At 72.1% G+C, this 55,585-nt stretch carries 49 protein-coding genes (1 of these 49 cut by a window edge); 26 read left to right on the forward strand and 23 right to left on the reverse strand.

Annotated features, from left to right (window positions below; genetic code table 11):
- From ACZ5GP_RS00750 to ACZ5GP_RS00770, 5 genes are all read right to left on the reverse strand, one after another.
- Window positions 1–1,322, reverse strand: partial view of an aminotransferase class I/II-fold pyridoxal phosphate-dependent enzyme gene (locus ACZ5GP_RS00750; RefSeq protein ID WP_468748680.1) — the 5' portion only. 145 nt of this gene lie to the left of the window's left edge; only the first 1,322 of its 1,467 coding nucleotides appear in the window; the start codon lies at window positions 1,320–1,322; its stop codon lies off the left edge, out of view.
- 106 nt (window positions 1,323–1,428) lie between these two features.
- Window positions 1,429–2,160, reverse strand: coding sequence for a S1 family peptidase (locus tag ACZ5GP_RS00755; protein WP_468748681.1), 732 nt, complete (start codon window positions 2,158–2,160; stop codon window positions 1,429–1,431).
- Between the two features lie 119 nt (window positions 2,161–2,279).
- The gene (gene proP / locus ACZ5GP_RS00760) at window positions 2,280–3,824 is read right to left on the reverse strand and encodes a glycine betaine/L-proline transporter ProP (protein ID WP_468748682.1); all 1,545 of its coding nucleotides are present in this window, start codon (window positions 3,822–3,824) and stop codon (window positions 2,280–2,282) included.
- Window positions 3,825–4,252: 428 nt separating this feature from the next.
- Window positions 4,253–4,705 (reverse strand): SRPBCC family protein, encoded by a 453-nt coding sequence (locus ACZ5GP_RS00765; protein WP_358578405.1) that lies wholly within the window; start codon window positions 4,703–4,705, stop codon window positions 4,253–4,255.
- 117 nt (window positions 4,706–4,822) lie between these two features.
- Window positions 4,823–4,984 carry a DUF4872 domain-containing protein gene (locus tag ACZ5GP_RS00770; protein WP_468749065.1) on the reverse strand — a complete coding sequence of 54 codons (162 nt, stop codon included), beginning with the start codon at window positions 4,982–4,984 and terminating at the stop codon, window positions 4,823–4,825.
- A 402-nt stretch (window positions 4,985–5,386) separates the two neighbouring features.
- Between ACZ5GP_RS00770 and ACZ5GP_RS00775 the strand changes: the two genes are divergently transcribed.
- The gene (locus ACZ5GP_RS00775) at window positions 5,387–6,130 is read left to right on the forward strand and encodes a S1 family peptidase (RefSeq protein ID WP_468748683.1); all 744 of its coding nucleotides are present in this window, start codon (window positions 5,387–5,389) and stop codon (window positions 6,128–6,130) included.
- 124 nt (window positions 6,131–6,254) lie between these two features.
- Here ACZ5GP_RS00775 and ACZ5GP_RS00780 read toward each other — a convergent pair whose 3' ends face one another.
- Both ACZ5GP_RS00780 and ACZ5GP_RS00785 read right to left on the reverse strand, forming a co-directional pair.
- A complete protein-coding gene (locus ACZ5GP_RS00780) occupies window positions 6,255–7,814 on the reverse strand; it encodes an amidohydrolase family protein (protein ID WP_468748684.1) in 1,560 nt (519 codons plus the stop codon).
- A gap of 285 nt (window positions 7,815–8,099) precedes the next feature.
- A complete protein-coding gene (locus ACZ5GP_RS00785) occupies window positions 8,100–9,332 on the reverse strand; it encodes a phospholipase D-like domain-containing protein (protein WP_468748685.1) in 1,233 nt (410 codons plus the stop codon).
- A gap of 211 nt (window positions 9,333–9,543) precedes the next feature.
- Between ACZ5GP_RS00785 and ACZ5GP_RS00790 the strand changes: the two genes are divergently transcribed.
- Both ACZ5GP_RS00790 and ACZ5GP_RS00795 read left to right on the forward strand, forming a co-directional pair.
- Window positions 9,544–10,875 (forward strand): cellulase family glycosylhydrolase, encoded by a 1,332-nt coding sequence (locus tag ACZ5GP_RS00790; RefSeq protein ID WP_468748686.1) that lies wholly within the window; start codon window positions 9,544–9,546, stop codon window positions 10,873–10,875.
- Between the two features lie 88 nt (window positions 10,876–10,963).
- Window positions 10,964–11,983, forward strand: a complete 1,020-nt coding sequence (locus tag ACZ5GP_RS00795) for a LacI family DNA-binding transcriptional regulator (protein WP_468748687.1) — start codon at window positions 10,964–10,966, stop codon at window positions 11,981–11,983.
- A gap of 24 nt (window positions 11,984–12,007) precedes the next feature.
- Here the strand turns inward: ACZ5GP_RS00795 and ACZ5GP_RS00800 are convergent, their stop codons facing one another.
- The gene (locus tag ACZ5GP_RS00800; RefSeq protein ID WP_468748688.1) at window positions 12,008–13,045 is read right to left on the reverse strand and encodes a LacI family DNA-binding transcriptional regulator; all 1,038 of its coding nucleotides are present in this window, start codon (window positions 13,043–13,045) and stop codon (window positions 12,008–12,010) included.
- Window positions 13,042–15,453, reverse strand: a complete 2,412-nt coding sequence (locus tag ACZ5GP_RS00805) for a glycoside hydrolase family 2 protein (protein WP_468748689.1) — start codon at window positions 15,451–15,453, stop codon at window positions 13,042–13,044. The genes ACZ5GP_RS00800 and ACZ5GP_RS00805 overlap by 4 nt, the downstream gene beginning before the upstream one ends.
- 270 nt (window positions 15,454–15,723) lie before the next feature.
- Between ACZ5GP_RS00805 and ACZ5GP_RS00810 the strand changes: the two genes are divergently transcribed.
- From ACZ5GP_RS00810 to ACZ5GP_RS00820, 3 genes are all read left to right on the forward strand, one after another.
- A complete protein-coding gene (locus ACZ5GP_RS00810) occupies window positions 15,724–17,043 on the forward strand; it encodes an ABC transporter substrate-binding protein (RefSeq protein WP_468748690.1) in 1,320 nt (439 codons plus the stop codon).
- Between the two features lie 91 nt (window positions 17,044–17,134).
- Window positions 17,135–18,097: a carbohydrate ABC transporter permease gene (locus ACZ5GP_RS00815; RefSeq protein ID WP_468748691.1), complete on the forward strand. Its 963-nt coding sequence runs from the start codon at window positions 17,135–17,137 to the stop codon at window positions 18,095–18,097.
- Window positions 18,094–18,960, forward strand: coding sequence for a carbohydrate ABC transporter permease (locus ACZ5GP_RS00820; protein WP_468748692.1), 867 nt, complete (start codon window positions 18,094–18,096; stop codon window positions 18,958–18,960). The genes ACZ5GP_RS00815 and ACZ5GP_RS00820 overlap by 4 nt, the downstream gene beginning before the upstream one ends.
- A gap of 101 nt (window positions 18,961–19,061) precedes the next feature.
- Here the strand turns inward: ACZ5GP_RS00820 and ACZ5GP_RS00825 are convergent, their stop codons facing one another.
- Window positions 19,062–19,784, reverse strand: coding sequence for a dienelactone hydrolase family protein (locus tag ACZ5GP_RS00825; protein WP_468748693.1), 723 nt, complete (start codon window positions 19,782–19,784; stop codon window positions 19,062–19,064).
- Window positions 19,785–20,082: 298 nt separating this feature from the next.
- Here ACZ5GP_RS00825 and ACZ5GP_RS00830 point away from each other — a divergent pair, with 298 nt between their 5' ends.
- Both ACZ5GP_RS00830 and ACZ5GP_RS00835 read left to right on the forward strand, forming a co-directional pair.
- A complete protein-coding gene (locus ACZ5GP_RS00830) occupies window positions 20,083–21,246 on the forward strand; it encodes a hypothetical protein (protein WP_468748694.1) in 1,164 nt (387 codons plus the stop codon).
- Between the two features lie 235 nt (window positions 21,247–21,481).
- On the forward strand, window positions 21,482–21,847 hold the full coding sequence (locus ACZ5GP_RS00835) for a hypothetical protein (protein WP_358911934.1): 366 nt from the start codon (window positions 21,482–21,484) through the stop codon (window positions 21,845–21,847).
- A gap of 149 nt (window positions 21,848–21,996) precedes the next feature.
- Here ACZ5GP_RS00835 and ACZ5GP_RS00840 read toward each other — a convergent pair whose 3' ends face one another.
- Complete coding sequence (locus ACZ5GP_RS00840; protein ID WP_468748695.1) at window positions 21,997–23,331, reverse strand: M64 family metallopeptidase; 1,335 nt, start codon at window positions 23,329–23,331, stop codon at window positions 21,997–21,999.
- Window positions 23,332–23,505: 174 nt separating this feature from the next.
- Here ACZ5GP_RS00840 and ACZ5GP_RS00845 point away from each other — a divergent pair, with 174 nt between their 5' ends.
- Window positions 23,506–24,996, forward strand: coding sequence for a helix-turn-helix domain-containing protein (locus tag ACZ5GP_RS00845; RefSeq protein WP_468748696.1), 1,491 nt, complete (start codon window positions 23,506–23,508; stop codon window positions 24,994–24,996).
- A 149-nt stretch (window positions 24,997–25,145) separates the two neighbouring features.
- Window positions 25,146–26,099: a CPBP family glutamic-type intramembrane protease gene (locus tag ACZ5GP_RS00850; RefSeq protein WP_468748697.1), complete on the forward strand. Its 954-nt coding sequence runs from the start codon at window positions 25,146–25,148 to the stop codon at window positions 26,097–26,099.
- A 58-nt stretch (window positions 26,100–26,157) separates the two neighbouring features.
- Here the strand turns inward: ACZ5GP_RS00850 and ACZ5GP_RS00855 are convergent, their stop codons facing one another.
- Entirely contained in the window at window positions 26,158–26,634 is a 477-nt protein-coding gene (locus tag ACZ5GP_RS00855; protein ID WP_468748698.1) for a peroxiredoxin, read from the reverse strand.
- 220 nt (window positions 26,635–26,854) lie between these two features.
- Between ACZ5GP_RS00855 and ACZ5GP_RS00860 the strand changes: the two genes are divergently transcribed.
- Both ACZ5GP_RS00860 and ACZ5GP_RS00865 read left to right on the forward strand, forming a co-directional pair.
- The gene (locus ACZ5GP_RS00860) at window positions 26,855–29,137 is read left to right on the forward strand and encodes an FUSC family protein (RefSeq protein ID WP_468748699.1); all 2,283 of its coding nucleotides are present in this window, start codon (window positions 26,855–26,857) and stop codon (window positions 29,135–29,137) included.
- Between the two features lie 108 nt (window positions 29,138–29,245).
- Window positions 29,246–30,022: a PIG-L deacetylase family protein gene (locus ACZ5GP_RS00865; protein WP_468748700.1), complete on the forward strand. Its 777-nt coding sequence runs from the start codon at window positions 29,246–29,248 to the stop codon at window positions 30,020–30,022.
- 63 nt (window positions 30,023–30,085) lie between these two features.
- On the opposite strand, the gene ACZ5GP_RS00870 is transcribed toward ACZ5GP_RS00865, so the two are convergent.
- Window positions 30,086–32,050, reverse strand: coding sequence for a M13 family metallopeptidase (locus tag ACZ5GP_RS00870; protein WP_468748701.1), 1,965 nt, complete (start codon window positions 32,048–32,050; stop codon window positions 30,086–30,088).
- Between the two features lie 161 nt (window positions 32,051–32,211).
- On the opposite strand from ACZ5GP_RS00870, the gene ACZ5GP_RS00875 reads away from it, so the two are divergent.
- Window positions 32,212–33,294: a hypothetical protein gene (locus ACZ5GP_RS00875; RefSeq protein ID WP_468748702.1), complete on the forward strand. Its 1,083-nt coding sequence runs from the start codon at window positions 32,212–32,214 to the stop codon at window positions 33,292–33,294.
- Here the strand turns inward: ACZ5GP_RS00875 and ACZ5GP_RS00880 are convergent.
- Window positions 33,284–33,670, reverse strand: coding sequence for a PPOX class F420-dependent oxidoreductase (locus ACZ5GP_RS00880; RefSeq protein WP_468748703.1), 387 nt, complete (start codon window positions 33,668–33,670; stop codon window positions 33,284–33,286). The two genes, ACZ5GP_RS00875 and ACZ5GP_RS00880, sit on opposite strands and share 11 nt — an antisense overlap.
- Before the next feature lie 141 nt (window positions 33,671–33,811).
- Here ACZ5GP_RS00880 and ACZ5GP_RS00885 point away from each other — a divergent pair, with 141 nt between their 5' ends.
- The gene (locus ACZ5GP_RS00885) at window positions 33,812–34,612 is read left to right on the forward strand and encodes a MerR family transcriptional regulator (RefSeq protein ID WP_468748704.1); all 801 of its coding nucleotides are present in this window, start codon (window positions 33,812–33,814) and stop codon (window positions 34,610–34,612) included.
- A 9-nt stretch (window positions 34,613–34,621) separates the two neighbouring features.
- On the opposite strand, the gene ACZ5GP_RS00890 is transcribed toward ACZ5GP_RS00885, so the two are convergent.
- Both ACZ5GP_RS00890 and ACZ5GP_RS00895 read right to left on the reverse strand, forming a co-directional pair.
- Entirely contained in the window at window positions 34,622–35,110 is a 489-nt protein-coding gene (locus ACZ5GP_RS00890; protein ID WP_468748705.1) for a GNAT family N-acetyltransferase, read from the reverse strand.
- A gap of 54 nt (window positions 35,111–35,164) precedes the next feature.
- On the reverse strand, window positions 35,165–36,034 hold the full coding sequence (locus tag ACZ5GP_RS00895) for a substrate-binding domain-containing protein (protein ID WP_468748706.1): 870 nt from the start codon (window positions 36,032–36,034) through the stop codon (window positions 35,165–35,167).
- Between the two features lie 321 nt (window positions 36,035–36,355).
- Between ACZ5GP_RS00895 and ppk2 the strand changes: the two genes are divergently transcribed.
- Both ppk2 and rph read left to right on the forward strand, forming a co-directional pair.
- Window positions 36,356–37,315 carry a polyphosphate kinase 2 gene (gene ppk2, locus ACZ5GP_RS00900; RefSeq protein WP_468748707.1) on the forward strand — a complete coding sequence of 320 codons (960 nt, stop codon included), beginning with the start codon at window positions 36,356–36,358 and terminating at the stop codon, window positions 37,313–37,315.
- A gap of 254 nt (window positions 37,316–37,569) precedes the next feature.
- On the forward strand, window positions 37,570–40,167 hold the full coding sequence (rph, locus tag ACZ5GP_RS00905; protein WP_468748708.1) for a rifamycin-inactivating phosphotransferase: 2,598 nt from the start codon (window positions 37,570–37,572) through the stop codon (window positions 40,165–40,167).
- Between the two features lie 30 nt (window positions 40,168–40,197).
- On the opposite strand, the gene ACZ5GP_RS00910 is transcribed toward rph, so the two are convergent.
- A complete protein-coding gene (locus ACZ5GP_RS00910) occupies window positions 40,198–41,010 on the reverse strand; it encodes a maleylpyruvate isomerase family mycothiol-dependent enzyme (RefSeq protein ID WP_468748709.1) in 813 nt (270 codons plus the stop codon).
- Between the two features lie 261 nt (window positions 41,011–41,271).
- Here ACZ5GP_RS00910 and ACZ5GP_RS00915 point away from each other — a divergent pair, with 261 nt between their 5' ends.
- A complete protein-coding gene (locus ACZ5GP_RS00915; RefSeq protein ID WP_468748710.1) occupies window positions 41,272–43,512 on the forward strand; it encodes an ATP-binding protein in 2,241 nt (746 codons plus the stop codon).
- 63 nt (window positions 43,513–43,575) lie between these two features.
- On the opposite strand, the gene ACZ5GP_RS00920 is transcribed toward ACZ5GP_RS00915, so the two are convergent.
- Window positions 43,576–44,184, reverse strand: a complete 609-nt coding sequence (locus tag ACZ5GP_RS00920) for a TetR/AcrR family transcriptional regulator (RefSeq protein ID WP_468748711.1) — start codon at window positions 44,182–44,184, stop codon at window positions 43,576–43,578.
- A 117-nt stretch (window positions 44,185–44,301) separates the two neighbouring features.
- Here ACZ5GP_RS00920 and ACZ5GP_RS00925 point away from each other — a divergent pair, with 117 nt between their 5' ends.
- Genes ACZ5GP_RS00925 through ACZ5GP_RS00935 form a run of 3 tightly spaced genes read left to right on the forward strand, consistent with a single transcriptional unit; the run spans window position 44,302 to window position 47,193 of the window.
- Window positions 44,302–45,783: a cytochrome P450 gene (locus ACZ5GP_RS00925; protein WP_468748712.1), complete on the forward strand. Its 1,482-nt coding sequence runs from the start codon at window positions 44,302–44,304 to the stop codon at window positions 45,781–45,783.
- 19 nt (window positions 45,784–45,802) lie between these two features.
- Complete coding sequence (locus tag ACZ5GP_RS00930; RefSeq protein ID WP_468748713.1) at window positions 45,803–46,165, forward strand: hypothetical protein; 363 nt, start codon at window positions 45,803–45,805, stop codon at window positions 46,163–46,165.
- On the forward strand, window positions 46,162–47,193 hold the full coding sequence (locus tag ACZ5GP_RS00935) for a glutathione S-transferase family protein (RefSeq protein WP_468748714.1): 1,032 nt from the start codon (window positions 46,162–46,164) through the stop codon (window positions 47,191–47,193). The genes ACZ5GP_RS00930 and ACZ5GP_RS00935 overlap by 4 nt, the downstream gene beginning before the upstream one ends.
- 54 nt (window positions 47,194–47,247) lie before the next feature.
- On the opposite strand, the gene ACZ5GP_RS00940 is transcribed toward ACZ5GP_RS00935, so the two are convergent.
- A complete protein-coding gene (locus tag ACZ5GP_RS00940) occupies window positions 47,248–47,478 on the reverse strand; it encodes a hypothetical protein (RefSeq protein ID WP_358578478.1) in 231 nt (76 codons plus the stop codon).
- A 223-nt stretch (window positions 47,479–47,701) separates the two neighbouring features.
- On the opposite strand from ACZ5GP_RS00940, the gene rpmF reads away from it, so the two are divergent.
- Together rpmF and ACZ5GP_RS00950 are read left to right on the forward strand one after the other, a co-directional pair.
- Window positions 47,702–47,890 carry a 50S ribosomal protein L32 gene (gene rpmF / locus ACZ5GP_RS00945; RefSeq protein ID WP_468748715.1) on the forward strand — a complete coding sequence of 63 codons (189 nt, stop codon included), beginning with the start codon at window positions 47,702–47,704 and terminating at the stop codon, window positions 47,888–47,890.
- A 100-nt stretch (window positions 47,891–47,990) separates the two neighbouring features.
- On the forward strand, window positions 47,991–49,262 hold the full coding sequence (locus ACZ5GP_RS00950; RefSeq protein WP_468748716.1) for a lactonase family protein: 1,272 nt from the start codon (window positions 47,991–47,993) through the stop codon (window positions 49,260–49,262).
- 41 nt (window positions 49,263–49,303) lie between these two features.
- Here the strand turns inward: ACZ5GP_RS00950 and ACZ5GP_RS00955 are convergent, their stop codons facing one another.
- On the reverse strand, window positions 49,304–49,897 hold the full coding sequence (locus tag ACZ5GP_RS00955) for an isochorismatase family protein (protein ID WP_468748717.1): 594 nt from the start codon (window positions 49,895–49,897) through the stop codon (window positions 49,304–49,306).
- Window positions 49,898–49,962: 65 nt separating this feature from the next.
- Here ACZ5GP_RS00955 and ACZ5GP_RS00960 point away from each other — a divergent pair, with 65 nt between their 5' ends.
- Window positions 49,963–50,250 carry a YkvA family protein gene (locus ACZ5GP_RS00960; RefSeq protein WP_468748718.1) on the forward strand — a complete coding sequence of 96 codons (288 nt, stop codon included), beginning with the start codon at window positions 49,963–49,965 and terminating at the stop codon, window positions 50,248–50,250.
- Here ACZ5GP_RS00960 and ACZ5GP_RS00965 read toward each other — a convergent pair.
- The 3 genes from ACZ5GP_RS00965 to ACZ5GP_RS00975 all read right to left on the reverse strand — a co-directional run bounded on the left by ACZ5GP_RS00965 (window position 50,215) and on the right by ACZ5GP_RS00975 (window position 52,788).
- Entirely contained in the window at window positions 50,215–50,928 is a 714-nt protein-coding gene (locus ACZ5GP_RS00965) for a DUF2470 domain-containing protein (RefSeq protein WP_468748719.1), read from the reverse strand. The two genes, ACZ5GP_RS00960 and ACZ5GP_RS00965, sit on opposite strands and share 36 nt — an antisense overlap.
- 118 nt (window positions 50,929–51,046) lie before the next feature.
- Window positions 51,047–51,703 (reverse strand): MBL fold metallo-hydrolase, encoded by a 657-nt coding sequence (locus ACZ5GP_RS00970; RefSeq protein WP_468748720.1) that lies wholly within the window; start codon window positions 51,701–51,703, stop codon window positions 51,047–51,049.
- On the reverse strand, window positions 51,703–52,788 hold the full coding sequence (locus tag ACZ5GP_RS00975) for an S-(hydroxymethyl)mycothiol dehydrogenase (RefSeq protein ID WP_468748721.1): 1,086 nt from the start codon (window positions 52,786–52,788) through the stop codon (window positions 51,703–51,705). The genes ACZ5GP_RS00970 and ACZ5GP_RS00975 overlap by 1 nt, the downstream gene beginning before the upstream one ends.
- A gap of 101 nt (window positions 52,789–52,889) precedes the next feature.
- On the opposite strand from ACZ5GP_RS00975, the gene ACZ5GP_RS00980 reads away from it, so the two are divergent.
- The 3 genes from ACZ5GP_RS00980 (at window position 52,890) to ACZ5GP_RS00990 (ending at window position 55,564) form a co-directional block, all read left to right on the forward strand.
- Window positions 52,890–53,699, forward strand: coding sequence for an ABC transporter permease (locus ACZ5GP_RS00980; RefSeq protein WP_468748722.1), 810 nt, complete (start codon window positions 52,890–52,892; stop codon window positions 53,697–53,699).
- Between the two features lie 11 nt (window positions 53,700–53,710).
- Window positions 53,711–54,199 (forward strand): glutathione peroxidase, encoded by a 489-nt coding sequence (locus ACZ5GP_RS00985; protein ID WP_468748723.1) that lies wholly within the window; start codon window positions 53,711–53,713, stop codon window positions 54,197–54,199.
- Between the two features lie 147 nt (window positions 54,200–54,346).
- Entirely contained in the window at window positions 54,347–55,564 is a 1,218-nt protein-coding gene (locus ACZ5GP_RS00990; protein WP_468748724.1) for a D-alanyl-D-alanine carboxypeptidase family protein, read from the forward strand.
- The last annotated feature ends 21 nt before the right edge of the window (window positions 55,565–55,585 follow it).

The following is a 55,585-nucleotide window of genomic DNA, read 5'->3' on the forward strand; positions in this document are numbered from 1 at the left end:
GGGTACGGGGTGAGCATTTCCGCGGTGATCCGGCCGATGGCCTTCTGCCACGACACCTGCTCCGTCGGCCCGAAGTACGCGTCCCGCGGGAGCTGGACCTGTTCGAGCCGCAGCTGCTGGGGGTCCGGGACCTCGACCTGCTCCGCGGGCCTCAGCTCGTCCGCGTGCGCGGCGACGTCCCGCAGCCCCGCGAGGAGGGTCTGAGCGCTGTCTTCGTCGTCGGCGTGGGTCAGCTGGGCGCTGACGCGGCGGTGATCGCACAGGTGCAGGTTGATCTGGTGGTGCTCGCGCAGCCAGTCGGCCGCCCGATAACCGGTCGTACCCAGCGCGGTGATGTCGACGATGATCTGCAGCGGGTCCATGTCGGCCGCGCGGCCGGGTCCGCAGAAGTCGTCCCGGCCGTGTACGTGCATCCCGTCGATGCGGGCGATCCGGGTCCGCAGGGAGGCGGCGAGGGCGAGCGCGTCGTCGTAGAGGGCGCGGCCGTGCTCCACCATCTGGCGCCGCCAGCCGTCGAGGGCGGCGTACAGCAGGACGGAGGGGCTGGTGGTGCCGAGGAGGTCCTCGCGGCTCTTGAGCACCTCGGGATCGATCAGATCGCCCTGGAGGTGGAAGACCGAACCCTGTTCCAGGCCGGAGCCCATCTTGTGCACGGAGGTGACGCAGACGTCGGCTCCGGCGTCCATGGCCCAGGTCGGCAGGTCCGGGTGGAACGGCAGGTGGGCGCCCCAGGCCTCGTCCACGATGAGCGGCTTGCCCCGTTCGTGGCAGACCTGCGCGATGGCGGCCAGATCCGAGCAGGTGCCGTACGGCGTGGGCGTCGTCACGAGGGCGCCCCTGGCGTCCGGATGCTCGGCGAAGGCCGCCTCGAACGCCTCCGCGGACGGGGGGTGTGCCAGATGCCGTTCGGGGTCCCACTGCGGGGCGACCCAGATGGGCCGGATGCCGGAGAGGATCAGCCCGGACACCACGGCCTTGTGGGCGTCGCGCCCCACGAGCAGCTTCTCGTGGGGTCCCGCCACGGCCAGCATGGCCGACTTGACCGAGAGCGAGCTGCCGCAGGTCGAGAAGAAGGTGTGCTCCGCGCCGACGGCGTCCGCCATGAGCGCCTGCGCCTTTTCGAGGACGCCTCGGGAGGATGTCCGGTTGTCCAGACCGCTGGTCGCCAGTACGTCCGAGCGGAACACCGCGTCCCCGAGCACCTCACGGACCCGTGGATCGGCGCCGCGCCCCTGCTTGTGGCCCGGCGGGGTGAAGGGGGTCTGTCCTTCGGCGTGGTAGGCGGCGAGAGCTTCGAGTACCGGCGCTTTCGAGTGGTCCATAGGGTGCGGTTGCCCTTGACCCGAGAGACGGAAACGGTGCGCCGCCACGGTGCGGCCGGGCGGGTGAACCCGACCCGGTGCACCGCGGCCCGCGGCTGCGGGGGCGTCAGCGGCGGATGACCGAGCGGATCCAGGAGAGTTGCTGGGAGACCTCTCCCGCCTCGGCGCTCTTCTCCCGGTCGGAGCCGTTGAAGACACCGACGAGGGTTTCGGTGCCGCGCGGGCCGACCGTCATCACCGGACCGCCAGAGTCGCCCCCGGCGGGAATCCCCTTGACCTTTTTCATGCAGAAGTCGGGGCCGCCCGGTGCGGTGTGGCCCGCGCACATGGGGTCGTCCGCCCGTACGACCTTCAGGTCCGACTGCTTGAGGACGGGTGACTGGCAGGCGCTCTCGTCCGTCGTGCAGGTGGCGCCCCACCCGTACTGCCGCACGGCCTGGCCGCGGTGGACGCCGACCGTGGACAGGCGCGCCGTGGGGACGTTCATCGGCGGAACCTTGACGAGCATCATGTCGGCGTGCGCGCTGCCCACGCGCTTGCCGGGCAGGGGCCGGACCGTGGTGCCCCTGCGCACGTCGAGGTGGCCCACCCGGAAGGAGATCCGCCTGTCGGGGACCGGCCGCGCCTGCTCGTAGAAGCAGTGCGAGGCGGTGAGGATCCACTGCCGGGAGACCGCGGTCCCGGTGCACGCCGGTTTGCCGTCAACGAGCATCCGTACCGCCCACGGGCCGTAGGTGCTCTTGGTCCCGCCGATGACGGCGAAGGCCGGGGCGGACGACATCACCTGGCCCGCGACCAGCGCCAAGGCGGTCAGCAGCAGGGCATGAAAACGACGCATTACGCAGAACAACTCCTCTGGGAGGGCCACAGCCGTACAGGTAGTCAGGCCGTACAGACAGTCAGAGAGCCCTCGGAGGCAAAGCGTTCCGTCCAAGCCCTACGAGATCGGACCCCGTGTCATTTCTCGCGCCCGCCGGGCCCCCTGCCGTGGCCCCGCCCGCCACGCGGGTGCCACAGGCGCAGCCACACGTCCCGCGCGTGGCGCCCCGCCTCCGCGCGGCTGCGCGCCACCATCTCGCGGGCCTCGTCCCGCGTCTCCACCATGGGCCCCGATCCGCGCAACGGCCGTCCGGCGGTCTCGTGAAGGAAGAACGTCGACGCCAGTCCGATCGCACCGGCCACCATCAGGTAGAAGGCGGGCACCAGCGTGTTGCCGGTGGAGTCGACCAGGTAGGAGGCGAGCAGCGGGGTGGTGCCGCCGAAGAGGGAGACGGAGATGTTGTACGAGATGGACAGGGCGCCGTAGCGCAGACGCGTGGGGAACAGGGCGGGCAGTGTGGCCGCCGCCGTGCCGGCGAAGCAGACCAGGAGCAGGCCGAGGATCGCGCAGCCGAAGGCGGGCATGAGGATGCCGCCTTCGCGGATGAGGAGGAACGCCGGGACGGCGAGCACGATCAGGGCGATGCTGCCGGCCATGAACATCGGGCGTCTGCCCCACCGGTCCGAACTGCGGCCCACGGTGGTGATGGCGAGCGCCACCAGCAGCATGGTGGCGAGCACCAACAGCTGCGCGGTGGTGTCGCTCTCCCCCAGTGTCACCGTCATGAAGGTGGGGAGGTACGACGTCACCATGTAGTTCGTGACGTTGTAGAGCAGCACCAGTCCCATGCAGATCAGCACTGCCTGCCAGTGCCGGGTGAAGATCTCCTTGAGGCGGCCCTTGCCGGACTGGCGGGCCTGTTCGACGGGGTCGCTCTCGCCTCGCCGGTGGACGACTTCCCGCTCGGCCGCGGCGGAGGCCGCCTCCTGCTGGAAGGCGGGCGTCTCCTCCAGCTTCACCCGCATGTACAGGCCGATGAGTCCGAGCGGTCCCGCGACGAAGAAGGGGATGCGCCAGCCCCAGCTCTCCAGGCCGTCGGTCCCGAGCGTCAGGGTGAGGACGGTGACCAGGCCGGAGCCCAGGGAGTAGCCGATGAAGGTGCCGAAGTCGAGCCAGCTCCCGAGGAATCCCCGCCGCTGGTCGGGCGCGTACTCGGCGATGTAGGTGGTGGCGCCGGCGTATTCGCCGCCCGTGGAGAAGCCTTGGACCAGCCGGCACAGGAGGAGCAGCAGCGGGGCGGCGAACCCGATCGAGGCGTATGAGGGCAGAAGGCCGACCGCGAAGGTGCTCACGGCCATCATGATCATGGTCGCGGCGAGCACCCGCTGCCTGCCGATGCGGTCACCCAGCGGGCCGAACACGAGGCCGCCCAGCGGACGGACGAGGAAGGCGGCGGCGAAGGTGGCGAAGGTGGCGACGACCTGGGCGCCGGGCGAGCTGGACGGGAAGAAGACCTTGCCGATCGTGCCCGCCAGATAGGCGTAGACACCGAAGTCGAACCACTCCATGGTGTTGCCGAGCGCGGCGGCCGTCACCGCGCGTCGCACCTTGGGGCGGTCGGAGACCATCACGTCCTCGGCACTGAGCGCCTTCTTCCGGCGGCGCAGCAACGTGCGCGCCATCCGGTCCGTCGCCGAACGCGACGAGCGCGCGGTGTCCGCCTCCGGCCCACGGGAAGGGCGGGCCTTTCCCCGCGGAAGGCCTTTCACCATGGAGCTTTTCTCCTCTTGTCGCCCGAGAAAAAGCTGTATCCACGCAAAATTAGGCCCAACCGGAAAGACCGGCAAATCGCCCATCGATGGGGAGGCGCCGAGGGCGGGCCGGGGTGGGGCCCGTGGTCCGGACGGGTTACCACGATGCGCTATCGTAGATCTTGAACTGGTCGCCGCGGTCGCGGTGAACACTCACGCGTCGGTGGTCCAAGGAAAGACGCCCCGCTTCCTGCGGGGAAATGCAGGTGCAAGGCCTGCCCGGCGCTCGACCAGAAGGGCCCGTCCGCGTACAGCGCGGACGGGCCCTTCGCGTTGGCGTGCCCGGAGGGGGCGGGCGGTCAGACCTGGCCGCGCCAGGCGCCGGTCTCGGCGCCGCCGCGCTCCTCGATGAACTTCTTGAAGCGCTTCAGGTCACCGGTGACCTGCCGCTTCACGAAGCCGAGCTTGTCGCCCACCGTCTCGGCGAGTCCTTCGGGGTCGTAGTCCATCTGCAACATGACCTTGGTGCGCGCTTCGTCCAAGCGGTGGAAGGTGACGACGCCCGCCTGCTTGGCCTGCCCGTCGACCGTCGTCCAGGCCACGCGCTCGTCCGGGATCTGCTCCGTGATCGTGGCGTCGAACTCCCGCTCCACACCGCCGATCTTCGTCACCCAGTGGGTCAGCTTGTCGGAGCGCTGTTCGATGCGCTCCACGCCGTCCATGAACTCGGGGAAGGTCTCGAACTGGGTCCACTGGTTGTACGCCGTACGGACCGGAACGTCGACTTCGATGGATTCCTCGACCTGCGACACGGATGACACCTTTCCTTGGGAACTCGTGGAACTCGCTCAGGGTCCTTCTGCGTCGGGCCCTGGGCACTGCGTCGTTTCCTTCTCCGCGAGTGCCCCGGACCTGTGCTTTCACTCCTATCACTGGAGCATGGCGAGCGCCCGCATCGCGTCGCGTTCGATGCGCGAGAGTGCATGGAGGACGGCGCCGGCCTGTTGGAGGTGCCGCGCGTCGCCGGATTCGCCGGCCGCCGCGATCAGCGCGGCCACCTGTGTCCAGAGGGTGGCGGCCTCGGCGTACAGGCCGTGGCCCGGTGCGCCAGGCGGCCGGCTTGACCCGGCCGCCCAGGAAGGGGAAGTCCATGGCCTTGCTGTCCCAGTAGACGAAGGAGAGCCCGGAGCCGAGCCCGCTCGCCATGGTCATGCCGCCCCTTGTGGCCATCCGCCCCGGGCCCCGCCGCGAGTGCCGTCGCTTGATCATGTGGGTGATCGCAAGCCTACGCATGCGGCGCCTCCCGGTCGTCGGGCGGGAATTGCCGTGCCAACCTCTTGCGCCACCGGCAACTCCTCTGCCACATTCACCAAGCTAGCGATGGCATGCACGCGTCATGAGCAACCCCGCCTCTGTCGCGCGTACCGCGTCTGCATAAGTATGCAGCGCTGTCCTCATCCAGGACGCCTCACCCCCACACAATGGAGACGAACATGCGTATATCCAGACTCGTCCCCGCGCTCGCGGCCACCGCGCTCGCCGTTCTGGGACTGGCCCCCACGGCCGCGGCCCAGACCCCGGCCAACGCCCCCGCCACCGCGCCCGTCGCCGCGTCCGCCGCCGGCCAGCAGCCGATCATCGGTGGTGGCTACGCCGGCAACGCTCCCTGGGCGGCCCGGCTCTTCTCCAACGGTCAGCAGACCTGCAGCGCCTCGATCATCGCCCCCACCTGGATCCTCACCGCCAAGCACTGCGTCAGCGGCGGCGGCCTCTCGTTCCGCATCGGCAGCCTCGACCAGACGTCCGGCGGCACCGTGGCCAACGGCGTCAGCGTCTACACCCACTCGGGGGCGGACCTGTCCCTGGTCAAGCTCGACCGCTCCGTGGCCGGCACCTACGCCCGCCTCGGCAACCCGGGCTCCGTCTCGGTGAACCAGACCGTGCAGGTGTACGGCTGGGGAGCGACGTCCCAGTGCGGTTCGGAGATCAACTGCCAGTCCCGGCTCCTCAAGGTCGCCAACGTCGTCGTGACCGGCGGCTGCCGCGACGCCTACCAGGGGCAGGCGATCTGCGCCCGTCGCGGCGACGGCATCACCGCGGGCGGCGACTCCGGCGGCCCGATGATGGCCAACGGCGCGCAGGTCGGTGTCGCCTCCACCAGTGACCGCCAGACCACGACCGCGTACACGAACGTGACCGCGTACCGCTCCTGGATCCAGAGCATCGCGGGCGTCTGACAGATCCTCCGGGAGCAGCGCTCCCGAACCCCGTCGCCTCCGCGCGCCCGCCGCGCGGAGGCGACACGTCTCTGCGGAGACGGCCCGCGTAAGGGGTGGTCCGGGAACCACGGGTGCCGAAAGGTCAGTTGCGGGCTCGCCGCGGGTGGCGGGCCGCGCCGTCCGGGTCCGGGTCCACCCGTTGGACGCGGGCGCGCCGTACGACCCTCGGGCCCACCTCCGCGGCCTCACGGACCAGCGCGGGACCGTCCCAGTCGGTGGGCCAGCCGCGCCACAGCCGCAGCTTGCCGTCCACGACGACCGCGGTGATCTGGTCGCGGCCCGAGAGCCGGACCAGTTCCCACGACAGGTCGTGGGACGGGGCGAGTTCGGGCACGTGGAGGTCGACGAGGAGGAAGTCGGCGGCCTTGCCGACGGCGATCTCGCCGGTCACCTTGCCGAGCCCGAGGGCGTCCGCGCTCAGGGCGGTGGCATGGGCGAGCCACACACGGCCGGCGCCGCACGAGGAGTCGCCGGACATCAGACCGTACGTCAGGCGCTGGGCGCTCTCCGCGGCATCCACGAGGCGGAAGCCGTCGCCGCGAGTGCCGTCGGTGCCGGTGCCGAAACGGATGCCCAGCGTCTGCCACATCAGGGCGTGCGCGACGGCGTTGCCCTTCCAGGCGCTGGCCACCGGGTTGTAGCTGACGGCGGCGCCGGTGTCGGCGAGCATGCGCATCTCGTCGGGGGTGAGCAAGGTGGCGTGGGCGCCCAGCGTATGGGCGTTGAGGGCGCCGATGTGGTGCAGGTACGACACCGGGCGGCGCCCCACGCTCTTGAGCGAGCGTTCCACCGCGGCCAGGTGCTCGTTGACGTGGATCTGGAAGACCGCACCGGCGTCCGCGCACAACTGCGCCGTCCTCTTCAGCACCTCCGCGGTGGCGTCCTCGGGGACGGGTATCGCCAGTGAGGGGTGGATGAGCCGCGAGTCCTGGAAGCGCTCCAGGTGTTCCTTGCCGCCCTTGCCGTCGGAGACGACCTTGGACAACACGCAGCGCAGCCCCGCCTCCTCGGCGGCCTTCGCGACGACGCCCACGTCGACGGGTGCGCGGGTGCCGGCGTCGGCGGCGGTGGTGAACCCGCCGCGCAGCGCCTCCAGGGCCGCGAGCTTCGCCGACAGGTGGGCGCTCTCCTCGTCCAGGGCGTGTTCCAGCGGCTCCCAGACGGTCTTGAAGATCTCCGACGGCTGCCCGAACGCCTGCGCCTTGCCGAAGCTCTGTGTCAGGTGGTGGTGGGCGTCCACGAAGCCCGGCATGAGCAGATGGCCCGTGAGCCGTACCGTACGGGCGTTGCGGTGCGCGTCGGTGAGTTCGCGGACCGGTCCGACGGCTCGGAACGTGCCGTCCTGGACCAGGACCGCGCGGTCCTTGACCGGCCCGCCGGGCAGCAGGACGACGTCCGGTACGAGCAGCAGCCGCTTGGCGCGGAGGTCCTCGGGGCCGAAGGTGTCGTGACGGCGGTGACCACCCCCGATGCCCTGGGCGCCCTCGCGTCCGGCGGCCGCCGCCGGTGCCGCCCCGGCGGCCCCCAACAGGCCCCCGGCCCCGACCAGTCCGGCCCCGACGACGAATCCGCGACGATCGACGCCGGGCATCTCGCCGTCCTCGTCGGGCGACGACCCGTCCTGCCACATCTGCTGCGCCACCGCACGCTCCTTCGTGTCCGCACAGGAAGGCCCGGCCGCGCGGGGCGGCCGAGCGGGGGACGCCGACCTTAAACGAGCCCGGATTGTGGAACAAGAGTTTCGACAGACGGAAAGAGAAGGTGAGCGAAAGGCGTCCGCGCATGCGTCGAGCCGTCGAGTGCTTCGCGCTGTGATCGCGTGAGCCCTGCGCACGGACGGTGCGCCCTCACCCGACAACCTGATCGGTGACGTCTTCGTGCGCACCCTGACCTCAGCCGGCACGGCGGGACGGAGGCGGCTCGCGGGTCACAGGAATCGGCGTATGGGGGCCACGGCCACCTCGCGCAACCGTTGCGCGGCCGGGCGGTGCTGCCAGCGGGCCTTCTCGATCCGCTCGCTGACCTGGAGATCCTCGTCGAAGTGCTGGTCCAGGGTGGCGGTGAAGTTCTCGTCGAGCACGGCGAGCATGACCTCTTCGTCGTGGTCGAGGGAGCGGCGGTTGAAGTTGGTCGAGCCGATCAATGAGGCGACCTGGTCGACGGTGATGACCTTGGCGTGCATCATCGTCGGCTGATACTGGTAGATCTTCACGCCACTGGCGAGCAGATCCTCGTAGTGGCGCTGGCCGGCCAGCTGGCAGACCCGCTTGTCGGTGTGGGGGCCGGGAAGCAGGATCTCCACCTCGACGCCACGCCGGGCCACCGCGCAGAGCAGTTCGACGAAGTAGGTGTCGGGCGCGAAATAGGCGGTGGCCAGGCGGAAGCGCTGCTGCGCCGTTTCCAGCATGACGCGGACGAGGGTCTGCATGTCCTGCCAGCCGAAGCTGGCCGAGCCCCGCACGACCTGCACGATCGCGTCGCCGTGCGGCTGGTGGCCGGTGAAGCGGTCCCGGTCGTCGAACAGGACGTCATGGCACTCGGCCCAGTTCTGGGCGAAGGCGGCGGCGATCCCGTCCACCGCGGGGCCGCGGACCTGGACGTGGGTGTCGCGCCACTCGTTCTCGTTGCGCGCGTCGCCGCACCACTCCTCGGCGATGCCCACTCCGCCGGTGTACGCCGTGTGCTCGTCGACGACCAGCACCTTGCGGTGGCAGCGGTGGTTCTGCTTCAACGGCGACAGGTACAAAGGCTTGCGGAACCACGACACCTCGGCCCCGGCGGCCTCCATCAGGTCCAGCAGGTCCTTCTCGATGAGACGACTGCCGAAACCGTCCAGGAGCAGCCGTACCCGCACCCCGGCGCGGGCCCGGTCGGCCAACGCGTGGGCGAACTGGCGGGCTATCTCCCCGCGCCAGTAGACGAACGTCATCAAGTCCACGGTGTACTCGGCGCCGCGGATGGCCGCCAGCATCGAGGCGAAGATCTCGTCGCCGTTGCGCAGCGGAACCAGGGCATTGCCCTCGGTCGCGGCGATGCCGATCAGCCTTTCCAGGCGCCGTCGCATCCGCTGCTTGCGCTCGGTCACCGAGGGATCCGTCGGCGCCGAGGGCAAGGACGGGTCCGGTCGGTGGCTTGATCTCGTCATGACTTCCCTCGTCATCGGGCATCTCTCCTCGCGTTCACTTGCGCAGGCCCTCCAGTATCCGGGGCCCACCGGAGTGCCTACTGCCCGGGAAGTCGGCCCGGTCACGGGGAACGCGTCGAAACGGTTCTTGGCGTTCACATTGACTTAACCGGTTCCGTACACGAAATTGTGCTGCGGAAGCGGGCTGCCCGGAAGTCGGCGCGCCCCATCGAGGCAGGAGCAGCAGATGAGACGTATACGAGCCGCCGTCGCGACAGGGGCCCTCCTCGCCGCCTGTGCCGCACTCCTCGGCGCCGCCCCGCCGGCGCCGGCCGCCGACTCGCCGGGTTTCCGGATCCGGGACGGGCGGCTCCTTGACGCCACCGGCCGGGACTTCGTGATGCGCGGTGTCAACCACGCGCACACCTGGTATCCGGACACGACCGACAAGGCGCTGAAGGACATCAAGGCCAAGGGCGCCAACACGGTGCGTGTGGTGCTCGGCACCGGGGACCAGTGGGCCAGGAACGACACCGCCGACGTCGCCCGGGTCGTGTCCGAGTGCAAGAAGAACCGGCTGATCTGCGTCCTGGAGGCCCACGACACGACCGGGTACGGCGAGGCCGGCGCCGCGGTGCCCCTGTCCAGGGCCGTCGACTACTGGCTCGGCGTCAAGGACGCCCTCGTGGGCCAGGAGAAGTACGTCCTGGTCAACATAGGCAACGAGCCGTACGGCAACACCGGCTACGCAGCTTGGACCGGCGACACCAAGAAGGCCATCGGCCGGCTGCGGGCCGCGGGTCTGGACCACACCCTGATGGTCGACGCCCCGAACTGGGGCCAGGACTGGGCCTTCACCATGCGCGACAACGCCGCCGGTGTGCTGGCCGCCGATCCGGACCGCAACGTCCTGTTCGACATCCACATGTACGGCGTCTTCGACACCCCGGCCGAGGTCAGCTCCTACCTCAACCGGTTCGCCGACGCCGAACTGCCCATCGTGGTCGGTGAATTCGGCGACATGCACTCCGACGGGAACCCTGACGAGGACGCCATCATGGCGAGCGCCCAATCCCTCGGCATCGGCTACCTGGGATGGTCCTGGAGCGGCAACGGCAGCGGCGTGGAGTACCTCGACTTGGTGCAGGACTTCGACGCGAGCCGGCCGACGGCCTGGGGCAGGCGCCTGTTCGAGGGGGCCGACGGCATCAGGGCCACCGCCAAGGAGGCCGGCGTCTTCGGTGGGACGGACCCCGGGCAGGGCTCCTGCGCGGTGTCCTACCGGCTGAGCGACTGGGGCAGCACGTTCAACGCCGACATCACCATCCGCAACACCTCCGGCCAGAGGATCGACGGCTGGCAGCTCGCCTTCGCCTTCTCCGGACAGCAGAAGATCAACTCGGTGTGGAACGCGAAGGCGGTCCAGAGCGGCGCCGACGTCCGGGTCACCCCCGAGTCCTGGACCCGCTCCATCCCCGCGAACGGAACGGTGAGCTTCGGGTTCAACGGCTCCTCCACGGGCGCGAACACGCCGCCGAAGGCCTTCACCCTCGACGGCAAGGCCTGCACCACGGCCTGAACCGGCCCCTCGGCCGGATGAGCGCCCTTCGGCGGCCGACCGGTAAGGTCGGCCGCCGAGGCACGGAACCGGTACAGCGGGAGGGCGCATGAAACGGCCGACGATCACGGACATCGCGCGCCGGGCGGGAGTCTCCAAAGTCGCGGTCTCCTACGCGCTCAACGACCAGCCGGGCGTCTCCGAGCAGACCCGCGCCCGCATCAAGGCGATCGCCCAGGAGGTCGGCTGGCGGCCCAGCAGCGCCGCCCGCGCCCTGAACGGCGCCCGGGCCCGCGCCGTGGGTCTGGCCCTGTGCCGGCCCCCTCGCACCCTCAGCGTCGAGCCGTTCTTCATGGAGCTGATCGGCGGCATCGAGGCCGAACTCGCGCCCCGCTCCATCGCGTTGATGCTCCAGACCGTCACCAGCCACGACGACGAGATCGAGCTGTACCGGCGCTGGTGGGGCGAGGGCCGGGTGGACGGCGTGCTCCTGGTGGATCTGTACGGCGACGACGCCCGCGGCCCCGCTCTCACGGCGATGGATCTGCCCGCGGTGGCGCTGGGCCCGCCGGGGGCGGCCGCGGGCGTGCCCGTCGTGTGGTCCGACGACGGAGCCAGCGTCCAGGAGACGGTCGCGTATCTGGCGGCGCTGGGGCACCGCGGCATCGCGCGGGTGGCGGGGTCCGCCCGGCTCGCGCACACCGCCGTGCGGGACGCCGCGTTCGCGGCGAGCTGCCGCGAGGCGGGGTTGCCCGAGCCCGTCGTGGTGCACACCGACTACTCCGGCGAGGGCGGGGCGCAGGCGACCCGCGGGCTGCTCATCGGCCGGGAGCGGCCCACCGCGATCATCTATGACAACGACATCATGGCCGTCGCCGGTCTGTCCGTGGCGCAGGAGCTGAGTCTGGAGGTGCCCGGCGACCTGTCCCTGGTGGCGTGGGACGACTCGCCGTTCACCCGGGCGGTACGCCCGCAGCTCACCGCGCTGACCCGGGACATCGCCGAGTACGGGGCCTGTGCCGCGCGGACCTTGCTCGCCGCCGTCGGCCAGGAGCCGGTCCGGGACCAACAGGTGCCCGCCGCCCGGCTGGTGCCCCGTGCGAGCACCGGCCCGCCCCGCTCCCGCTGAGGCGCGCCGGTGGCGGGCCGGGGTTCAGCTCCGCGGGGCGCGGGGCGCGCTCGTCGACGCCCGGGGGGTGAGGGAGGGGGTCCGCACGGGATGTGGCCGCACTTCACGGCCGGCGATGACCGCGAACAGTTCGCGGGCGACCTCGGCGCCGAAGCCGTGCACGTCGTGGCTCATCGCCGACAGCGTCGGGTGGGTCAGGCGGCACAGCTGGGAGTCGTCCCAGGCGAGCAGGGACAGGTCGGCCGGGACCGCGACGCCCATCTCGGCGGCGACACCGAGCCCGGCCACCGCCATGATGTCGTTGTCATAGACGATGGCGGTGGGCCGCTCGGGCCGCAGCAGCAGCGAGCGCGTCGCACGGGCCCCCTCCTCGCCGGCGAAGCCCGTCGTCATCTGCGTGCCCGGGCCCAGGCCGAGCTGGTGCAGGGTGTCCAGGAAGGCCCGTTCCCGGATGGCGCTGTGTCCCAGGCCCGGCGGGCCGCCGACGCGGGCGATGTGCCGGTGCCCGAGGGCGGCGAGGTAGCGCACCGCCTCGGCCATCGCGGTGGCGTCGTCCGTCCACAGCGACGGAATGCCGCCGGTCAGGTCCGGGTGTCCGACCGCCACCGCGGGGATGCCGAGCCGCTGGAGTGGTTCGACCCGCGGGTCGTCCCGGTGGAAGTCCACCAGGATGGACCCGCCGATCTGCCGTTCGCGCCACCAGGCCTCCTGGAGGTCGATCTCCTCGTCCAGGCCGCTGACCAGTCGGAGCAGCAGGGAGCAGGACCGTTCGGCGAGGACGCTCTCGATGCCGGAGATGAACTCCATGTAGAAGGGTTCGAGGCCGAGCAGCCGGGCCGGCCGGCACAGCGCGAGGCCGATCGTGTCGATCCGCTGTGTCGAGAGGCTGCGGGCGGAGGAGTTGGGTGCCCAGCCCAACTCCCGGGCGGCGGCGAAGATGCGTTCCCGGGTGCTTTCGGCAAGGCCGGGTCTGTGGTTGAAGGCGATCGACACCGCCCCCTTGGATACGCCGGCGGCGGCCGCGACGTCCTTGATGGTGACGCGTTGGGTGGAGGCACTCACGCCGGTTCCACGCAGAAGAGTGCCTTGCGGAAGGTGTTGGCGCCCACGCCGTCCGCACCATGGACACGGATACGGGTGCGCTCACCCGGCAGGAGGGTGATCAGGCCGCGGTCGGCGCTCGCGTGGGGGGCGACGCGGTCGGGCTGGAGCAGCAGGTCGCGTACGAGGGTGTGGGCGCTCACCACGACGTCGACGGTGTTCTGGTCCTGGCCGACGGTCTCCACGACGATGTCGAGTCGCGGCGTCGGGTAGTCGAACTCCTTGTCGCGTACGGGCAGATGGAGGGCGCGCAGCCCGTCGGCGTCGGCGACCAGGTACTCCTTGGTGCTGCCGGGCGCGGGCGTCACCTCGGAAGGGACGGGCAGCCGCAAAACGGTCCGGGCGGGCGCGGTGAGTCGCAGCGAGGTGCGGGCGGTGAGGGTGCCATCGGCCCGCATCAGCCGCAGGGTGACCTCGGTCGTCCACGGTTCGGCGCTCTGGTTGGCGAGGACGACGTCGGGGCCGTCGGTGCCCGGCTGGAGGGTGAGGAGCCGGTCGGCGTAGACGCGGCGCAGTTCGTGGTGGAGGGGTTTGAGGCGGCCGTCGCCGTCGATCGCGGACCAGGAGCTGACCGGCCAGCAGTCGTTGATCTGCCAGACGATCGTGCCGGCGCAGCGCGGCCAGTTCGCGCGCCAGTGTTCGATGCCGGTGGCGATGGCGCGGGCCTGGACGACCTGGGTCAGGTAGTGCCAGCGGTCGAAGTCGCCCTCGGGCGGGGCGAAGTGGCGTTCGAGGCCACGCCGCAGTTTGGCGTTGCCGTCCTCGGCCTTTTGGTGGTGGAGCATCCCGGGGGAATCGGGGGCGAGGCTTTCGCCGGGCAGGGCGCGGCGCAGCGTGGCCAGCGCGGGGGGTGCCTGCCAGCCGAACTCGGAGACAAAGCGCGGCACGTTCGCCAGGTACTCGGTGTAGTCCTGTCTGTTCCACACCTCCCAGGAGTGGTACGTGCCGTGGTCAGGGTCGTTGGGGTGGTGTTCCCAGGAACCGGACCAGGGGCTGCCCGCGCTGTAGGCCCGGGTGGGGTCCACCTCCACGACCACGCGCGGCAGGAGGCCCAGGTAGTAGCCCTCTCCCCACGAGTCTCCCGCGAGGGGTTCCTCCCACTGCCAGTCGCGAAAGCCCCACAGGTTCTCGTTGTTGCCGTTCCACAGGACCAGGGAGGGGTGCGGCATGAGGCGTACGACGTTCTCGCGGGCCTCGGCCTCGACCTCGCCGCGCAGCGGCTGCTCCTCCGGGTAGGCGGCGCAGGCGAACAGGAAGTCCTGCCAGACCATGAGGCCGAGTTCGTCGCAGGCGTCGTAGAAGGCGTCGTCCTCGTAGATGCCGCCGCCCCAGACGCGTACGAGGTCGACGTTGGCGTCGGCGGTCTGCCGCAGGCGGGTGCGGTAGCGCTCGGGGGTGATGCGGGAGGGCAGCACGTCGTCGGGGATCCAGTTCACGCCGCGTACGAAGATCCGCTCGCCGTTGACGACGAACGTGAAGCCGGTGCCGTGCTCGTCGGGGCTCCGGTCGATCTCGACGGTGCGAAAGCCGATCCGGCGCCGCCAGGCGTCCAAGGCGGCGCCTTCGTCCTCCAGCGTCAACTCTACCTCGTAGAGCGGTTGTTCGCCGTGTCCGCGGGGCCACCACAGTCGGACGTCCGGCACGTCGAGCACCAGCGTGAGGTGATCGCCGGTGGTCTCGGCGCGCGCCTGGACCCCGGCGACCGCGGCGTGCGCGACGAGCGGCCGCTCCGCGCCCGTGGCGGTGCGTTCGAGGTCGACGCGCAACTCCACACGCCCGCGGGTTCCCGCCACGGTGACGTGCGGCCGTACCCGCGCGATGCGCGCCGTCGACCACCGTTCGATCCGCACCGGGCGCCACATGCCGGCCGTCACCACGGTCGGCCCCCAGTCCCAGCCGAAGGCGCAGGCCATCTTGCGGATGTACTGGAACGGCTCCGGGTAGACGTTCGGCCGCTCCCCGGTCGTCTCGCGGACGGCGGCGGCCTCTTCGTAGGCGGAGGCGAACGTGACGTGCAACTCGCCGGCGCGGCCGGTGACGTCGAACCGGTAGGAGCGGTGCATGTTGCGCGTGCGCCCCAGCTCCGCACCGTCCAGGGTGATGTGGGCGGCGGTGTCCAGGCCGTCGAAGACCAGGTCGGCGCGTTCGTGCGGTGCCGGGCCCTTCGGTGGGGCGGCCAGGGAGCGCGTGTAGGTCCAGGAGCGCCGGCCCACCCAGGCCACGTCCAGCTCGTTCGTGCCGAGGAAGGGGTCGGGGATGAGGCCCGCGGCGAGGAGATCGGTGTGGACACAGCCCGGGACCCGGGCTTCGAGGAGTGCTCCCTCGTGGCTGAGACTCCAGCCTTCCGTCAGCTGGACGACGTCCTTCATCAGCGGCTCCCATCGGACGGGCTCACGCCCTGATCGTGTGCAACGCGCATCAACCTAGCCCGCCTGTGGTTAACCGGTCCAGTATCAGGAGTCGATCAGCGCCGCGCCCGGTGGCCCTTGCTCAGGAAGCTCACCCAGCGGCCCGGCTCCTGCACGGGTAACGATTGGGTATCACGCCGGAAATCGTAGCTTTACCGGTTCACGACGGGCTGACATAGTGCGGGTCAGCCGCTGGGGCCCGAGCCGTAACCCTTGAAAGGAGTTGGGCACATGAGAAGGAAGCCGCTGAGCGCCGCGCTGCTTGCCACCGCGCTGCTGACCGTCGCGGGGTGTGGCGGAGGGGGGTCGGCCACGGGGGAAGCGGCCACCAAGCCGTCCGATCCCGCGAAGGTGGAGGGCACGATCACGGTGCTCACCCACCGCACGGACCTCGTGCAGGACGGCACGATGAAGAAGTACGCCGCCGAGTTCAAGAAGACCTACCCCAAGGTCTCGGTGAAGTTCCAGGGCATCACCGACTACGAGGGGGAGGTGAAGATCCGTATGAACACCGAGAACTACGGTGACGTGCTGCTGATCCCCGCGGTGATCGCCAAGGGCGACTACCCGAAGTTCTTCGCCCCGCTGGGCGACACCAAGGACATGGCCCGGCGCTACCGCTTCACCGGCAAGAGTGACGTCCGCGGGAAGACGTACGGCATCGCCAACCTCGGCACCGTGAACGGGCTCGTCTACAACAAGGCGGTGTGGAAGCGGGCCGGCGTCACCGACTGGCCCATCACCCCCGCCGAGTTCCTCGCCGACCTGAAGCGGATCAAGGAAAAGACCGGTGCGACGCCGTACTACACCAACTTCAAGGACGGCTGGCCGCTGAGCAGCCCGTGGACCAACAGCGTCGGCTCGGTCAGCTGTGACGCGAAGGCCTCGGACGCGCTCGCCACGTCCGACAAGCCGTGGGCCAAGGGCAGTGAGCTCAACGTCATCGACACCCTGCTCCACGACATCGTGCACGACGGGCTGTCCGAGAAGGACCCCTCCACGACCAACTGGGAGACGTCCAAGACGGACCTCGCCAAGGGGAGGATCGGCAGCATGCTGCTGGGCTCCTGGGCCGTGCACCAGATGCGGGACGCGGCGGCCAAGGCCGGCCAGGACCCCGACGACATCGGTTTCATGCCCTTCCCGGCCCAGAAGGACGGGAAGTTCTGCGCCACGATGCTCTCCGACTACCAGCTGGCGGTGAACGCGCACTCGGACAACAAGAGCGCCGCCCGCGCCTGGATCGACTGGTTCACCGAGGAGTCGGGCTTCGCCGCGAAGGAGGGCGGGGTTCCGGCCTTGACCTCGATGAGCTTCCCCGACGTCCTCAAGCCGTACCAGGACAACGATGTCAAGCTGATCGAGCGGTCCGAGGCGAAGACGGAGCAGGTCAACGCCGTCGACAATGCCTCCGAGATCGGTCTGGCCAAGCCCGACTACCGCCAGAAGCTGATCGACATCGCCCGGGGGGCCCAACAGGGGACCCTGCGGGGCTACTTCGACGATCTCAACAAGCGCTGGGCCGACGCGTCCGCGACCGCCGGCGGCTGACCCGGACCCGGGCCGGGGTCTCGCACCGTTCGCGGGGCGGGGCCCCGCGTTCGCACCACGCTCGCCGCGGATCACGAAAGGCCCCCTCGACATGACCGACACCACCAAAGCGCCGCCGCCCACCCGGCGGGCCGCGCCGGTCGTCCGCCGCGCCCCCCGCGCGGTGGCGCCCGCCCGCTCCTGGCGCGAGCACCCGTTGCGCCGGATCACCCCGTGGTTGTTCCTGCTCACGCCGCTGGCGCTGCTGATCACGTTCACCTACGTCCCCGTGGGCAACATGATCTATTACAGCTTCACGGACTGGGACGGCGTCAGCCCCGAACGGAACTACACCGGCCTGGACAACTACCGGCAGCTGTTCACCCGGCCCGAGCTGTTCCGGGTGTTCTTCGTCAGCTTCTACTATCTGGCCGCCTCGGCCGTGCAGATCGTCATCGCCCTGTACTTCGCCACGGTCCTCAGCTTCGACCTGCGGTTCCGCAACCTGTTCAAGGGGATCCTCTTCTTCCCCTACCTGGTCAACGGCGTCGCCATCGGGTTCGTCTTCCTCTACTTCTTCCAGGACGGCGGCACCCTCGACGCGATCCTGGCCTGGTTCGGGGCCGGTGGCGACCACGCCTGGCTCGGCGATCCCGAGTCCGCCAACACCTCGCTCGCAGGTGTCTCGGTCTGGCGCTTCACCGGGCTGAACTTCGTCCTCTTCCTCGGCGCGATCCAGTCCGTCCCGGGAGAGCTGTACGAGGCGGCGCAGCTGGACGGCGCGAGCCGCTGGCAGCAGTTCCGGCACATCATCGCGCCGAGCATCCGGCCCGTGCTGAGCCTCAGCGTCATCCTGGCCATCTCCGGCTCGCTGGCCGTCTTCGAGATCCCGTACATCATGACCGGCGGGGCCACCGGCACCTCGACGTTCGTCATCCAGACGGTGAAGCTCGCCTTCCAGTTCAACAAGACGGGGCTGGCCTCGGCCTGTGCCGTCGTACTGCTCCTGATCATCCTGGTGATCACCTGGATACAGCGGCGGCTCGTGCCCGACGACAAGGTGGACCTCGTATGACCACGCTGACCTCCGCCGACCGGACCGCGCCCCGGAACAGGCGGCCCCGCATCGGCACGGCGCTGACCTACCTGTCGTTGGTCGTCGCCGCGCTGGTGGTCCTGATCCCGCTCGTCGTCGTCTTCCTCACCTCGCTGAAGTCCTCCCGCGAGGTGAGCGACGGCGGGGCCCTCGCCCTGCCGCGCGACTGGCTGAACTTCTCCAACTACGCGACCGCGTTCCGCGACGGGCACATGCTCACCGCCTTCGGGAACACCGCGTTCATCCTGCTGTTCTCGATCACCGGCACCGTGCTCATCGGCTCGATGACGGCGTACGCGATCGACCGCTTCGAGTTCCGTCTGAAGAAGACGGTGATGGCGCTGTTCCTTATCGCCACCCTGGTTCCCGGTGTGACGACGCAGGTGGCCACCTTCCAAGTGGTCAACAGCTTCGGCCTGGTGGACACCCAGTGGGCGCCGATCCTGCTCTACATGGGCACCGACATCGTGTCGATCTACATCTTCGTGCAGTTCATCCGCGGCATCCCGACCTCGCTGGACGAGGCGGCCCGCCTCGACGGCGCGAACACCTTCACCATCTACCGGAAAATCATTCTGCCGTTGCTCAAGCCGGCCATCGCCACGGTCGTCATCGTCAAGGGCATCACGACGTACAACGACTTCTACATCCCTTTCCTCTACATGCCCTCCGAGGACAAGGGGACCATCTCCACGGCGCTGTTCCGCTTCAAGGGCCCTTTCGGCGCGCACTGGGAGAACATCTCGGCGGGAGCGATCCTGGTCATCGTGCCGACGCTGCTCGTCTTCCTCTTCCTGCAGCGTTACATCTACAACGGCTTCGCCCAAGGAGCCACCAAGTAGCCGTGGGGCCGGTGCCGGGTTGCCGGGCGTGGGTGCCCGCGGTCCGCCGCCGCGGGCACCGCCTACCGCCTACCGCCTGCCGTCGGTCTGGCGGACGGGCCTCACTTCAGGTGTCGGTCGAAGAAGCGGTTCCCGTCCTCCACCTCGAACCACGGGGTGCCGGTGTGCCCGCCCAGGTTGGCGTGCAGCGTCTTCTCCTTGGTCCCGAAGGCGTCGAACAGGTCCAGTGCCCGCTGCCGGGGGTTGCCCTCGTCGTCCCACTGCAGCAGGAACAGCAGCGGGACGAGGACCTGCCGGGCCTCCGCACGCTGGGCACGGGGCACGTAGCCCCCGGCGAAGAAGCCGGCGGCGGCGATGCGCGGCTCGGACACCGCCAGCCGGATGCCGAGGGCGGTCCAGCCCGAGTAGCCGACCGGGCCGCCGATCCCGGGCAGCGCCAGAAGCGCGTCCAGGGCGGCCCGCCACTCCGGGACCGCCTTTTCGACCAGCGGGCCGATGAAGGACTCGAAGATCTCGTCGACCGGCTCACCGGCCCGCATCGCCCGGCGCAGCTCGGCGCGGGCCTGCTCGTCGGCGGCGCTCCGGGGCCGGTCACCGCACCCGGGGGCGTCGATGGTGGCCACCCCGTAGCCGTACGCGGCGGATCGTCGGGCCCGGGCCACCAACCGGGGGTCGCCCTTGGGCAGGCCGTTGTTATGGGCCATCAGGATCAGCGGGGCCGGTTCCGGGGACGCGGGGGTCCACAGGGTGCCGGGGGTCTCACCGAGGGTGAATTCGCGTTCGACGGTGCCGTCATCGAGGCGCTGTTCGGAAGTGAATCGCATGATCGTGCCTTTCGGGAGTGCTCGTGAACGGCGCTCCCGGACGACCTACCGCCCGACCGTGACCCCAGAGGGGAGCACCCATGTCGATACGTCGCTCACGGGTACCACCTCCTCGTCCTTACGCACGGCCTGCCGGAAAAGTAGCAGCGGCCGCCGGGGGCCGGCCAACGGGTTTTCGCGGGCCCTCGTCGCTGACCGGGCGAAGTACGTGCGGGGCCTGCGCGACTTGCCCCCGACTCCTGGCGTGGCCGGCGGCCGCCGTGGTTGTCTCAGGGTCCGCAGACGTAGGGGGGCGCGCGTGGACGCGGCGGAAAGCATGGCGTTATCGGCCGTACAGGTACTGACGGCCATGGCGGCAGGGGCCGGGACCGAGGCGGGCCGGGCGTTGGGGGACGTGGTCCGAGCGCGGCTGGGGACCTCGGACGAGGGCCGGGCCGCGCTGGCCCGGGTGGGCGCCGACCCGACGGACCCGGCGGCGGCACAAGGTCTCCAGGAGGCGATCCGGGAGGCCTTGGCGGCCGACCCCGAGTTCAGGGGCCGGGTGGCGGCGGCGCTGGCCGGGCCGGCTCCGGCCGCTCCCCCCGCCTGTACGAGCAGCCACTCGTACAAGGAGAGCATCGTCATCGGTGACGGCAGCAGGATACGGCGGAGCCAGATCTCGCTGGGCCCGCTGACGATCAACAACTCCCGCAGCGCTCGCGCGTACCTGACCGCGGGTGGCGCGCTGCTGCTCGCGCTGCTGGCCCTGGCCGTGTACGGCGGGACACAGATCATCACCGGCGACGACGCTCCCGAGTCCTTTGAGGGCACGTCTCCCCGAAGTTCCCGCACGGCGGCGTCCTCCGCCCCCTTGGCACCGTCGCCGTCCGGTGGCGCGTCCGTCCCGGCAGTACGCGACCTGGCCGCGGCGAAGCGCATATTCCCCGGCCCGGAGAGTCTGCCGGACGGCTGGGCTTTCACCGAAGGCTCGCCGAAGAAGGACACGTGCCCCGACAACCGTGTGGGCGTGGAGGAAGACGAGACACTCCACTACATCTGCAAGGGCTCGCTGCTGGATCTGACAGCGTCGTACGACCCGGGAGCCGCAGCCGGTTTCGACCGGGTTTCCATCGAGGTCGTGACCTACTCCGGCCGGCAAGCCGCCGTTCACGGATACCTCGGTCAGAAGGCGGAGTTGGCCACTAGCCCGCCTGACGGGGTGACAGTGGAATCGCTGCCCTCCTCCTGCGATGATTCCGCCTTCTTCAGCGCGTCCTATACCGGAGTCCTGGACGGAGTGGACAGGTCGGAGGCACGCGGTGTCGTCCACTGCGGGACCGTCATGTTCAGCATCCGCCTCTACAACGACCACGGGCGCAGCGTCGATCTCGACACGCTCGACGCCCTCAGCAAGACGGTCGCCGCCCGTACCCGGCAGGCGCTGAACGGCAAGACCCCTACCGCCGCCTTCGGCTCTTCCTGAACTCTTCGGTACGGGGAACACACCTGCGAAAGGTGTCGGGGAACCTCGGCGGAAGACGGTGCCGGAAGGGGCCGACGGGCTGCTGATCCGCCGTCGGTTCCGGCCGGGGGACGGACGCCGCGTAAACCTGGTGGCGGTGCCCTTACCTCGACCAGGTGAAGAAGGGCTGCTCCAGGTGTCGGATGCCAAAGGCCGGGCACGTGCAGGCGACAGATCGTTATTCGCAGGAGGTTTCGTGTCCTTGCCGCAGCACGTCTGCACTCTCAGCGGTATCCCTCGGAGCGCGGGTGAAGCGCGTGACGCTTTGGTCGCCTTCCTCGACGGTGCGGACGAGTACACGCCGTCCAGGCGCATGGACGCTCTCCTCGCGCTCTCGGAACTGGTCGCGGACGCCGAACAGAACTCGGCCGGAATCCGGAACCTCACTGTCCGCACCTACCAGAACACCCTGGAGCTGACGCTCGAGTACCGGCCCGGAGCCCGCACCGCGCCTCATGCGGGCCTCGGCTGGAACATCGTGAGCGCGGTCGCCCGCGCCGTCACGCTCACCACCCCACGGGACACGGGCGGCCGGGCCCGCGTCCTCATGGATCTGGCCTGACCGGTCGGCGGGAGGGGAGCAGCCGGTGCCGCGTTCGTACGTCTTGTATGCGGTGGCGGTATCAACGGAACCTCTGGCGCGGCACCACGGCGGGCCGGTCACCTCGGTGAGTCGGCCCGCCGGGCGCGACCGCTTGGCCGAAGGCTCGGTCAGCGTGCCACCCGCCACGTCAGCGAGTCGCTCAGCAGGCGGCGCAGGGCCGGGTCGCGGACCGCGTCGGTGCGGTCGGTGGCGCGGACCGAGACCGTGTGTTCGCGGCCGTCCGCGGGGATGCCCAGGGCGCGGGGGCTGACCGTGCTGGCGCCCCTGGCGTGCCGCACCTCGCGGCCGTCGACGGACCAGCGCGGCCGGATGCCCTCCGCGACCCGCACGGACACCTTCGTGTCGCGCCGGACCACGCGGTCCGTCCGAGTGAGGGCGGTGACGACGGACGCGTGCCGGTGGAAGCCGGCGATCATCGCCTCGCGGCCGGGGAGGTTGAACTCGCGGCCGAGCGTACGCATGATCGAGTTGGTGGTGGGGCGGTAGAGGCCGCGCGGATAGTAGCCGCCGCCCTCGTACGCGCCGACGGTGCCGCCGTCCGGGGACGTCCGGCCGATCCAGCGGTACCACTTCTTCTTCTGCGCGGTGAGCTGGGCCGCCTTCAGCTTGCTGATGTTCGACTCCCACGGCTCCGCGCCGGTGTAGGTGCCGTACTCGTCGTACCAGTACTCGTCGGCCAGCTTGCCCAGGGAGTGCCCCGTCTCGTGGACGACGACCTGATCGGACTGGGCGTTGTCGGAGGAGGCCGTCGCGATGCCGTCGTAGCCGGACGGCGAGGTGATGTCGTTGTAGCCCGCCCCGCCGTACTTGGTGGAGTTGGCGAGGACGATCACCAGATCGGGGTCGGCGGCCTTCTTCGCGTACGCCTCGACCTTGACGGTGTCGACGCACAGCAGGCGCTCGATGCCGTCGCAGAAGAACGCCGAGCCGAGCGCGGTGTCCTTCACGGTGCCGCCCGTCGGGTCACCGGATACGCCGGACTGCCGGGAGACCGCGTCGACCGCCCAGACGTTGAACAGGCCCTTGTACGAGGCGTACGGCTCGACGGCGGAGACCTTCGCCCACTTGGCGCGCACGTCGGCGTGGAAGTCGGCCTGCTGGGTGGCGGTGTAGCCGTCGCCGATGAAGACGACGTCCAGCTTGGCGGCGGTCGGCCCGGCCTGCACGATCGGCACGACATCGCCGTCGGCCTGGATCGTGGCGCGCTCCCTCGCGGAGAGCGGGGCGGGCGCCGGGATCTTGGTGTGCCGGGGGTGGGCGCCGGGGCCGGTGAAGTACTCGACGCGCTGGGTGCGCCGGTCCTGCGGGTCCGGGTCCGCCGCGGCGGCGGGTCCGGCCGGGGCGGTGGCGGCGAGCGCCGCGGTCAGGGCGGTGCCGGTGGCGAGTGCGGCGCGCAGCGTCGTGCGTCTGGCGCGGCCGGATATTCGGTGCGTGGGGGGCATGGGCGTCCTTCCGAAGTCGCGATATAAATGGCGGGTTAAGCGGGGTTAAGGCGCGGCTCAACGTAGAGGTTCCTGAGGTTCCAGGCAATGGGTGTGCGTGAAGACGCGGCAAGTTGCCTGTGCGACCCGGGTGTTCGGGGCGCCCTCCGGTCCGGATGCGGGGAGAAGTCAGTGGTGGCGCGGAACAGTTCCGGTGGCGTACGGCCCGACGACCCGGCCGAGATCGGGCGGCGCGTCCTGCGGCTGCGCGGTGAACGCGGCCTCACCCAGCGGCAGTTGGCGGAACCCGCCTACACGCCCGCGTACGTCTCCACCCTGGAGGCGGGCAAGGTGCGGCCCTCCGAGGCCGCGCTGCGGCACCTCGCGGAACGCCTCGGCGTGAGTTACGAGGAGCTGGCCACGGGCCGCCCCGTCCACCTCGCCGCCGGACTGCGGCTGCGGCTGACCGACGCGCGGCGCGCCCTGGCCACCGGCGCCCCCGAGGACGCGGCCACGCTCTTCCGGGAGCTCCACGAGGAGGCGGGCGGGCACGCGCTCGGCGAGGAGCAGGCCGCCGCGCTGCTCGGGCTCGGCGACTGCCTGCTGGAGTCGGGTGAACTGACGGACGCGCGCGACTGTTTCGCCTCCGCCGAACGGCTCCTCGCGGACCAGCCGCTGCCCCGCCGGGTCCCGGCCATCCGGGGGCGCGCCACCGCCCATCTGCTCACCGGCGAGCTGCGGTACGCCTGTTACCTCCTGGAGAGCACGCTCGACGAACTCGACGCGGCGGGGTTGCACGATCCGGAGGCGCTGTTGCTCCTGTACACCGCGTCCATCGCGCCCTACATGGACATGGGGGCCCACGCCCGGGCCGCGCAGGCCGCCGAACTGGCGCTCGCGCTCGCCCCGCGCGTGAGCGATCCGGCGCTGGTCGCGGGCATGCATCGCGGGGTCGCCCGTACGCTCATCGCGGAGGGCCGCATCGCCGAGGCCGACGCGTCGCTCGCCAAGGCCCAGGAGCTCTACCGCCAACTGCACATCCGCACCGAACTCGCCCACTGCCACTGGATGCGCGGGTACGTCCACGCCCAGGACGGCGACCTGGAGCACGCCGAGAGCGAGCTGCGCACGGCCCGGGCCATCCTCGCCTCCAAGCGGGCCGCGCTCTTCACCGAGCAGGTGGAGGTGGAACTGGCGGACGTGCTGCGGCGGCTCGGCAGGACCGCCGAGGCGGAGGCGCTGCTGCGGCCCTTGTTGGCCTCCGGTGCCGAAACGGGCGGGGTGGAGGAAACAGGTCGGGCGGACGCTGCGGATCGGGCGGACGCTGCGGGTGCGGTGGGGCGGACGGGCAGGGGGCCGGGGGCGCTCGGAGCCGGGCGGGGCGCGGTGCACGCGGGTGGCGCGCACCGGCTGCTCGGCCTCATCGCCGAGGAACGGGGGGACACGGAGGACGCGGAGGAGCACTACTGCGCGGCGCTCTCCCTGCTCGAACGGTCGAGCGCCGCGGGGGATCTGGCGGACCTCTGCCGACTCCTCGGGGATCTGCTGCGGCGTACCGGGCGGGTGGAGGCGGCCATGGACGCGTACCGCACGGGGCTGGGGCATCGGGCCGCGCCGGGCACCACCACGCTGGGGCCGGCGCCCGCCACTCCCCCGATGTCCCCGGCGTGGGGCGCGTACGGCTGACCCTTGCCCGCACCCCTCGTCGCTGCATCGAAGGATGTAGCCGCATCTCCTCCGCGGCTACGACTCCCTTGATCACGAGGGCGCCGACGATAAAGGGGACGCCCCCTGCTGCGACGGGGGCGAGGCGGCCGTACAGCGAGGAGAGACCCATGGCAGGCCTTCGTCCCGTTCCCTTCACTCCCCCACGCACCTCAGCACCGGCCCACGCCCTGGGTGGCGGGCTCGTCATGGGCGCGGCGCTGGGCGTCGGCACCGAGCTGGGCCCGGTGGTGGCCGACGCCCTCGGGGTGAGCGGCTTCCCGGCGAGGCTGCTGCCGGCCGTGCTGGTCAGCGCGGTGGCCGTGCCACTCGTGCTGCTCGCGGTCCACCGCCGGGGCGGTTCGCTCAGGGGCCTCGGGTTCGGCGGGGCGGGCGAGAATCTGCGGGGCCTGCTCATAGGGGCCGGGGTGGTCGTGGGGTCGGCGGCGCTCGTGCTGGGCGCGGGAACTGCCGCCGGGATGCTGCGGTGGTCGCGCCCCGACCTGTGGACGCTCGCCGGGTATGTCATGGCGAACGGTGTCGTCGCCCTGCTACTGGAGGCGCTGCCCGAGGAGACGACGCTGCGCGGTTACACGTGGACGACACTGCGGGGGCGGTTCGGCGGCCTGGGCGCGGCGCTGGGCACGACGGCCGTGTTCCTGGTCGCACCCGGCTTCTCCACGGTCGTGGGCGCGGTGACCGCGCGCCTCGTCGGCCGCGAGGCCGGGCCGGTCGGGCCGGCGCCGGGCGGGCAGGACCCGGTCGGCTATCTGATCCTGCTGACGGTGTTCGGCCTGATGCTCGTCGCCGCCCGCACAGCGGTGCGGCGCGCCCCGCTGAGTGTGTGCGTCGGCGCCCATCTGGCGTTCCTCACCGTCAACCGGGTCGTGTACGAGGGCGAGAAGCGCGGGGCGGGCTGGTACGCGGACCGCTCCTCCTCGGCAGCGGAACTCCTGGTCCTAGTCTATCTGTTGGTGGCCATGGCGGTGTTCCTGGTCCGGCGGCGGACGGTTCGGCGGCACGAGCGCGAGCGCGGGCAGGGCATCCCGGCAGGCCGTCGGGCCCCGCTTCGGTCCCGCTCGTGAGGGCCGGCGTTCGTGAGGGCCGACGCGGATGACGGTGCCGGAGCCGACGGAACGGCCGTCAGGCCGTGCCCTCCTTGATGCGGCGCACGGCCGCCAGGGCGCGGTCCGCGTGAGCGCTCATCCGCAGTTCGCTGCGGACCACTTCGGCGACGGTGCGGTCCGGACCGATGACGAACGTCACGCGCTTGGTGGGCGCGAGGGAGAAGCCGCGGGTCACACCGAACCGGTCGCGCACCGCGCCCTCGGGATCCGAGAGCAGAGGAAAGCCGAGGGTGTGCCGCTTGCCGAACTCCCGCTGGCGTTCGACCCCGTCGGCGCTCACCCCCACCGGTCGCGCGCCGGCCGCGGCGAACTCCGCGGCCAGGTCCCGGAAGTGGCAGGCCTCGGCCGTGCAGCCGGGGGTGAGGGCGGCCGGGTAGAAGAACAGGACGACGGGGCCGTCCGCCAGGAGTTCGCGGAGCCGGCGCCGGGTGCCGGTCTCGTCCGGCAGCGTGAAGTCCGGGGCGGTGTCACCGACCGCCAAACGGGCCGTCATGCCCGGCTTCCGTGCGACGTACGGACCATCGGCGACACGATGCCTCCTCGGGTGGCGGGAGCGAAACCCTACTCGATGGTGGGCGAGGGCTGTCCACGGGGCCCCGCCCCTGTCTCGGCAAACCGCCTCCCACCAGCCTTGATCTCCGGGAAACCCCTCGTGCGATGCTGGGGCACACGCCCACGGACACCGAGAGAGCGACGGGGAGCACGGCATCGCGATGGCAGTGGCACGAAAGACAGCGAAGGGCGTCTGGGACCGGTTCTCGGCGTCCGACCCAGGACTCCTGCGCCTGATGGCGGGGCTGCGCACGGTCGGGGCGATTCTGCTCGCCCTCGCCGTGCTGGCCCTCTTCGGCACCCCGGTGCCGCATCTCGTCGCGGGCGCGATGACGGCGATGGTCGCCACGTTCGCGATCCAGGAGAAGGAGGTGCGCGGCCAGGCGATCACGCTGCTCCTCGGCCTGCCCGTGGCGCTCGCGGCGATATCCCTCGGCGCGCTCCTCGACTCCCGGGTGATCGCCGGTGACCTCTTCTTCGTGACGCTGATCTTCGCGGCGGTGTACTCGCGCCGGTTCGGGGACCGGGGCACCGCGCTCGGGCTGATCGGCTTCCAGGTCTACTTCGTGTCGCTCTTCGTGAACGCGTCCGTGCCGGCCCTGCCGGAGCTGTACCTGACACTGACGGTCGCGTTCGCCTGCAGCGCCGTCGCCCGGTTCGCGCTGGTGCCGGAGAGCCCCGAACGCACCCTGGCGCGGCTGCGCGAGGCCTTCCGTGCCCGCCTCGCGCAGCTCATAGCCCACCAGATCGACCTCCTCGACGCCGATACCGAGGACGTGGACAAGGTCCTGGTCGACCTGCGGCGCAGCACCGCCCGGCTGCACGAGGCCGCGCTGATGATCCAGGGCCGCCTGGAGGAGGGCACCAGCGACGCCTCGGCGGCGGCGCTGCTCCAGCGCAGGGTCGCCGACGCCGAGATCGCCGCGGAGCGCCTCGGCGTCCTACTGCTGAACGCCCGCAGCGCCGAGCGCGTGGACACGCTCACCCTGCATCTGCCGAACGCATCCGCGGCCATGCCACCCCGTTCCCGGCTCGCGCAGGACGCGGGCACGGCGCTGCGCAGGGACCTGCGGGCCCTGCATCTGCTCGTGGTGCGCCTGGTCCCCGACGACCGGGGAACGGCGCTGCCGTACGTGCGCAACCGGCTGCTCGGCTACCGCGAGGAGCAGGGCCTGCCCCAGGGCTCACCGGCGATCCAGGACTGCTTCCGCGCGGTCGGTGAGTCGGCGCGCGCCATCGTGGGCCTGCGGCTCGCGGTGGACGGGGCGCGGGACGAGGAGTACGACACGCCCGAAGCCGCGCGCTCGCGCGAGGAGTTCGAGGCGGAGGAGATCTCCATCTCCGGTGAGGCGGCGGAGGCGGAGGCGGCCGAGGAGCAGCCGCGCGGGTTGCGGCGTCCCACGACGAGGGCCGCCGTGCAGGTGTCGGTGGGTTCGGCGCTGGCCATCGTCGGCGGCGAGTTCCTGTCCACGCAGCGCTGGTACTGGGCCGTCCTGACGTGCTGGGTCGTCTTCCTCAACACCGCGTCCACCGGCGAGATCCTCGTCAAGGGCTACCGGCGCCTGCTCGGCACGGTACTCGGCGTGGTGGCCGGGGTGGCGCTGGCCGGGGCCGTCGGCGACCACACGTGGATCGCGTTCGCCCTGGTCCTCCTCTGCGTGTTCGGGATGTTCTTCACCGCGCCCCTGTCCTACGCCCTGATGTCGTTCTTCGTCACGGCGATGCTGGGCCTGCTCTACACCCTGCTCAACACCTACAGCCTCGACGTCCTCGTGCTGCGCGTCGAGGAGACCGCGCTCGGTGCGGCGTGCGGCATCATCGCCGCGGTGCTGGTGCTGCCGGTGCGTACGTCGCACCGTACCGACGAGGAACTGGGCACCGTCCTCGCCCGCCTGCGCGATGTGGTCTCGGCGGCGGTCGCGCAGCTCAGCGGCGGCCCCGCGATCGATCTCGTGGACCTGGCGCGGGACCTGGACACGGCGCTGGACGCCCTGCGCAGTTCCACGAAGCCGTTGACCCATCCGATCGCCCCGCTGCGGGCCCGGCGGCGGAACGCCCGCTATGTGGTGGCGCTCCTGGAGACCTGCGCCTATCACGCGCGGTCGCTGGCGGCGACGGCGGAGCTGGTGCCCGCCAGCAAGAGCGTGGCGGCCGACGCGCGGCTGGCGCTCGCGGGGCGGCGCATCACCCACAACATCGAGCTGATCGCCGCGCATGTGCGCGACGAGGAGAGCGAGGGCGAGATCGAGTCGGGCGCCAGCATCGCCTCGATGCTGGACAGTGGCCGCCACGACGTGCTGCGCACCGGCTCGGTGGCGTTCCGTGTGCTGCGCCATCTGCAGCGTTTGGACGAGGGGATCGTGGGCCTGGCGCGCCCGCTGGGCGTCCCGCTGCCGATCCGCGAGGAGAAGCCGGCCGGCGCGCGCGGCGCCGCGAAACGCTGAGGTCGCCTCCTGGCGCGCCAGCGCCCCGCCGTGTACGGAACCGCCGTCGGTCCCCTCCCTATGCTGGGTCCCTGCCCGTCGCGTCCCCGGACAGGAAGGTGGCTGTCGATGCCCGTGCCCGGTCTGCTCGCGGTCTTCGCCCATCCCGACGACGAGTCACTGGTGGCGGGCGGCGTGCTCGCCCGGCACGCGGCGGCGGGGGCCCCTGCCACGGTCGTCACCGCGACCTGGGCCGCGGGCACCCGGCGCGCGACCGAGCTGGCCGAGGCGGTGCGGCTCCTCGGCGCCGACGGGCCGCGGCTGCTCGGGTACGCCGACGGGCGCGTGCCGGAATCGGCCCCCGGCCGGGCACGGTGGTGTGACGCGCCGATCGACGAGACGGTGCGGGAGCTGGTGGCGCACATCCGTGACGTGCGGCCGGAGATCGTGGTCACCCACGACGCCTACGGCGGGCTGAGCGGCCACCCCGACCACGTGCACACCCATCGGGTGACGATGCTCGCCGCACAGGCGGCCGGGCTCGAACAGTTCTGCCCGGAGGCCGGCGCGCCCTGGCAGCCGAGCGCCCTGTATCTGGCCACGCACCCGCACTCGGCGGTGGCGGCGTTCGCTGAGGTGATCGGCACGCGGCGGACGGTGTTCAGTGTGCCGGACGCGTGGATCGGGGCGGCCGTCGACGTCGGCCCGTGGCTGGAGCGGAAGGTCGCGGCCGTGCTGGCCCACCGCAGCGAGGTGGAGCGGGGCGCCCTGCCCGCTCTGATCGCCGGCCTCGCACCGGACGCCCGCGCGCGGCTGCTGTCCACCGAGTGGTACATCCGGCACGAACTCGCCCCGGTGGCCGGCAAGCAGACGGAACTGACCGCCGGCCCCGGCAGGGGAGACTGACGGGGCGTCGGCAGGCGTGGCCGTGCGGGGCGCCGAGCGGCCTCGGCGCCCCGCACGCGGTGCTCACCAGATCCGTACGCGCTCCGCCGGGTCCAGCCACAGGCCGTCGCCCTCCACCGTGCCGAACGCCTCGTGGAACTCGTCGAGGTTGCGGACGATGTTGGCGCGGAACTCCGGCGGCGAGTGCGGGTCGATCGTGAGGTACTGCTGCTCCTGCTCCTTGCGGCGCTTGGCGCGCCAGCAGTACGCCCAGTTCTTGAACAGCCGCTGCGAACCGGTGCCCTCCTCGCTCTCGGGCATCGGCGCGCCGTCGAGCGCGATCAGGTAGGCGGTGTGCCCGATGGTCAGGCCGCCGAGGTCGCCGATGTTCTCGCCGACCGTCAGCGAACCGTTGACGAACTCGCCGGGGAGGTTGCGGGGCGAGAACGCGTCGTACTGCTTGATCAGGGCCTTCGACTTGGCCTCGAACGCGGTCTTGTCGGCGGGGGTCCACCAGTCGTTGAGGTTGCCCGCGCCGTCGTATTGCGCGCCCTGGTCGTCGAAGCCGTGGCCGATCTCGTGGCCGATGACGGCGCCGATGCCGCCGTAGTTCTCCGCCGGGTCGGCGTCGGGCGAGAAGAAGGGCTTCTGCAGGATGCCCGCGGGGAAGCAGATCTCGTTGGTGCCCGGGTTGTAGTACGCGTTGACCGTCTGCGGCAGCATGAACCACTCGTCGCGGTCGACCGGCTTCCCGATCTTGGCCAGCTCCCGGTCCGACTCGAACGCGGCGGCCGCCTGCGCGTTGCCGAGCAGGTCGTCGGGGCTGACCCGGAGCGCGGAGTAGTCGCGGAAGGTGTCCGGGTAGGCGATCTTGGGGCGGAAGGTGGCGAGCTTCTCGTACGCCCGGGCCTTCGTCTCGTCGGTCATCCAGTCCAGGCGGGCGATGGACTGGCGGTAGGCCTCGAGCAGGTTGGTGACGAGGTCGTCCATCATCGCCTTGGACGACGGCGGGAAGTGCCGCGCGACGTACTCCTTGCCGACGGCCTCGCCCATGGCGCCCTCCACCAGGGCGACGGCGCGCTTCCAGCGGGCGCGCAGCTCGGGGGTGCCGTTGAGGGTGCGGCCGTAGAACTCGAAGTTGTTGCGCACGAACGCGTCGGTGAGGTAGGGCGCGCAGGCGCGCAGCACGCGCGTCAGTGCCCAGTCCCGCCACTGCTCGATCGGCACCTCGGCGAGGACCGTGGAGAGGTGGGAGAGGTAGGAGGGCTGGCGGACGCAGGTCTCGGCGATGGTGGCGTCGGAGCCGCCGAGGCCCTCGACATAGCCGCGCCAGTCGAACTCCGGGGCCAGTGCGAGCAGCTCGTCCAGCGAGGTGAGGTTGTAGGTCTTGAGCACGTCGCGCGTCGCGGCGCGCTCCCAGTGGCCGGCGGCGAGCCGCGTCTCCACCGCGAGGACGGTCTTGGCGGCGGCCTCGGGGGCGGTGTGCTCGCCGAGCGTGAGGAGTTCGGTGAGGTGCGCCACGTACTTCTCGCGGATCTCGGCGAACTTGTCGTCGCGGTAGTACGACTCGTCGGGCAGGCCGAGGCCGCCCTGGAGGATGTTGAAGAGGTACCGGTCGGAGTCGCGGTCGTCCGAGTCGATGTACGAACCGAACAGGCCCGAGCCGCCGATGCGCTCGAAGCGGCCGAGGAACGCCGCGAGGCCACGGGTGTCCCGCAGGCCGGCGACCTCTTCGATCAGCGGGCGCACCGGGTCCAGTCCGCGGGCGGCGATGGTCTCCTCGTCCATGAAGGAGGCGTACAGCGCGGCGATCTTGCGGGCCTCGTCGGCGGAGGCGCCCTCCCCGTCCGGGGACTGCGCCAGGTCCTGGATGATCTCCTTCACCTGCTGTTCGGCCGTGTCGGCCAGCTGCACGAAGGGGCCCCAGCTGGAGCGGTCCTCGGGGATCTTCTCGGTGTCCAGCCACCGGCCGTTGACGTGTCCGAAGAGGTCGTCCTGCGGGCGGATCTCGGGGTTCATGCCCGGGCGGGCGTCATCCAGAATGCTCATCCACGCACCCTATGCGAGTGGCCGGGCCGGGACGAAGGAGTTGCCTCGCCGACAGGCACGGCCGGCTCCTCCCGTCCGCCGACTCGCGCGCAAACCGGCCCAATAGGAGCGATAAAGTAGCGCGTCAGCCTTCGTGTCCCTGTCCCACCAGGAGAGCTTCTGTGACCGTAGCCATCGACGCCCCGTCCGAGGAAGCCGCCGCCGGGGCCACCGCCGCGCCCGCCGACCCGGCGGCGCGCCTGGTGGCCGAGGACGCCCGTGCCTTCGGTGCGTACGCCCGCACCGGCGGCTGGGCCTTCGGCCTGAAGGTCGCCCGCAGCGTACGGCCCGGCGGGCAGGGCGCGGGCGAGACGCCGAAAATCTCGGCCAAGGAGTTCGCCGAGCTGGCCGGCTGCTCGGCCGACCGCGTCATGCGCTACTACAAGGCGTGGGACAAGGCGGCCGACGACGGGCTGGTGCCGCACTTCGAGGCGCTCTCCCCCGGCCTGGACGTGGAGCTGCCCGACGCCGACGTCTGGCTGTCGTACTACGCCTCCCGCTCCAGCGCCCTGACCCCGCGCGGCACCGCGATCACGCAGGCCGCCGAGGCCGAGGGCATCCGTCCCACCAAGGCCCTGGAGGTCGCGGAGAACCCGACCGCGCTGCGTGCCGCGATCCTCGCCGACCCCGGCACCGCCGAGGCGGCAAGGAAGGCGCTCATGGACCGCCTGGAGGAGGACCCGGCGCTCCGTACCGAACTGGTCCGCGACATCGTCCGCGCCGATGACCTGAAGAAGGCCGTGGCCGCCGAGGCCAAGGCGGGCGACCGTGTCGACTACGTCCGGCAGATCGTCGAGAAGGGCCAGGTCAAGACGCCGGCGGGCCAGATGATCGACGCCCCCGCGGAGCTGCGGGAGGAGGCCGAGCGGCATCTGTCGCTCATCGACGAGCTGGACGACGGGGAGGATTCGGGCGAGTGGGCGCGCGAGGCGTACGACACGGTGCGCGACATCGTCGCGCAGACCGTCCAGAGCGACCCGGAGCTGCGCGTGCAGGAGCGACGCGCGAAGTTCTACAGCAGCCTGCAGAAGGCGACGAAGGTCTTCGAGGAGCTGACGTTCGACGACGTCGAGGACACCGAGGACATCCGTGAGATCTACGAGGACGACATGGTGCGCCGCCTCGAGGACCTCCAGCAGGCGATCGGCACCTGCATCTCGGCCCTGCGGTCGGTGACGGGCCGGGAGGCGGACGTCAGCGCGTGAGCGTGATGCGGATCCCGACCGTGCCCTTCAGGCCGCGCCGGAGCCTGCTGCCGAGCAGGGTGAGGGAGCCGATCACCCCGTACTTGCGGGCGATGAGGCGGCGGTAGCGGGCGGTCACCTCGGGCGGGCAGATCTCGGCCGTCGCCGGCACCTGCCCGCCCGTCGGGTGGCCCCGCACATCGCAGGGTCCGACCAGGACGTCGGGGCGGCGGCGGATGCGCTTCACCTTCCATGAGTCGGCGGCCGTCCAGATGCCGAGCGCGTCGCCGTCGGGCACCACCCAGACGGGGCTCGGCACGAGGGTGCCGTCCTTTCGGTAGCTGCTGACCAGCACGTATTTCCCGGCGCTGAGCCGGTCCGGCGAAGTGTCGTCCATGCCGGGAAGTGTAGGGCGGTGCGGAAGACCCGGGACGGCGTCGCGGGAACCGCGCAGGTGACGTGCCCCTTACGGTAGTTGCATGGAACCGCCCAGGGTGAGCGAGACACCGTGCCGGGCACGCCCCCACGGGAGCGGCCGATGAGCGGGAGACCGGCTCCGGGGGCCGCGGGGAAGCGGCTGCGTCCGGTCGATCTGGCACGGGCGGCGGGCGTCTCCACCCAGCAGATCCGGAACTACGCCGACGCCGGCATCCTGCCGCCCGCGCCCCGCTCCCCCGCCGGGTACCGCGGGTTCGACGAGGGGCACCGGCAGGCCCTGCTCACCTACCGGGCGCTGCTGCGCGGACACGGCCCGGGGGCCGCCCAGGCCGTCATGCGGGCGGTGCACGCCGGGGACGTGCCACGGGCGCTCGCGCTCGTCGACGCCGGGCACGCCGCCCTGCACGAGCAGCGGCGCTCGCTCCGCACGACCGGGGAGGCCCTGCGGGCGCTCGCCGGGCAGGGGCCCGACGCCCCCGCCCTGCCGCGCTCCCGGCTGCGCATCGGGGAGCTGGCCGCCCATCTGGGCGTGCGGGCCTCGGCGTTGCGGGTGTGGGAGTCGGCCGGGCTGCTCACGCCGGCCCGCGACCCGGGCACGGGCTACCGCTCGTACGCGCCCGCCGAGGTGCGCGACGCCCGCATGATCCACATGCTGCGGCAGAGCCATTACCTCCTGCCGCAGATCCGGCCGGTCCTCGATGATCTGCGGCGCAGCGGCAGCGTCACGGCGCTCCGTTCCGCCCTGGCCCAGCGCGAGGCGACGCTGGATCAGCGGACGCGGGCGATGCTGGAGGGCGCGGGCCACTTGCACCACTACCTCGCGTGCGTCGCCCCCGACTCGGGGGAAGCGGCGTCGCAGGGCCCGGACCCCGGGAGCGGCGCCCGGCAGGGGTCGCCGTAGGGCCGGGGCCTACCAGGTGGTCTCGAAGTACTTCACACGTTCGTCCGCTCCGACGCACCGCATGCCGGCCGAGGCCATGACGCGCTGTGAGGCGGTGTTGTCGAGGTCCGCGTCCCCCTTCACGCGGGTCATCCCTTCCGCCCGCGCCAGCCGCAGGAGTTCGCGCAGGGCCTCGACGGCGTATCCCTTGCCGCGGGCGGCGGGGATCAGGCCGTAGCCGATCGTGACGGTGCCCTCGGCGTCCGGCGGCCGGTTGAAGCCGAGGCTGCCGATCGCCCGGCCGCCGTCGCGCTCCCGTATCTCGTAGTCGCCGAAGGGCCGCGGGTCGCCGGTCCGCGCGCAGTGGCCGAGGAAGTCGCCTGCCGATTCCACGTCCCCGTCGGTGGGGTAGCCGGGCCCCCAGCGCTCCCCGTCGGCGGGGGTGCGCGCCACCAGACGGCGTGCTTCCTCGGCGCTCATCGGGTGCAGGACGAGCCGGTCCGTCTCAAGATCTTCCATGCCAAGGGAATTACCACTCCCGGAGCACCGGCCGCATCTGGATTGTCCCGCGGGTCACCGCGCGGGGAGCGCCTCTTCGAGCGCCTCGGCGAGCGTGGTGCACAGACGGGCGTGTTCGCGTGCGCTGGGCGGCAGTTCGGGGTTCCAGGGCAGGACGCGGACGCGCGTGCCCAGGGCGTCGCCCAGCTCGCTCGCGTGGGAGCGTACGTCGCTGAGCACGAGGTCCGGTTCCAGCGCGGCCGCCTCGGCCCAGCCGGTGGTGGACCAGTTGGCTCCCGCGCCGGAGACCGGGTCCACGAGGCCGACGCCGAGCCCGGCGAGGGCGGCGAGGTCGGGCCAGGCGTAGGGCCTTGCCAGGTGGACGGAGTCGGGGCCTGCCGGGGAGAGGGCGAGCACACGCGGCCGTACCACGTCGGCCGCCGCCCGGCGCAACCGCTGCTCGGCGGCGGCGAGTTCGGCGTCCGCCTCGGGCCGCGCGGGGGCGCCGAGGGCGCGGGCGAGGGCCGTGAGGCGGTCCCTGATCCCGGCGAGGCTGCGGCCCCGTCCGACGTCGAGCACGACGAGGGGGACGCGCTCCTCAAGGTGTTTGGCGGTCTGCGGTTCGATGCCGTAGACCTGTCCGCCGCCGTAGGTGAGCGCGACGACCAGGTCCGGTCCGATGGCGAGGAGTGCGTCGAGGTCGAGCGCCCGGCCCGCCCCGAAGTAGGGGAGTCCGGCGAGGGGGAGGCCGCCCGCCTTCGCCGGGTCGGGTGCGGCGGGGTCGTCGTGCGCGGAGCCGAAGAGGCCGGCGGGGCGTATGCCGTGGTCGTACAGGGCGGCGGCCGTCGGCACGTAGGCGACCACGCGGGCGGGGCGGTGCGGGGTCCTGACCAGGTGGCCCCGGTCGTCGGTGAACTCCCAGTCCTGGACAGCGTCTTGTGCCATGGTCCTCGATTCCTCCCGCTCCGGTGCCGCCGCTCGGCCCGCTCCCGGCGTGGCCGTCCGGTGCTACCTGCCCGGGCGCGCCCCGGCGTACACGGAGGCGGCCGCGGTGGCGTCGCGGGGTGAACCGGCGCGCCTTGAGCGAGGTGGTTCAGCCGATCGGGAGGGTGGCGCCGGGTGAGGCACGGGCGACGGGGTCGCCGGCCCACTTTCTCGCCGGCGGTCCGGAGCGCAGCCCCGTCGGCGGACACAGGCGGGCGGTTCTGCTGGGTCGCCGCCCGAAATGGGGGTAGACAGGGTTACGCGGCGACGAGAGGAGACGATGTGGCGTCGGACGAGGCGCAGGAGGAGGGCGAGCACCTGCTCGACGGGCTGCGGGTGGACGAGGCCCGGCCCGAACGCCCTGTGCTGCTCGACGAGAAGGGCGAGCCGCTTCGGACCTGGCAGGAGAACTACCCCTACCGGGAGAAGATGCGGCGCAGGGTCTATGAGAGCCGGAAGCGTTTCCTGCAGATCGAGCTGCTGAAACTGCAGAAGACGGTGCGCGAGCAGGGCCTGCGCATCGTGGTCGTGTGCGAGGGGCGGGACGCCGCGGGCAAGGGCGGCACCATCAAGCGCTTCACCGAACGCCTCAACCCGCGCGGGGCGCGTGTGGTGGCTCTGGACAAGCCCACGGAACGCGAGGCGGGCCAGTGGTACTTCCAGCGCTATGTGGCGCAGCTCCCGTCGGCGGGCGAGATCGTCTTCTTCGACCGCTCCTGGTACAACCGCGCAGGCGTCGAACCGGTGATGGGCTTCTGCACACCGGAGGAGCACCGACAGTTCCTGCAGCAGACCCCGCTCTTCGAGAAGATGCTCACCGACGACGGCATCGTACTCATCAAGTTCTGGCTCTCCGTCTCGCAGGCGGAGCAGCGCACGCGCTTCGCGATCCGTCAGGTGGACCCCGTACGGCAGTGGAAGCTCTCCCCCACGGACCTGGCGTCGCTGGACCTGTGGGACGCGTACACCAAGGCCAAGGTGGAGATGTTCCGGGCGACGGACACCGTCCACGCCCCATGGTCGGTGATCAAGTTCAACGACAAGCGCCGCGGCCGTCTCGAAGCCATCCGGCACCTGTTGCTGCGCATGGACTACGAGTCGAAGGACAAGGACGCCGTGGGCGAGGCGGACCCGCTCATCATCGGTCCGGCCGACACGCTCCTGGAAGCGGGCGAGGACCCCGCGGACCTGTCCCCCAGCCGGATCGCCCGGCATGAACAGGGGCCCGGTCAGCACCCCTGAGCCGCAGGTGACCGCCCGCGCGTGAGACGACGAGAGCCGCCCGCCCGATCCCCCGGGCGGGCGGCTCTCGTGCGGGCGCCGCCGGATCGCGTTCCGGCGCCGGAAGCACTTCCGGCCAGAAAAACAAAGGGCAAGGAGTACGCACTCTCCTCGCCACTATCAAGATATAGCGCACCGGGGGGCTTGCCGCAAGGCCCCCATCAAGGCGCACAATCGTCGGCCGACGCCACAACCTGCGGAAACGAGGGCTCCACGTGCATGTGCTGGATCTGGAAGAGGTCGACGAGACACAGATCGCGCTCGTCGGCGGCAAGGGCGCGCAACTGGGCGGGCTGTCGCGGATCGACGGCATTCGCGTGCCGGCCGGCTTCTGCGTGACGACGGACGCCTTCCGTCGCGTCATGGCCCGGACTCCGTCCGTCGAGGAGCAGTTGGACCAGCTGTCGCGCCTGGACGCCGAGGCCCCGGACGACCGGGAGGCGATCCGTAGGGTCAGCGCGCGGATCCGCCGGACCATCGAGGAGAGTCCGGTTCCGGGCGAGCTCGCGGCGGAGGTCGGCCGGGCGCTCGCCCGGCTCGGCGCACAGGCGGCCTGTGCCGTCCGCTCCAGCGCGACGGCGGAGGACCTCCCGACGGCCTCCTTCGCCGGCCAGCAGGACACCTACCTGAACATCGGGGGGCACGAGGCGGTCCTGCGGCACATCAGCCGGTGCTGGGCCTCGCTGTTCACGGAGCGGGCCGTGATCTACCGTCGGCGCAACGGCATCGACCATCGGACGGTCCACATGGCCGTGGTCGTGCAGCGGATGGTCCTGCCCCACGCCTCGGGCGTCCTGTTCACGGCCGACCCCGTCTCGGGCAACCGGAGGGTCGCCACCGTCGACGCCGGGTTCGGCCTCGGTGAGGCCCTGGTCTCCGGCCTGGTCAACCCGGACGTCTTCAAGGTGCGCGACGGCGAGGTCGTGGACCGGACGATCGCCGCCAAGGAGCGTGCCGTACGGGCCCTGCCCGCGGGAGGCACGCGGGAGGTGACGGTCGACGCGGGGCAGCAGCGGCTGCCGGCGCTCACGGACGCCCGGGCCGTGGAACTCGTGGACCTCGGACGGCGGATCGAGGCGCACTTCGGCTGCCCGCAGGACATCGAATGGTGCCTGGCCGACGACGGCTTCCAGATCGTGCAGAGCCGGCCGATCACCACGCTCTTCCCGGTCCCCGAGAGCGGCGACCAGGACAACCACGTCTACGTCTCCGTGGGCCACCAGCAGATGATGACCGACCCCATGCGGCCCCTCGGGCTCTCGATGTGGCGGTTGACGGCCATGGTCGAGATGCACGAGGCCGGCGGGAGGCTGTTCGTCGACGTCACCCCACGCCTGGCCGATCCCACCGCCCGCGTGGCCCTCCTGGACCTCATCGGCAAGGGCGATCCGCTGGTCAGGGACGCGCTGGAGACCGTCCTCGACCGTGACGAGTTCGTCCCCTCCCTGCCGGACACGGGCCCCGGGCGACCGCCGGGTGGCCCCGCGCCCATGCCGGCCGAGGTCGATCCGGGCATCGTCGCCGAGCTGATCGAGCGCAGCCGAACGTCCGTCGCGGCCCTGGAGCGGGACATCCGGACGAAGACCGGACCGGCGCTGTTCGACTTCCTGGCGGAGGCCTTCGAGGAGCACAAGCGCGTGCTCAGCGACCCGCTGAACCTGCGGGCGATCATGGCGGGGATGGAGGCCACCTGGTGGCTCAACGACCGGCTGCGGGAGTGGCTCGGCGAGAAGAACGCGGCCGACACGCTCACCCTGTCCGCCCCCGACAACATCACGTCGGAGATGGGGCTGGCGCTGCTGGACGTCGCGGACGCGGTGCGCCCGCATCCGCAGGTCGTGGCGTCTCTGCGGAACGTCGAGGACGAGGGCTTCCTGGAGGGGCTGCCCGAGCTCGCGGGCGGCAAGGAGGCGCGCGAGGCCATCGAGGCCTACCTCGACCGGTACGGCATGCGCTGCGTCGGCGAGATCGACATCACGAGGCCGCGCTGGCGCGAACGCCCCACCACGCTGGTGCCCGCGATCCTCGACAACGTCAGGAACTTCGAGGCGGGCGCCGCCGCCCGGCGCTTCGAACAGGGCCGGCGAAGGGCGTGGCAGAAGGAGCAGGACGTGCTGGCACGCCTTCGGGACCTGCCGGACGGTGAGCGCAAGGCCGCCGAGACCAAGCGGATGATCGACCAGGTGCGGGCCTTCGTCGGGTACCGGGAGTATCCGAAGTACGCCATCATCAGCCGCTACTTCGTCTACAAGCAGGCCCTGGTGGGCGAGGCCGAGCGCCTCGTGGGGGCCGGTGTGCTCCGTGAGAAGGAGGACGCCTTCTATCTCACGTTCCAGGAGCTGGACGACGTCGTGCGCTCGCACCAGGTGGACCAGGGGCTCATCCAGCGGCGCAAGGAGGCGTTCCGTTCCTACCAGGCGCTGACCCCGCCCCGGGTGCTCACCTCGGACGGTGAGGCCCTGTCCGGGGCGTACCGGCGCGACGACGTGCCGGCCGGCGCCCTGGTCGGCCTGCCGGTGTCCGCCGGGACCGTCGAGGGCCGGGCCCGGGTCGTCCTGGATCCGGCGAAGGCCGATCTCGACGCGGGCGACATCCTGGTCACGACCTTCACGGACCCCAGCTGGTCGCCGCTGTTCGTCGGCATCGCCGGTCTGGTGACGGAGGTGGGCGGTCTCATGACCCACGGGGCGGTGATCGCCCGGGAGTACGGCCTGCCCGCCGTGGTCGGCGTGGCGCAGGCCACCGGGCGGATCAGGGACGGTCAGCGGATCCGGGTGCACGGAACCGACGGGTACGTCGAGATCCTGCCCTGACCGGATCCTTCCGCGACCGGCGTGCCGCCGTCATCTGCGCAGCCAGTGCCCGGCGCCGTCCAGCCAGGCGGTCAGGAAGTCCTCGTCCCCCCTCACCTCGATGCGGTCGGCCGGGGTCGGTGCGCGGCGCCGGTACACGAGGAGCAGCAGGTCGGTAAGGGGGCCGCGCACCGCCGTGCCCGCCTTCCGATGGGTGTGGCCGACGGTGACGGGCGCCTGGGTGAGGTCGATGAACCACTCCCCCGTTCCCTCGGGGGCGTCGGTGGCGTGGAAGTGCACGGTGCGGCCGGGCCCGAGCAGCGCGCGGTGCGCGGCGGGCGAGGCGTAGGCCTGCGGCAGGGTGCTGAACCCCAGCCACTCCGCCAGGCCGTCGAGGGCCACGTCCGCGTCCAGGGTGTAGGCCCCGCCCACCGCGGCGGTCGCGTCGAAGCGGTGGACGACCGTCTCGTACGTCATGCGCCGGGCCCAGAAGAGAGGGGTGCCGTCCGGCGCCGGGGTCCACACCCCGGCGTCGGGCCCCGCCGCGCGCAACGTGTCCACGAGACGGGCGGTGCTGTCGGTCAGCCGGGCTCCGAGCGTCGCGAGGTCGTCGTCCGCTCGGGGCGCGACCTCGTTGACCTCGTGGTCCGGGACGGGTTCGGCGGCGCGGGTGCGCACGATGGTCTCGGCCCAGCCGTAGGTGCCGCCGACGTGGCGCAGCAGGTGCGCGAGGGTCCAGCCGGGGCAGCCCGGTACGGGTGTGGCGGCGTCCGCACCGTCGATCGCGGACACCAACTGGGCGCTCTGCGCGGAGATCCGGGTGACATAGCGGTCGTACACCGCACGGGGGCTCGGACATGTCATGCCGTCACGGTAGAGCACGGGCGCGAGGCGCCGGGCACGGACCAGGTCGGACAAAGGCCGGCACCCGTACAGGGATACGACGGTTCGCCGCCCCGCGTGATTCGGCTCGGCTTATCACTACCCGGAATGGCGGCGGGCGGTTGGACGAACTGTCGAAAAGGGTGCAGTGACGATTCTGCGCGGTCATCGTGCCCTTCAGGGGTGGTGACGGCCCGGCGCCCGACGCAGCTGGGGTCAGGCCGCGGGCAGGAATGGGGAAGCGTGCGAGTACGGGGTGACGGGGAGGGCGCTGCCGGGTCGGAGCGGTTCGGCCTGGCCGGGAGCGGGCTGCTCGGGAGCGGACTGATCGGGCGGGGCGAGGAGTTGAGGGCGCTTCGCCGGCTGCTCGCCCAAGGACGGCTCGTCACGGTGGTCGGTGGCGCCGGGATGGGCAAGAGCCTGCTCGCCGAGCACGCGGCCGCGGCGGTGGGCGGCGCGCTGCCGGACGGCGTGGTGCGAGTGCGGTGGTGGGAGGGTGGCCCGGCACGCAGGCGGTCGGTCGCGCGGGCGGTGGCCGAGGCCTTGGACGGAGCGGCGGACGGGGCGTCGGGCCGGATGGGCGCGGGCGGGGGGCCGGTCGGGATCGCGGAACTGGCCGCGTGCTTGCGGGACCGGCGGCTGCTGCTGGTGCTCGATGACTTCGATCCGGTGCGCGAGGAGTGCGTACGCCTGGTGCGGGCGCTCCTGGCCGAGGCGCCCGGGCTCCGGGTGCTGGCCGCCGGCCGTCATCCCCTGGGTCTCGGCGAGGAGGCGGTACTGCGCCTCGGGCCGCTCGCGGTCGTCGCAGATCCGCAGACGCCGGTCGCCGGGGCCGAAACGGGCGCGGGCGAACCGGACGTGACCGCGCGTCCGGGCCCCGCTGCCGGGGCCGAGGGGGAAGTGGGCCCGGCCGTCGCCCTGTTCCTGGAACGGGTACGGGCCGTCCGAGGCGGCCGGGCGACCGCCGGGAGCCGGCCGAGGCGAGCCCCCGGCACCGGCGGTCCGCCGGCCCCCCGCAGCGGCCCCGGCCCCGCGAACCCCACCGAACCCCGCGCCCGCTCGCACGACACCGCCCGCATCCCGTACGAGGTCGTGGACGCAGCACCCGGCGGCGTGGAGTTCTCGCGCGACGACGTGCGCGCCGCCCGTGACATCTGCCGACGGCTCGAAGGCGTGCCGCTGGCCATCGAGTTGGCGGCGGTGCAAGCGGCGCACCATCCGCTGCCGCGGCTCGCCCGGCTGCTGGCGGACACGCAGGGCTGGCTGAGCAGGCCGGACGCCCCGCTGCGCAGACATCGCTCGCTGCACGCCGCCGTGGGCGCCGGCTACGCGCTGTGCGGGACGGTCGAACGCACCGTCTGGGCCCGGCTCAGCGTGTTCGCCGGGGAGTTCGACGGGGACGCGGCGGCGTTCGTGTGCGGGGGCGAAGGCCTCGACGCGCGGAAGGTGCCCGCCGCGCTGGCCGGTCTGGTCCTCGCCTCGGTCCTGGAGCCGGTCCGCGACGTCGGCGGCGTACTGACCGCGCGTTACCGCATGTCCGCGGCGGCCCGTGGCTTCGGCACCGAGCGGCTGCGGTCGGCGGGGCTCGCGGCCGCCGCCGTCAGCCGCCACCAGTACTGGTACGGCCATGTGGCTTCGACCGCCCACCACTTGTGGAGCACCGGTCTGCACGAGCGGGCCATGGCGCTGGTCCGCGACGAGGAGGCCGACCTGCGTGCCGCCCTCACCCGGCGGCCGGGCGACGCGGACCAGGTGTCGACGGCCCTGGCACTGACCGTCGACCTGTGGTTCTGGTGGGCGGTCTGCGGAAGGGCGGCGGAGGGGCGCGCCCATCTGCGGCGCCTGCTGCCGATGGACGGGGCGGAATCCTGGGTCCGCGCACAGGCGCTGTGGCTGGCGGGCTGGCTGGCGGTGCGCACGGACTCCTGCGACGCCGCCGAATTGCTCGGCGAGGCCTGGCAGGCGGCTGTCCTCGCGGGTGATGACGCCACCGTCGGGCGCGTCTGCCATGTGCTGGGGGCGCTCGCCCTGGAAGAGGACAGGACCGAGGAGGCCATCGCTCATCTGCGGGCGGCCACGGACGCCGTTCCCGCGCACGCGGAGCACGGCCCGCCCACCGCCGTCAGCTGGGCGCTGCTCGCCGTGGCGCAGACCCGGGCCGACCCCGCCGAGGCGCGGCGCAGCGCCCGTCGTGCCGCGACCTGTCCGCAACCCCGGCACGATCTGTGGACGCGTTCCATGACGCAGTACGCGCAGGCACTCGTCGACCACCTGGACGGCCGCCGCAGCCGCGCCTGGCGGCGCGCCCACAAAGCGCTGGCCGGCGCCCTCGGAGTGGCCGGCGCCGTCCCCACCACCGCGGTCCCGGCCACCGCGCTGGCCGTACCGCCCGGCGTCCCGCGCGTCCGCCGGCTGATCGCGGACATCGAGGCGGGCCGAACACCCTCCCCACCTCTTTTCCCGCGCTCGGCGATCGACCGCTGACCCGGGGGCAGGGGCCCCGGCGCCGCTCCCGGTGGCGGGAGGGGCGCCACCGGGCCCTGTGTGTCAGCGCGTGATCGCGCCCAGCAGCGCCTTCGCGCACAGGTCCCGCACCTGTGCGCGCGTCAGTTCCGGTGCGGCCAGCCACTCCAGGCAGACGGCCACCATGAAGGCGAGCCAGCCCCGCACCGCGAGGCGCAGCACGTCCGCGTCCCGGACGATGTCCGCCGCGTCCGGGTCCGCGGCGAGAGCGGCGAGGATCTGCCGCTCCTGGGCGGCGAGGCCCGCGCCGTAGACCTCGCGCACCAGGGGGTCGCCCGCGGCCTCGGCCCGGTGGAAGGCGCGAAAGCCCTGCGCGTGGCTCTCGACGTAGCCGAGGAAGGCGTCCAGGCCCGTACTGATCTGCTCCCGCACCGGCAGTCCCGGCACGGCCGCCGTCAGACGCAGCATGCGCTCGCTCTCGCGCCGCACGACAGCGGCGAAGAAGTCCCTCTTGGTCGGGAAGTAGTGGTACAGGAGTCCGCGCGAGACGCCGGCGATCTCCGCGACCCGCTCGATCCACACGTCGTCGTAGGGCTTCTGTGCGAACAGCCGCGCCCCGACCGAGAGCAGCTGCTCCCGCCGCTCCTCGGTGCTCAGTCTGCGGCGCGTGCGCTCCTGAGGGTTCGCGGCCATGCGGGCACTTTACTCGACTTGCTTGACGCGAATTCAACGGCGGCCCCAGACTGGGGAGCCTTATTGAATCCATGTACAACAGGCCCAACGGGTCCGCCGGGCAAGGGAGATGGGCACATGGCGCAGACGACGCGGTCCGCGGCGGGGCAGGCGGCGCCGGCCGGGCCCCCGCCCAAGGGGTTCCGCAGCGCCGAGCTGGGGTGGCCCGAGCTGCACCGGATACCCCACCCGCCGCGCCGCCTGCCGTTTCTGGGCGACATCCTCGGCGCCGACGCGCGGACGCCCCTGCAGGACTCGATGCGGCTGGGGCACCGGCTCGGGCCCATCTTCCGGCGCAAGGCGTTCGGCAAGGAGTTCGTGTTCGTGTGGGGCGCCGAGCTCGCCGCCGACCTGGCCGACGAGTCGCGCTTCGCCAAGCACGTGGGGCTCGGGGTGGCCAATCTCCGTCCGCTCGCGGGCGACGGGCTCTTCACGGCGTACAACCACGAGCCCAACTGGCAGTTGGCGCACGACATCCTCGCGCCGGGGTTCAGCCGCGAGGCGATGGCGGGCTACCACCCCCTGATGCTCGACGTGGCGCGGCAGCTGACCGCCCGCTGGGACGAGCGGGAGGCGGCCGGCCGGGCGGTGGACGTGCCGGGCGACATGACGAAGCTGACGCTGGAGACGATCGCTCGCACCGGTTTCGGGCACGACTTCGGCTCCTTCGAACGCTCGACCCCGCATCCCTTCGTGACGGCCATGGTCGGCACGCTCTCCTTCGCCCAGCGCCGCAACGTCGTCCCGCCCCTGCTCACGCCGCTGCTGCTGCGCGGTGCCGACCGGCGCAACGACGCGGACACGGCGTATCTGAACCGCACCGTCGACGCGGTGGTCGCCGCCCGCCGTACCGCGTCCGGGGCGGGTGGCCACGGGGACCTGCTCGACCGCATGCTGGAGGTGGCGCACCCCGAGACCGGGGAGCGGCTGTCCTCGGAGAACATCCGCCGTCAGGTCATCACCTTCCTGGTCGCCGGGCACGAGACGACCTCCGGGGCACTGTCCTTCGCGCTGCACTACTTGTCGCGCTCCCCCGAAGTCCTCGCCCGCGCGCGGGCCGAGGTCGATGAGGTGTGGGGGGCGCGGGAGGAGCCCGCGTACGAGCAGGTGGCCAAGTTGCGTCATGTGCGCCGGGTGCTGGACGAGTCGCTGCGGCTGTGGCCCACCGCTCCCGGGTTCGCCCGCGAGGCCCGCGCGGACACCGTGCTCGGGGGCGCGCACCCGATGCGGCGGGGGGCCTGGGCGCTCGTCCTCGCGACGATGTTGCACCGTGATCCGGCCGCGTGGGGCGAGCGCCCCGAGGAGTTCGATCCCGACCGGTTCACCCCCGCGGCGGTGCGGGCGAGGCCACCGCACGTCTTCAAGCCGTTCGGCACCGGGGCGCGGGCGTGCATCGGACGCCAGTTCGCCCTCCACGAGGCCACCTTGGTACTCGGGCTGCTGCTGCGCCGCTACGACCTGCACGCCGATCCCGGCTACCGGTTGCGCGTCGCCGAGCGGCTTACCCTCATGCCGGACGGGCTCACTTTGCGGCTCACCCGCCGCTCACCGGCCGTGTAGGAGCGCCATTGTCAGACCCGTGCGCGAGAGTGGAGACGGCATCGCCGCGATGCCGCCCATGCCACCCAGCGCAGAGGAGTCGCTCGACATGACCGGCACGACGTCCGAGGAACTGCTCGCCGCCCAGGCCTGCTTGCGTCTGCTGCACACCGCCCGCGCCGCGCTGTCGGACACCTCCGAGGTCCCTCCGGCCGCCGCGGCCACCCTGCTCGCGGGGCCGATCGCGGAGGCCGACGACGCGCTGCGCCGCGCCGGCCTCGCGGGCAACGAGGCGGTGCTCATCGAACGGATCTACGATCTCGCTCCCTCGCCGCGCGCCGAGGAGGAGGGCGGCACTCCCCCGGTGGCCCGTTCGTGTGCGCGAGAGGGGAGCCAGTCATGAGCGCGGCGCCCGACGGCCCGGCGGAGGGCAACGCCGGTTACGGCCACAAGGAGTTCAAGCGCGCCAAGAGCCACTTCGCGGACCGCGTCACCGCCGACGGGCGGGACGGCTGGCCGGTCGAGGCGGGGCGCTACCGCCTGGTGGTGAGCCGCGCCTGCCCCTGGGCGGGCCGCGCGCTCATCGCCCGGCGGCTGCTCGGCCTGGAGGGCGCCCTCTCCCTGGGGATCACCGACCCGATCCAGGACGACCGGAGCTGGCGGTTCACGCTGGACACCGACGGCCGCGACCCGGTCCTCGGCATCCGCTTCCTGAGCGAGGCCTACGAGGCGCGCGAGCGCGGCCATCCCGGCGGTGTCAGCGTGCCCGCCATCGTGGACGTGCCGAGCGGCAAGCTGGTCACGAACGACTACCAGCGGATCACCCTGGACTTCGCCACACAGTGGACGGCGCTGCACCGCGAAGGGGCGCCGGATCTGTACCCGCGGCCGCTGCGGGACGAGATCGACACGGTGATGGACGACATCTACCACGACGTCAACAACGGCGTGTACCGCGCGGGTTTCGCCTCCGACCAGAGCGCGTACGACGCGGCGTGCCGCGATGTGTTCCGCCGCCTGGAGCTGACCTCGCAGCGGCTGGCGAGCCGCCGCTATCTCGTCGGGGAGACGATCACGGAAGCGGACATCCGGCTGTTCAGCACCCTGGTGCGGTTCGACGCCGTGTACCACGGCCACTTCAAGTGCAATCGCCGCAAGCTGGCCGAGGATCCGGTGTTGTGGGCGTACGCCCGGGACCTGTTCCAGACGCCGGGGTTCGGGGACACCATCGACTTCGACCACATCAAGCGGCACTACCACCAGGTGCACACGGGCATCAATCCCACCGGCATCGTGCCGCTGGGGCCCGACCTCGGCGGCTGGCTGACACCGCATCACCGCGAGCAGCTCGGCGGGCGGCCGTTCGGTGACGGCACGCCGCCGGGTCCCGTGCCCGCCGGTGAGGAGGTGCCGGCCACCGGACGGCCCTGACCGGCGCGGACGCTCCCGCCCGCGCCCCCGTTCCGGCTTCCCGCGCGGGAGGGGTCAGCGCGGTCGCCAGGTGAACTTGTCGCCGCCCACCCAGCGCACGGCGTCCGGATCGTCGAGGTCGTGCACGGCGATGCCCGCCATGGCGGCGGCGTCCAGGACATCCGTGACGGTCTTCGCCGTGCCGACCACCTCGCCGTCGATCTCCACGATGCGAAACGGCGGGCTGCCGGGCTGAACGCCGAGGACCGTGATGCGGGGGTTCGCCGTGTACGGGTACTCGCTCATGCCTGGAACTCTTCCACGGCGGAGCGAGGGACCGCCTCGCCAGTCGGCCGCTCGGGCTACCCCGGGCCGCCCGACCGCGGGCACCCCACCGACGCACCCTCAACCTGAGGTCCAGGGTGAGTCTTGCGACCGGCGGCACGGTCACGACCCGCCAATTGCTCATGGGAACCATTTTCATATAGCGTCGGACCGTCGCCCTGCCCCACCACCCCAGGAGGACCCGATGGCCGTACCCAAGCGGAAGATGTCCCGCAGCAACACCCGTCACCGCCGCGCGCAGTGGAAGGCCAGTACTCCGCGACTGGTGCCCGTCACCATCGACGGCACCCGGCACCTGATCCCGCAGCGCCTGCTCAAGGCGTACGAGCGCGGCTTGCTGCGCCTGCCCGCACACCGCGGCGACCACCGATGACATGAGCCCCGCCCCCGCCCGGTGTGCCTCTTGTGGGCCCGATCATGGAGGGGGCACTGTGGCTGCCACAACCGTCACCACCGACGCGCGAGGTGTAGGCATGGACAGCGGAGCAGGACCGGCCGGGCCTTCCGGGGACCGCCCGGGGCGGCGGCGGTTCCTCGGGGCACTGGCGGGAGCGGCCGCGGCGGGAGCCCTGTCCTGCACCGCCGCTTGCGCCTCCTCGCACCCACCGGAGCGCGAGAGCGCGCACCGCTCACGTCCGGACGCCACGCACAAGGCCCCCGACTCGTCCACCGCACACCGCCCGGTCCGCGAGGGACGGCTGTTCCTGGGCACGTACACCTCCCAGGAAGGCGGCGGCAAGGGCATCGGGCTCGCGACGTACGACGAGACGACGGGCCGCGTCACCGGCACCGGCACGATCACCGGCGTGCCCGACCCCTCCTATCTCGCCCTGCACCCCTCGGGCCGCACCCTCTACGCCGTGGACGAGCGGGAGAAGGGCGGGGTGACCGCCGTCGCGCTCTCCCCCGGCGGCGGCCACGAGGTCCTCGGGACGCGGGACACCGGCGGCGGGGCGCCCTGCCATCTCTCGGTACATCCGGGCGGCCGCTGGCTGCTCAGCGCCAACTACCTCTCCGGCAGCGTGAGCGTCCACCCCATCGACAGGTCCGGGGCGCTGGGCGAGCGGACCGACGTGGTCACGCACTCCGCCCCGCCGCCGGGCCCGGGCCAGGACGGGCCACACGCCCACCAGATCGTCACGGCGCCCGACGGCCGCCACATCCTCGCCGTCGACCTCGGCACCGACGCCGTCCACACCTACCGGCTCGACGCCGGGGCGGGCACACTCCGCCGGCTGTCGTACGCGACGCTGCGGCCCGGCGCGGGCCCGCGCCATCTCGCCTTCCACCCCTCGGGGCGCTTCGCGTATCTCGCCAACGAGCTGGACGACACGGTCGTCGTCTGCGCGTACGACCCCGCCACCGGCCGCCTCACCCCGGGCGAGCCGCAGTCGACGGGCTCCGGTGCCACGACCAATCACCCGGCGCAGATCGTGGTGACGCGCGAGGGGCGCTTCGCCTTCCTCGCCAACCGCGGCCACAACAGCGTCGCGCGGTACGCGGTCGAGGGCGGCGGCGCCCGGCTGCGGCTCCTGGACACGGTGCCCGTGCGCGGGGACTTCCCCCGGCATCTCGCCCTGTCCCCGTCGGAGCGGCTGCTGTTCACCGCGAACCAGAAGTCGGACTCGGTGAGCGTGTTCCGGGTCGACCGGCGCAGCGGTGGACTGCGCCTGACGGGCGAGCCGTTCGCGGCGCCGGCCGCGGTGTGCGCGCTGCCCGTCGGCGAGGCGGGACGGACGGCCTGACGGGCGGGCCCCTGAGCGACAGCCGTCGCCGCGGTTCGCCGCTACGGCTTGATGAAGCCGACGTCGCTCGCCCGGACGGCGATCTCCACCTCGTCACCGAGGGCCCATTCGGCGACGCGCGAGACCATCGCGGCGGGCACCAGGTCGCTGATGCCCTCGGCGGCCGGAATGTCGTACGTCGCGTGGGCGTCGTGCGGCAGGACGACACGGAAGTCGAGGTCCAGGGCGGTGCGCGCGGTGGCGCTGACGCACATCTCGGACATGACCCCGCAGATGGCCAGCTCCGTGACGCCGGCCTCCTTGAGCAGTTCCTCCAGGCGGGTTCCCTCGAAGCCGTCGTCGACGGTCTTGCGCAGGACGACCTCGCCGCGGTCGGTGTCGACGGGCAGGGCGACCGGCCAGCCCGGTGTGCCCGGTTCGTCGGGGCTGCCGGGCTCGCCGTCGTTCTGGAGCTGGACGACGAGCGCGCCGCTCTCGCGTGCCCCGGCCATGAGGCCGCGGACCCGGTCGAGCAGCCGGTCCGCGTGGGGCACGGCGCCGTCGCCGTTGACGAAGGCGCACTGCATGTCGACCACCAACAGGGCCTGGACAGGTGCGTGGGACTCAGGGTGGGGCGGGGGCGGCTGTTTCTGCATCCCGCCATGATGCCCGGCGCGTGAAACCGCGACGCGGGGCGGTGGCGTCGGTAACGTACATACGTATGAGCACGGAACTGACCGCCCTCCTCGTCTGCGCGGCCGTACTGCTCGCCGCGACGCTGGCCGTCGCGGTCGTCCTGCTCGTCCGCCTCGTCCGCACGCGCCGCGCCCTGCGCAGAGCCGGACTTCCGGTCGAGCGGCAGTGGGTCTTCTGGGGCGCGGTCGCCTATCTCGTGCTGCCCACCGACCTGCTCCCCGATCCGATATACCTGGACGACATCGGGGTGCTGCTCCTCGCGCTGCGGTCGATGCGGTCAACCGCCGACGGGCCGCCCGCGCCGGGAGGCTGAGAGGCGGGCCCTGGCGAGCAGGGCGTGCATGCAGTCCATCACCTGGGAGACGTCCTCGACCGTCTGATGGAACGGCAGGCGTACGTCGGCCTGGCCGCGGGCGCGTTCGATGCGCAGGCAGATGCCGTGCCGGTCGAGGGCGAGCGGGCGCACCCGCACCACGCCCTGGAGGCTGTCCGGGCTGATGAGGCGGGTGAGCTGCTCGACGGCGTCCGGGTGGGCGTCGGCGAGATGGGTGAGCAGCCGGGACTCCGCCTCGGCGAGCGGATCGGGGACGGCCAGGGCCAGTTCGTCGAGCTCGATGCCGTGGCGGTCGCCGTTCGCGTCGTGCAGGACCGCGCGTGTCGGTTCGAGGACGAGGTGGTCGTCGTCGTACGCCAGTGCCCCCGACAGCCACAGACGCGCGCGGACGCGGTCCCTGACCGGGACCGGCGCGACGTCGGCGAACTCGACCAGCGTGGTCGGCTCGCCGCGCGGCGCGCAGATGAGGGCGGCGGCGAGCGCGCTGTCCTCGGGCGGGCACAGCCGCAGCCTGCCGTCCTCGGTGACGCTGTGCGCGCCGACGAGTTCGTCCTTGCCGATCTCCGTGGTGACCGCGCAGGACCATGCGGTGGCGAGCACCGAACGGGCGCGGGCCGCCGCTGTGGGCACGGTCGTGCTGCTGTGACGGACAGCCATCCTCAACCTCCATTAGGTAAGCCTTGCCTAACTTATCGGAGATCGGGGGGCGGGGCCAGTACGCGCAACGGCCCCGCGCGGCGAACCGCGCGGGGCCGGGAGACAGTGACGGATCCAGTCAGTGCCCGCGGGCGATCCACTCCCCCAGATGCGGCGCCTCGGCGCCGATCGTCGTGCTGTCGCCGTGCCCGGTGCGCACCACCGTCTCCGGCGGCAGCGTCAGCAGCCGCTCCCTGATGGACCCCACGATCGTGGGGAAGTCGCTGAAGGAACGGCCCGTCGCGCCCGGTCCCCCGGCGAAGAGCGTGTCACCGGTGAAGACGGTGCCGAGCGCCGGGGCGTACAGGCTGACCGCGCCGTGGCAGTGCCCGGGCGTGTGCAGCACCCGCAACGCCATGCCCGCGACGGTCAGTTCCTGCCCGTCGGCCAGCTCGCCGTCCGGGGCGCGGTCGGGGTGGGTCCGCTTCCACAGCTCCGTGTCGGCCGGGTGCAGCAGGATCGGCGCGCCGGTGCGGGCGGCCAGCGCCGGGGCGGCGTCGACGTGGTCGTCGTGCGCGTGGGTGCACACGATCGCGACGAGGCGCCGCTCCCCCACCGCCGCCGCGATGGCGTCCGCGTCGTGCGCGGCGTCGATGACGACGCACTCGCGGTCGTCACCGACGATCCATACGTTGTTGTCGACCTCCCAGGTGCCGCCGTCCAGGGAGAAGGTCCCGGACGTGACGAGGTGGTCGACGCGGGCGCCGGAGGCGTTCGCCGGGGACTCGGCCGCCATCAGAACATCACCACCGAACGCAGGACGTCGCCGTGGTGCATCCGCTCGAAGGCCTTCTCCACGTCCTCCAGGGCGATGGTCTCCGTGACGAACGCGTCCAGGTCCAGGCGGCCCTGCCGATAGAGGTCGATGAGCATCGGGAAGTCCCGCGAGGGCAGGCAGTCCCCGTACCAGCTCGACTTCAGCGCGCCGCCGCGCCCGAAGACGTCGAGGAGCGGCAGCTCGATCCTCATGTCGGGCGTCGGCACGCCGACCAGGACGACAGTGCCCGCGAGGTCGCGGGCGTAGAAGGCCTGCTCGTACGTCTCGGGGCGACCGACCGCCTCGATGACGACGTCGGCGCCGTTGCCGCCGGTCAGCTCGCGCACGGCCTCGACGGGGTCGGTGGTGCGGGAGTTGACGGCGTGGGTGGCGCCGAGACCCTCCGCCGTCCGGAGCTTCTTGTCGTCGATGTCCACGGCGATGATCTTCGCGGCGCCGGCGAGGCGGGCGCCCACGACGGCGGCGTTGCCGACGCCGCCGCAGCCGATGACGGCGACCGAGTCGCCGCGGCCGACGTTGCCGGTGTTGATGGCGGCGCCGATGCCCGCCATCACCCCGCAGCCGAGGAGACCGGCCGCGGCGGGCGAGGCCTCCGGGTCGACCTTGGTGCACTGACCGGCGGCGACGAGCGTCTTCTCCGCGAAGGCGCCGATACCGAGGGCGGGCGACAGCTCGGTGCCGTCGGCCAGGGTCATCCTCTGCTTCGCGTTGTGCGTGTCGAAGCAGTACTGGGGGCGGCCGCGCAGACAGGCGCGGCACTGGCCGCACACCGCACGCCAGTTGAGGATCACGAAGTCGCCGGGCGCGACCTCGGTGACGCCCTCGCCGACCGACTCGACGAGGCCCGCCGCCTCGTGCCCGAGCAGGAACGGGAAGTCGTCGTTGATGCCGCCCTCGCGGTAGTGCAGGTCGGTGTGGCAGACCCCGCACGCCTGGATCTGCACCACGGCCTCTCCGGGGCCCGGGTCGGGGACGGTGATCGTCTCGATCCGTACCGGCTCGCCCTTCGCGCGGGCGACCACGCCCCGCACCTGCTGCGCCATGACTTCAGCCCTTCTCTCAACTCCGCGTCTTTCCCGCCCATCGTTACAGGTCGCACGCCTGGTGTCCCGAGCGGCACCGGAACACGCCCTAGGGTGGGCGGGTGCGTGATCTCGCTGCCCAGGCCCTCGTGCCGGTCGACGCGGCGCTCGCCGTGGCCCTGCTGGTGCTGCTGCTCGTCGCCGCCACGACGGCGGCCGTCTTCCGGCTCGCCCCCGACGCCTCGCGGGGCAGGGCGCGGGAGATCCTGGTCGCCGGGGCGCGTGCCACGGGGCAACTGGCCCTCGTCTCGCTGGTCATCGGCTGGGTGGCGCACCACACGGCGGCGCTCCTCGCGTTCCTGCTGCTGATGTTCGCCGTGGCCACCCGCACCGCCGGCCGGCGCGTCACCGCGAACGGCACCTGGTGGCGGACGGCGCTGCCGATCGCGGGCCCCGTGCTCCCGGTGGTGAGCGGCCTGGTCCTCGGCGGGCTGCTCCCGCCCCGGGGCATCGCCATGATCCCCGTGACGGGCATCCTCATCGGCGGGGCGCTGACGGCGACCGTCCTCGCCGGCCGCCGCTGTCTGGACGAACTGCGCACCCGGCACGGGGAGTTCGAGGCCGGTCTGGCCCTCGGCCTGGCCGACCGCGACGCCCGTCTGGAGGTGGTCCGCCCGGCGGCCTCCGACGCCCTGCTGCCCGGCCTGGACCAGACCCGCACCGTCGGTCTCGTCACGCTGCCCGGCGCCTTCGTCGGCATGCTGCTGGGCGGCGCGTCCCCGGTGCTCGCGGGCGCCGTGCAGCTCTTCGTCCTGGTGGCCCTGATGGCGGTCCAGGCCGTGGCCGTGGCCCTCACCGTCGAACTGGTCGCCCGAGGGCGGCTGCACCGCGAGGAGCCGGGCCCCTCCCGTGCGGCCGGGAGCCAGGCGTAGGCTCGAGCACTATGTCTGTCTACGAAGAAGAAATCGGCGCCCTGCGGGGCGGCTCCGCCGACCTGCGCCAGTTCGAGGGCAAGACCGTCCTCATCGTCAACGTCGCCTCCAAGTGCGGTCTGACCCCGCAGTACGCGGGCCTTGAGCGGCTGCACGAGCAGTACGCGGCGCGCGGCTTCAGCGTGCTCGGCGTGCCCTGCAACCAGTTCATGGGCCAGGAGCCCGGCACCTCCGAGGAGATCGCCGAGTTCTGCTCGGCGACGTACGGCGTGACCTTCCCGCTGACGGAGAAGGTCGACGTCAACGGGGCGGGCCGGCACCCGCTGTACGCCCGCTTGGTCGACACCGCGGACGCCGAGGGACACACCGGGGACATCCGTTGGAACTTCGAGAAGTTCCTGGTGAACGGCGCCGGGGAGGTCGTCGCCCGCTTCTCCCCGCAGACCGAGCCGGACGCGCCCGAGGTCGTCGCGGCCATCGAGAAGCACCTTCAGGCCTGATCCGCACCCCTGGCCCGCCCGGTGCCGGACCTGCGCCGTCGCACCGGGCGGGCCGGGTCGGCCTCCCCGCACACTCGCGAGCGCGCGATACCTCCAGCCGGGCCAAGCCGATCTGCGGAGTCGGTGCCGCGCTTCTACGGTGGCTGAATGGCCATCAGGTACCTTCCGTGCTCCTCCTCCGTACGCACCGCGGCGCTCGCGCTCGGGGCTCTGGTCCTCCTGTCCTTCCCTGCCTCCCCCGCCGCCGCGACCGACGTCCCGGCCGAGCCCGCGCCGCCGCGGCCGCTGCCCGCGTACTCCTCCACGCTGCTGGACCGGCCGGGCGTGCAGGTCCGGCCCGGGCCCGCCGCGCCCGGGCTGCCCGCCGACGTCACCGCCCTCGCGTGGCTGGTGGCGGACGCCCGTACGGGCGAGGTGCTCGCGGCCAAGAACGCGCACCGGCCGCTGCCGCCCGCCTCCACCCTCAAGTCGCTCTTCGCCCTGACGGCGCTGCCCCGCCTCGACGCGGAGCAACGCCACGTCGTCACCGAGCACGAGCTGGACGAGGTCGGCGACGGCAGCAGCCTGGTGGGGGTGGCGCCGGGCCGCGCCTATCGCGTCGCCGACCTGTGGCGCGGGGTCTTCCTCAGCTCCGGCAACGACGCCGTGCACGTCCTCGCGGAGCTCAACGGCGGCCTGCGCACCACCGTGCAGCAGATGCGGGCCAAGGCCCGCGAGCTGGGTGCCCGGGACACGCAGGTGGTCTCGCCGGACGGCTATGACGCCGACGGGCAGGTGTCGTCCGCGTACGACCTGGCGGTGTTCGGCAAGGCGGGGCTCGCCGATCCGCAGTTCGCCCGCTACTGCTCGACCCCGGTCGCCCGGTTCCCGGCGGGCGACTGGTCGTACCGGATCCAGAACACCAACCGGCTGCTGACCGGTGCCGACGGCGTCGCGCCCTACCCGGGACTGCTCGGTGTGAAGAACGGCTACACCAGCCATGCGGGCGCCACCCTCATCAGCGCCGCCCAGCGCGACGGGCACACCCTCGTCGTGACGGTGATGAATCCGCAGACGGGCGGTGCGCAAGCGGTGTACGAGGAGGCGAGATCCCTGCTGGACTGGGGTTTCGCGGCGGCGGGGAAGGTGCAGCCGGTGGGCTCGCTGCTGCCGCCGCAGGAGGACACGCACGCCGCGCCGCACCCCGCGCACGCCGCCGGCACGGCCACGGTCCGGGCCCTGGAGCCGGACGACTCCGACTGGCCGGCGGTGCTGCTGGTCGCCGCGGGCGCGGTGACCGTGCTCGCGGGCGTGGTGCTGGCCCTGCGGCGGCGGGCCGTCTCGGTGGCCCGGCGCAGGAACGCCGGACGGAGGTTCCCCGACTGAGCGAACGCGGGCAGGCCGTGC

This window comes from Streptomyces sp. NPDC031466 (genome assembly GCF_055581265.1).

Bases quoted from the DNA above. Each gene is read 5' to 3' on its own strand.
- ACZ5GP_RS00755 (WP_468748681.1), bottom strand. From the start codon at position 2,160: ATGCGTCGTTTTCATGCCCTGCTGCTGACCGCCTTGGCGCTGGTCGCG.
- proP (WP_468748682.1), bottom strand. From the start codon at position 3,824: ATGGCGCGCACGTTGCTGCGCCGCCGGAAGAAGGCGCTCAGTGCCGAG.
- ACZ5GP_RS00775 (WP_468748683.1), top strand. From the start codon at position 5,387: ATGCGTATATCCAGACTCGTCCCCGCGCTCGCGGCCACCGCGCTCGCC.
- ACZ5GP_RS00785 (WP_468748685.1), bottom strand. From the start codon at position 9,332: ATGACGAGGGAAGTCATGACGAGATCAAGCCACCGACCGGACCCGTCC.
- ACZ5GP_RS00790 (WP_468748686.1), top strand. From the start codon at position 9,544: ATGAGACGTATACGAGCCGCCGTCGCGACAGGGGCCCTCCTCGCCGCC.
- ACZ5GP_RS00795 (WP_468748687.1), top strand. From the start codon at position 10,964: ATGAAACGGCCGACGATCACGGACATCGCGCGCCGGGCGGGAGTCTCC.
- ACZ5GP_RS00805 (WP_468748689.1), bottom strand. From the start codon at position 15,453: ATGAAGGACGTCGTCCAGCTGACGGAAGGCTGGAGTCTCAGCCACGAG.
- ACZ5GP_RS00810 (WP_468748690.1), top strand. From the start codon at position 15,724: ATGAGAAGGAAGCCGCTGAGCGCCGCGCTGCTTGCCACCGCGCTGCTG.
- ACZ5GP_RS00815 (WP_468748691.1), top strand. From the start codon at position 17,135: ATGACCGACACCACCAAAGCGCCGCCGCCCACCCGGCGGGCCGCGCCG.
- ACZ5GP_RS00820 (WP_468748692.1), top strand. From the start codon at position 18,094: ATGACCACGCTGACCTCCGCCGACCGGACCGCGCCCCGGAACAGGCGG.
- ACZ5GP_RS00825 (WP_468748693.1), bottom strand. From the start codon at position 19,784: ATGCGATTCACTTCCGAACAGCGCCTCGATGACGGCACCGTCGAACGC.
- ACZ5GP_RS00840 (WP_468748695.1), bottom strand. From the start codon at position 23,331: ATGCCCCCCACGCACCGAATATCCGGCCGCGCCAGACGCACGACGCTG.
- ACZ5GP_RS00850 (WP_468748697.1), top strand. From the start codon at position 25,146: ATGGCAGGCCTTCGTCCCGTTCCCTTCACTCCCCCACGCACCTCAGCA.
- ACZ5GP_RS00855 (WP_468748698.1), bottom strand. From the start codon at position 26,634: ATGACGGCCCGTTTGGCGGTCGGTGACACCGCCCCGGACTTCACGCTG.
- ACZ5GP_RS00860 (WP_468748699.1), top strand. From the start codon at position 26,855: ATGGCAGTGGCACGAAAGACAGCGAAGGGCGTCTGGGACCGGTTCTCG.
- ACZ5GP_RS00865 (WP_468748700.1), top strand. From the start codon at position 29,246: ATGCCCGTGCCCGGTCTGCTCGCGGTCTTCGCCCATCCCGACGACGAG.
- ACZ5GP_RS00870 (WP_468748701.1), bottom strand. From the start codon at position 32,050: ATGAGCATTCTGGATGACGCCCGCCCGGGCATGAACCCCGAGATCCGC.
- ACZ5GP_RS00880 (WP_468748703.1), bottom strand. From the start codon at position 33,670: ATGGACGACACTTCGCCGGACCGGCTCAGCGCCGGGAAATACGTGCTG.
- ACZ5GP_RS00885 (WP_468748704.1), top strand. From the start codon at position 33,812: ATGAGCGGGAGACCGGCTCCGGGGGCCGCGGGGAAGCGGCTGCGTCCG.
- ACZ5GP_RS00890 (WP_468748705.1), bottom strand. From the start codon at position 35,110: ATGGAAGATCTTGAGACGGACCGGCTCGTCCTGCACCCGATGAGCGCC.
- ACZ5GP_RS00895 (WP_468748706.1), bottom strand. From the start codon at position 36,034: ATGGCACAAGACGCTGTCCAGGACTGGGAGTTCACCGACGACCGGGGC.
- ACZ5GP_RS00910 (WP_468748709.1), bottom strand. From the start codon at position 41,010: ATGACATGTCCGAGCCCCCGTGCGGTGTACGACCGCTATGTCACCCGG.
- ACZ5GP_RS00920 (WP_468748711.1), bottom strand. From the start codon at position 44,184: ATGGCCGCGAACCCTCAGGAGCGCACGCGCCGCAGACTGAGCACCGAG.
- ACZ5GP_RS00925 (WP_468748712.1), top strand. From the start codon at position 44,302: ATGGCGCAGACGACGCGGTCCGCGGCGGGGCAGGCGGCGCCGGCCGGG.
- ACZ5GP_RS00935 (WP_468748714.1), top strand. From the start codon at position 46,162: ATGAGCGCGGCGCCCGACGGCCCGGCGGAGGGCAACGCCGGTTACGGC.
- ACZ5GP_RS00940 (WP_358578478.1), bottom strand. From the start codon at position 47,478: ATGAGCGAGTACCCGTACACGGCGAACCCCCGCATCACGGTCCTCGGC.
- rpmF (WP_468748715.1), top strand. From the start codon at position 47,702: ATGGCCGTACCCAAGCGGAAGATGTCCCGCAGCAACACCCGTCACCGC.
- ACZ5GP_RS00950 (WP_468748716.1), top strand. From the start codon at position 47,991: ATGGACAGCGGAGCAGGACCGGCCGGGCCTTCCGGGGACCGCCCGGGG.
- ACZ5GP_RS00955 (WP_468748717.1), bottom strand. From the start codon at position 49,897: ATGCAGAAACAGCCGCCCCCGCCCCACCCTGAGTCCCACGCACCTGTC.
- ACZ5GP_RS00960 (WP_468748718.1), top strand. From the start codon at position 49,963: ATGAGCACGGAACTGACCGCCCTCCTCGTCTGCGCGGCCGTACTGCTC.
- ACZ5GP_RS00965 (WP_468748719.1), bottom strand. From the start codon at position 50,928: ATGGCTGTCCGTCACAGCAGCACGACCGTGCCCACAGCGGCGGCCCGC.
- ACZ5GP_RS00970 (WP_468748720.1), bottom strand. From the start codon at position 51,703: ATGGCGGCCGAGTCCCCGGCGAACGCCTCCGGCGCCCGCGTCGACCAC.
- ACZ5GP_RS00975 (WP_468748721.1), bottom strand. From the start codon at position 52,788: ATGGCGCAGCAGGTGCGGGGCGTGGTCGCCCGCGCGAAGGGCGAGCCG.
- ACZ5GP_RS00985 (WP_468748723.1), top strand. From the start codon at position 53,711: ATGTCTGTCTACGAAGAAGAAATCGGCGCCCTGCGGGGCGGCTCCGCC.
- ACZ5GP_RS00990 (WP_468748724.1), top strand. From the start codon at position 54,347: ATGGCCATCAGGTACCTTCCGTGCTCCTCCTCCGTACGCACCGCGGCG.